The sequence below is a fragment of the Thalassotalea fusca genome, assembly GCF_053485835.1.
Genome location: NZ_JBQRUN010000002.1, coordinates 1 through 57671, shown reverse-complemented (window position 1 = coordinate 57671; position 57671 = coordinate 1). Strand labels below are relative to the sequence as shown.

56 protein-coding genes are annotated in these 57671 nt (G+C 41.4%); 39 read left to right on the top strand and 17 right to left on the bottom strand.

The genetic code is table 11. From position 1 onward, the window contains the following. Positions 1–118 precede the first annotated feature (118 nt). From ACSLUK_RS02655 to ACSLUK_RS02610, 10 genes are all read left to right on the top strand, one after another. On the top strand, positions 119–2785 hold the full coding sequence (locus tag ACSLUK_RS02655; RefSeq protein WP_448546965.1) for a beta-N-acetylhexosaminidase: 2667 nt from the start codon (positions 119–121) through the stop codon (positions 2783–2785). A 150-nt stretch (positions 2786–2935) separates the two neighbouring features. After that, positions 2936–3541, top strand: coding sequence for a DUF938 domain-containing protein (locus ACSLUK_RS02650; RefSeq protein ID WP_448546964.1), 606 nt, complete (start codon positions 2936–2938; stop codon positions 3539–3541). Positions 3542–3688: 147 nt separating this feature from the next. Continuing rightward, entirely contained in the window at positions 3689–5167 is a 1479-nt protein-coding gene (locus ACSLUK_RS02645) for a 2-hydroxymuconic semialdehyde dehydrogenase (RefSeq protein ID WP_448546963.1), read from the top strand. A gap of 17 nt (positions 5168–5184) precedes the next feature. Then, positions 5185–5616 (top strand): RidA family protein, encoded by a 432-nt coding sequence (locus ACSLUK_RS02640; protein WP_448546962.1) that lies wholly within the window; start codon positions 5185–5187, stop codon positions 5614–5616. Positions 5617–5619: 3 nt separating this feature from the next. Beyond that, positions 5620–6177: a 3-hydroxyanthranilate 3,4-dioxygenase gene (locus tag ACSLUK_RS02635; RefSeq protein WP_448546961.1), complete on the top strand. Its 558-nt coding sequence runs from the start codon at positions 5620–5622 to the stop codon at positions 6175–6177. Further along, on the top strand, positions 6174–7202 hold the full coding sequence (locus tag ACSLUK_RS02630; protein WP_448546960.1) for an amidohydrolase family protein: 1029 nt from the start codon (positions 6174–6176) through the stop codon (positions 7200–7202). Before ACSLUK_RS02635 ends, ACSLUK_RS02630 begins: the two co-directional genes overlap by 4 nt. Before the next feature lie 13 nt (positions 7203–7215). After that, entirely contained in the window at positions 7216–8502 is a 1287-nt protein-coding gene (gene kynU, locus ACSLUK_RS02625; protein WP_448546959.1) for a kynureninase, read from the top strand. Next, positions 8502–9878, top strand: a complete 1377-nt coding sequence (locus ACSLUK_RS02620) for an FAD-dependent oxidoreductase (RefSeq protein ID WP_448546958.1) — start codon at positions 8502–8504, stop codon at positions 9876–9878. Before kynU ends, ACSLUK_RS02620 begins: the two co-directional genes overlap by 1 nt. Further along, complete coding sequence (gene kynA, locus ACSLUK_RS02615; RefSeq protein WP_448546957.1) at positions 9875–10723, top strand: tryptophan 2,3-dioxygenase; 849 nt, start codon at positions 9875–9877, stop codon at positions 10721–10723. Before ACSLUK_RS02620 ends, kynA begins: the two co-directional genes overlap by 4 nt. A gap of 101 nt (positions 10724–10824) precedes the next feature. After that, on the top strand, positions 10825–11745 hold the full coding sequence (locus ACSLUK_RS02610) for a LysR family transcriptional regulator (RefSeq protein ID WP_448546956.1): 921 nt from the start codon (positions 10825–10827) through the stop codon (positions 11743–11745). A gap of 126 nt (positions 11746–11871) precedes the next feature. Here ACSLUK_RS02610 and ACSLUK_RS02605 read toward each other — a convergent pair whose 3' ends face one another. Together ACSLUK_RS02605 and ACSLUK_RS02600 are read right to left on the bottom strand one after the other, a co-directional pair. Next, the gene (locus ACSLUK_RS02605; protein ID WP_448546955.1) at positions 11872–12732 is read right to left on the bottom strand and encodes an alpha/beta hydrolase; all 861 of its coding nucleotides are present in this window, start codon (positions 12730–12732) and stop codon (positions 11872–11874) included. A gap of 112 nt (positions 12733–12844) precedes the next feature. Continuing rightward, the gene (locus tag ACSLUK_RS02600) at positions 12845–13306 is read right to left on the bottom strand and encodes a TlpA family protein disulfide reductase (protein WP_448546954.1); all 462 of its coding nucleotides are present in this window, start codon (positions 13304–13306) and stop codon (positions 12845–12847) included. Positions 13307–13477: 171 nt separating this feature from the next. Here ACSLUK_RS02600 and ACSLUK_RS02595 point away from each other — a divergent pair, with 171 nt between their 5' ends. Then, entirely contained in the window at positions 13478–13954 is a 477-nt protein-coding gene (locus ACSLUK_RS02595) for a hypothetical protein (RefSeq protein ID WP_448546953.1), read from the top strand. Here ACSLUK_RS02595 and ACSLUK_RS02590 read toward each other — a convergent pair. Continuing rightward, positions 13935–14321, bottom strand: a complete 387-nt coding sequence (locus ACSLUK_RS02590; protein WP_448546952.1) for a magnesium transporter CorA family protein — start codon at positions 14319–14321, stop codon at positions 13935–13937. The genes ACSLUK_RS02595 and ACSLUK_RS02590 overlap by 20 nt on opposite strands. A 305-nt stretch (positions 14322–14626) precedes the next feature. Between ACSLUK_RS02590 and ACSLUK_RS02585 the strand changes: the two genes are divergently transcribed. The 3 genes from ACSLUK_RS02585 (at position 14627) to envZ (ending at position 19767) form a co-directional block, all read left to right on the top strand. Further along, positions 14627–17536, top strand: coding sequence for a TonB-dependent receptor plug domain-containing protein (locus ACSLUK_RS02585; RefSeq protein WP_448546951.1), 2910 nt, complete (start codon positions 14627–14629; stop codon positions 17534–17536). A 206-nt stretch (positions 17537–17742) separates the two neighbouring features. Next, on the top strand, positions 17743–18468 hold the full coding sequence (gene ompR / locus ACSLUK_RS02580; protein WP_448546950.1) for an osmolarity response regulator transcription factor OmpR: 726 nt from the start codon (positions 17743–17745) through the stop codon (positions 18466–18468). 9 nt (positions 18469–18477) lie between these two features. Continuing rightward, on the top strand, positions 18478–19767 hold the full coding sequence (envZ, locus tag ACSLUK_RS02575; protein ID WP_448546949.1) for a two-component system sensor histidine kinase EnvZ: 1290 nt from the start codon (positions 18478–18480) through the stop codon (positions 19765–19767). 136 nt (positions 19768–19903) lie between these two features. On the opposite strand, the gene pckA is transcribed toward envZ, so the two are convergent. Next, positions 19904–21514, bottom strand: coding sequence for a phosphoenolpyruvate carboxykinase (ATP) (pckA, locus tag ACSLUK_RS02570; RefSeq protein WP_448546948.1), 1611 nt, complete (start codon positions 21512–21514; stop codon positions 19904–19906). A 402-nt stretch (positions 21515–21916) separates the two neighbouring features. Then, the gene (locus ACSLUK_RS02565; RefSeq protein WP_448546947.1) at positions 21917–24475 is read right to left on the bottom strand and encodes a penicillin-binding protein 1A; all 2559 of its coding nucleotides are present in this window, start codon (positions 24473–24475) and stop codon (positions 21917–21919) included. Positions 24476–24603: 128 nt separating this feature from the next. Between ACSLUK_RS02565 and pilM the strand changes: the two genes are divergently transcribed. The 9 genes from pilM to ACSLUK_RS02520 all read left to right on the top strand — a co-directional run bounded on the left by pilM (position 24604) and on the right by ACSLUK_RS02520 (position 33670). Further along, positions 24604–25683: a pilus assembly protein PilM gene (gene pilM, locus ACSLUK_RS02560; protein WP_448546946.1), complete on the top strand. Its 1080-nt coding sequence runs from the start codon at positions 24604–24606 to the stop codon at positions 25681–25683. Then, positions 25671–26249 (top strand): PilN domain-containing protein, encoded by a 579-nt coding sequence (locus tag ACSLUK_RS02555; RefSeq protein ID WP_448546945.1) that lies wholly within the window; start codon positions 25671–25673, stop codon positions 26247–26249. The genes pilM and ACSLUK_RS02555 overlap by 13 nt, the downstream gene beginning before the upstream one ends. After that, on the top strand, positions 26246–26845 hold the full coding sequence (gene pilO, locus ACSLUK_RS02550; RefSeq protein ID WP_448546944.1) for a type IV pilus inner membrane component PilO: 600 nt from the start codon (positions 26246–26248) through the stop codon (positions 26843–26845). The genes ACSLUK_RS02555 and pilO overlap by 4 nt, the downstream gene beginning before the upstream one ends. Beyond that, positions 26842–27378, top strand: coding sequence for a pilus assembly protein PilP (locus ACSLUK_RS02545; protein WP_448546943.1), 537 nt, complete (start codon positions 26842–26844; stop codon positions 27376–27378). The genes pilO and ACSLUK_RS02545 overlap by 4 nt, the downstream gene beginning before the upstream one ends. Beyond that, on the top strand, positions 27378–29429 hold the full coding sequence (locus tag ACSLUK_RS02540) for a type IV pilus secretin PilQ (RefSeq protein ID WP_448546942.1): 2052 nt from the start codon (positions 27378–27380) through the stop codon (positions 29427–29429). The genes ACSLUK_RS02545 and ACSLUK_RS02540 overlap by 1 nt, the downstream gene beginning before the upstream one ends. 145 nt (positions 29430–29574) lie before the next feature. Next, positions 29575–30093 (top strand): shikimate kinase AroK, encoded by a 519-nt coding sequence (gene aroK / locus ACSLUK_RS02535; protein WP_448546941.1) that lies wholly within the window; start codon positions 29575–29577, stop codon positions 30091–30093. Between the two features lie 3 nt (positions 30094–30096). Then, positions 30097–31161: a 3-dehydroquinate synthase gene (gene aroB, locus ACSLUK_RS02530; RefSeq protein ID WP_448546940.1), complete on the top strand. Its 1065-nt coding sequence runs from the start codon at positions 30097–30099 to the stop codon at positions 31159–31161. Between the two features lie 23 nt (positions 31162–31184). Beyond that, positions 31185–32585, top strand: a complete 1401-nt coding sequence (locus tag ACSLUK_RS02525) for an SPOR domain-containing protein (RefSeq protein WP_448546939.1) — start codon at positions 31185–31187, stop codon at positions 32583–32585. A gap of 260 nt (positions 32586–32845) precedes the next feature. Beyond that, complete coding sequence (locus tag ACSLUK_RS02520; protein ID WP_448546938.1) at positions 32846–33670, top strand: Dam family site-specific DNA-(adenine-N6)-methyltransferase; 825 nt, start codon at positions 32846–32848, stop codon at positions 33668–33670. 29 nt (positions 33671–33699) lie between these two features. On the opposite strand, the gene ACSLUK_RS02515 is transcribed toward ACSLUK_RS02520, so the two are convergent. From ACSLUK_RS02515 to ACSLUK_RS02505, 3 genes are all read right to left on the bottom strand, one after another. Further along, entirely contained in the window at positions 33700–33885 is a 186-nt protein-coding gene (locus ACSLUK_RS02515) for a DUF2970 domain-containing protein (RefSeq protein ID WP_448546937.1), read from the bottom strand. 1 nt (position 33886) lies between these two features. Then, positions 33887–34159: a hypothetical protein gene (locus ACSLUK_RS02510; protein WP_448546936.1), complete on the bottom strand. Its 273-nt coding sequence runs from the start codon at positions 34157–34159 to the stop codon at positions 33887–33889. A gap of 206 nt (positions 34160–34365) precedes the next feature. Beyond that, positions 34366–35022 (bottom strand): TorF family putative porin, encoded by a 657-nt coding sequence (locus ACSLUK_RS02505; protein ID WP_448546935.1) that lies wholly within the window; start codon positions 35020–35022, stop codon positions 34366–34368. A gap of 281 nt (positions 35023–35303) precedes the next feature. Here ACSLUK_RS02505 and rpe point away from each other — a divergent pair, with 281 nt between their 5' ends. Both rpe and trpS read left to right on the top strand, forming a co-directional pair. After that, a complete protein-coding gene (gene rpe, locus ACSLUK_RS02500) occupies positions 35304–35978 on the top strand; it encodes a ribulose-phosphate 3-epimerase (protein WP_448546934.1) in 675 nt (224 codons plus the stop codon). A 59-nt stretch (positions 35979–36037) separates the two neighbouring features. Then, positions 36038–37045, top strand: coding sequence for a tryptophan--tRNA ligase (gene trpS / locus ACSLUK_RS02495; RefSeq protein ID WP_448547301.1), 1008 nt, complete (start codon positions 36038–36040; stop codon positions 37043–37045). A gap of 155 nt (positions 37046–37200) precedes the next feature. On the opposite strand, the gene ACSLUK_RS02490 is transcribed toward trpS, so the two are convergent. From ACSLUK_RS02490 to ACSLUK_RS02475, 4 genes are all read right to left on the bottom strand, one after another. Further along, entirely contained in the window at positions 37201–38175 is a 975-nt protein-coding gene (locus tag ACSLUK_RS02490; protein ID WP_448546933.1) for an FHA domain-containing protein, read from the bottom strand. Beyond that, positions 38166–39419 (bottom strand): S1C family serine protease, encoded by a 1254-nt coding sequence (locus tag ACSLUK_RS02485; protein WP_448546932.1) that lies wholly within the window; start codon positions 39417–39419, stop codon positions 38166–38168. Before ACSLUK_RS02485 ends, ACSLUK_RS02490 begins: the two co-directional genes overlap by 10 nt. Positions 39420–39589: 170 nt before the next feature. After that, on the bottom strand, positions 39590–39850 hold the full coding sequence (locus tag ACSLUK_RS02480; RefSeq protein ID WP_448546931.1) for a hypothetical protein: 261 nt from the start codon (positions 39848–39850) through the stop codon (positions 39590–39592). Positions 39851–39950: 100 nt separating this feature from the next. Continuing rightward, positions 39951–40781 carry a LysR family transcriptional regulator gene (locus tag ACSLUK_RS02475; protein ID WP_448546930.1) on the bottom strand — a complete coding sequence of 277 codons (831 nt, stop codon included), beginning with the start codon at positions 40779–40781 and terminating at the stop codon, positions 39951–39953. Between the two features lie 128 nt (positions 40782–40909). On the opposite strand from ACSLUK_RS02475, the gene ACSLUK_RS02470 reads away from it, so the two are divergent. From ACSLUK_RS02470 to ACSLUK_RS02460, 3 genes are all read left to right on the top strand, one after another. Then, the gene (locus ACSLUK_RS02470; protein WP_448546929.1) at positions 40910–41182 is read left to right on the top strand and encodes a hypothetical protein; all 273 of its coding nucleotides are present in this window, start codon (positions 40910–40912) and stop codon (positions 41180–41182) included. Position 41183: 1 nt separating this feature from the next. Beyond that, on the top strand, positions 41184–41525 hold the full coding sequence (maoP, locus tag ACSLUK_RS02465; RefSeq protein ID WP_448546928.1) for a DUF413 domain-containing protein: 342 nt from the start codon (positions 41184–41186) through the stop codon (positions 41523–41525). 113 nt (positions 41526–41638) lie between these two features. Further along, entirely contained in the window at positions 41639–42031 is a 393-nt protein-coding gene (locus ACSLUK_RS02460) for an MmcQ/YjbR family DNA-binding protein (protein WP_448546927.1), read from the top strand. A 20-nt stretch (positions 42032–42051) separates the two neighbouring features. On the opposite strand, the gene ACSLUK_RS02455 is transcribed toward ACSLUK_RS02460, so the two are convergent. Beyond that, on the bottom strand, positions 42052–42768 hold the full coding sequence (locus ACSLUK_RS02455) for a PEP-CTERM sorting domain-containing protein (RefSeq protein WP_448546926.1): 717 nt from the start codon (positions 42766–42768) through the stop codon (positions 42052–42054). Between the two features lie 518 nt (positions 42769–43286). After that, positions 43287–44975 carry a pseudouridine synthase gene (locus ACSLUK_RS02450; protein ID WP_448546925.1) on the bottom strand — a complete coding sequence of 563 codons (1689 nt, stop codon included), beginning with the start codon at positions 44973–44975 and terminating at the stop codon, positions 43287–43289. Between the two features lie 254 nt (positions 44976–45229). Here ACSLUK_RS02450 and ACSLUK_RS02445 point away from each other — a divergent pair, with 254 nt between their 5' ends. From ACSLUK_RS02445 to ACSLUK_RS02430, 4 genes are all read left to right on the top strand, one after another. Beyond that, positions 45230–45496: a hypothetical protein gene (locus tag ACSLUK_RS02445; RefSeq protein ID WP_448546924.1), complete on the top strand. Its 267-nt coding sequence runs from the start codon at positions 45230–45232 to the stop codon at positions 45494–45496. Next, positions 45493–45765, top strand: a complete 273-nt coding sequence (locus tag ACSLUK_RS02440; protein WP_448546923.1) for a hypothetical protein — start codon at positions 45493–45495, stop codon at positions 45763–45765. Before ACSLUK_RS02445 ends, ACSLUK_RS02440 begins: the two co-directional genes overlap by 4 nt. After that, positions 45726–45938, top strand: a complete 213-nt coding sequence (locus ACSLUK_RS02435) for a hypothetical protein (RefSeq protein ID WP_448546922.1) — start codon at positions 45726–45728, stop codon at positions 45936–45938. The genes ACSLUK_RS02440 and ACSLUK_RS02435 overlap by 40 nt, the downstream gene beginning before the upstream one ends. 81 nt (positions 45939–46019) lie before the next feature. Continuing rightward, positions 46020–46235, top strand: coding sequence for a hypothetical protein (locus ACSLUK_RS02430; RefSeq protein WP_448546921.1), 216 nt, complete (start codon positions 46020–46022; stop codon positions 46233–46235). 487 nt (positions 46236–46722) lie between these two features. On the opposite strand, the gene ACSLUK_RS02425 is transcribed toward ACSLUK_RS02430, so the two are convergent. Then, the gene (locus ACSLUK_RS02425; protein ID WP_448546920.1) at positions 46723–47688 is read right to left on the bottom strand and encodes a precorrin-2 dehydrogenase/sirohydrochlorin ferrochelatase family protein; all 966 of its coding nucleotides are present in this window, start codon (positions 47686–47688) and stop codon (positions 46723–46725) included. Next, complete coding sequence (locus tag ACSLUK_RS02420) at positions 47688–48464, bottom strand: substrate-binding periplasmic protein (protein ID WP_448546919.1); 777 nt, start codon at positions 48462–48464, stop codon at positions 47688–47690. The genes ACSLUK_RS02425 and ACSLUK_RS02420 overlap by 1 nt, the downstream gene beginning before the upstream one ends. A 141-nt stretch (positions 48465–48605) precedes the next feature. Between ACSLUK_RS02420 and prmA the strand changes: the two genes are divergently transcribed. From prmA to ACSLUK_RS02385, 7 genes are all read left to right on the top strand, one after another. Further along, the gene (gene prmA, locus ACSLUK_RS02415; protein WP_448546918.1) at positions 48606–49490 is read left to right on the top strand and encodes a 50S ribosomal protein L11 methyltransferase; all 885 of its coding nucleotides are present in this window, start codon (positions 48606–48608) and stop codon (positions 49488–49490) included. Between the two features lie 181 nt (positions 49491–49671). After that, positions 49672–50637: a tRNA dihydrouridine synthase DusB gene (gene dusB, locus ACSLUK_RS02410; protein ID WP_448546917.1), complete on the top strand. Its 966-nt coding sequence runs from the start codon at positions 49672–49674 to the stop codon at positions 50635–50637. Positions 50638–50654: 17 nt separating this feature from the next. Next, entirely contained in the window at positions 50655–50942 is a 288-nt protein-coding gene (gene fis, locus ACSLUK_RS02405; protein ID WP_448546916.1) for a DNA-binding transcriptional regulator Fis, read from the top strand. 229 nt (positions 50943–51171) lie between these two features. Beyond that, positions 51172–52773, top strand: a complete 1602-nt coding sequence (gene purH, locus ACSLUK_RS02400; RefSeq protein WP_448546915.1) for a bifunctional phosphoribosylaminoimidazolecarboxamide formyltransferase/IMP cyclohydrolase — start codon at positions 51172–51174, stop codon at positions 52771–52773. A gap of 161 nt (positions 52774–52934) precedes the next feature. Continuing rightward, positions 52935–53741 (top strand): class I SAM-dependent methyltransferase, encoded by an 807-nt coding sequence (locus tag ACSLUK_RS02395; protein WP_448546914.1) that lies wholly within the window; start codon positions 52935–52937, stop codon positions 53739–53741. Positions 53742–53796: 55 nt separating this feature from the next. Beyond that, positions 53797–55080, top strand: a complete 1284-nt coding sequence (purD, locus tag ACSLUK_RS02390; RefSeq protein ID WP_448546913.1) for a phosphoribosylamine--glycine ligase — start codon at positions 53797–53799, stop codon at positions 55078–55080. A 63-nt stretch (positions 55081–55143) separates the two neighbouring features. After that, positions 55144–56349: a tetratricopeptide repeat protein gene (locus tag ACSLUK_RS02385; protein ID WP_448546912.1), complete on the top strand. Its 1206-nt coding sequence runs from the start codon at positions 55144–55146 to the stop codon at positions 56347–56349. Positions 56350–56365: 16 nt separating this feature from the next. Here ACSLUK_RS02385 and ACSLUK_RS02380 read toward each other — a convergent pair whose 3' ends face one another. After that, positions 56366–57094: a hypothetical protein gene (locus tag ACSLUK_RS02380; RefSeq protein WP_448546911.1), complete on the bottom strand. Its 729-nt coding sequence runs from the start codon at positions 57092–57094 to the stop codon at positions 56366–56368. Positions 57095–57671 lie beyond the last annotated feature (577 nt).

Below are 57671 nucleotides of genomic sequence, written 5' to 3'. Positions count from 1 at the left end.
ATTTCATTGACTTGAACTTTAAAACGCGGCGGTTAATGTTAGCAAAATAGTTAAAATTACAACGTCTTTGTAGCGATGGGAAGTCGCGCTTAATTATCTTGGATAAATGATACGACATATGACAAATCGACGATTAAAAGCAGCTGCGCTGTGGGCGCTAGCCTCCGTGTTGGTAATTACCGCGTGCTCCGAATTCAATGACAAAGTACAAATTCAAAGAAACGTCTCGGTTGCAGCGTTGAGTATGCAGGAGCAACTCGACGAACTGGCTAACGGCTTAATTGTTAAACACCGTTTTATCAGCAACGTCGTCAAAGACTGCCCTGATGATAAAGGAAAGCAGGTTGAACAATGTTACCTAGCAGAAATTAGCCTACGAATGGCTAAGCCTTTTTTGTTACACGGCTGGGCGTTGTATTACTCCCAAGTGTATCCAATGTACGCATATGAAAGTGACTCGCTAACAATGGAGCACCTCAACGGAGATATTCACCTAATCAAGCCTAATGACAACTTTACCGGATTTCAGCCTGAGCAAGTACAAACGGTAAAGCTATGGGTGAAGTCATCACTTATTTCTGAATCGCAATTGTTTCCTAATTACTGGGTTGGCGCAGGATCATTAACGCCTAAGGTCGTTGCCAGTACTAAAACCAAACGAGATCCAGAAACAGGTCTAGAAATTCAGCCTTATGTGGTACCTTTTGACGACTTAGCTTTGCAGACAAAGTCGACCGCAAATGATATTAATCAACCAGCGACAGCTGATTGGTTATATGACCATTACCCAACGAGCTCGTTGGACGCAAACGACGTAAAGTTTCAGCTCATTCCAACACCTAAAAAAATCACTCTAGCCAAAAATCCACAGATTCTCTCGATAGCAGGTGGCATTCAAGTTCAACTAAAAGGATTCGAGCGCCATCAATTTGAAGCCGCGTTTCAAAGGTTAGCTAAATTTGGCGTGGAACAGCGAGCAACTGGAGTTCCGTTGCTAATTGAACAATTCGAATTGAGTTTAAAAGACGGGAGCTATCGACTGTCAGTAACTGAAAAAGGCATCAGCATTCTAGCGAGTGAAGCCAGTGGTGCCTTTTATGGTCTGCAATCGATAGCTGCGTTGATTAACATTGGCTCATTAGCGCTCCCGCATCTTGAGATCATAGATGAACCTCATTATGTCTATCGTGGTCAGCACTTAGATGTCGCACGAAACTTTCACAGTAAAGAGTTGGTGATTGAATTAATCCAACAAATGGCGGCATATAAGCTCAACAAACTCCATTTACATCTTGCTGAAGATGAAGGGTGGCGACTTGAGCTGCCGACTTTTCCAGAGTTGACCGAATTAGGTGCAAAACGGTGCATGAATTTGAGTGACACATCGTGCTTACAGCCGCAATTGGGCAGTGCAGCAAGTCCAAAACGCGATGGTTATTTTTCGGTGGCCGATTACATCGAAATCTTGCAAGTTGCCAAACAACACTATATCCAAGTGATCCCTTCGCTTGATATGCCCGGCCATTCTCGCGCGGCAATCAAAGCAATGGAAGCGCGATATCAGCACTTTATGGCTCAGGAAAATGAAGCAGAAGCGATGCGTTACTTGTTGTCAGATTTAGCCGATACCACGCAGTATCGCTCGATACAACATTACACGGATAATACGATCAATGTTTGTTTGGAATCATCGTATCGCTTTGTCGATAGGGTTTTGGAAGACTTGATCTCATTGCACGAAAAAGCAGGACATCCGCTGACTACCTATCATATTGGCGCAGATGAAACAGCTGGTGCTTGGGTGGATTCGCCAGCTTGTCAGGCGTTAATTGCTGATGAAAATAATGAAGTAAATGACATTAAACACCTAGGCGCACATTTCATTGAGCGTATTTCTCATATGATCGCATCGAAGGGAATTGCGGTTGCAGGATGGAATGATGGCTTAGGCGAAACTCAGTTAGCACGTATGCCGGAAAATGTGTCGTCATATATATGGGGAACTTTGCCTCACGGCGCGCATCAGCTGGTAAGTGAGCAAGCAGGTCGCGGCTGGCAAATAGTGCTCGCCATTCCGGATGTATTCTACTTTGATTTTCCTTATGAAGTAGATCCTAAAGAGCGTGGTTATCATTGGGCGTCTCGCCGCGTTAACAGTCGTACGGTATTTAATTTTATGCCTGACAACTTGCCCGTGCATGCTGAATTTCGGGTAGATACACTAGGGAGGCCATTTGTATCTGACGATAGAGTCACAATTGATGACAACGGCAATACCAAACATCAGCCACTGCCTGAAGGCTATCAAGTGTCAGGTATCCAAGGGCAAGTCTGGAGCGAAACAATACGTAGTGATGAACAAACAGAATATATGCTGTTTCCGCGAATGCTTGCTTTAGCAGAGCGTGCTTGGCATAAAGCTGACTGGTCTGTGCCTTATGATTACGCGGGAAAAATGTACGACAGCGCCACTGGCGTATTCAGCGAAAAAGCTCGGCAACAACGTGATCGAGCATGGGAATTATTCAGTGCAACGATAGGCTTTAAAGAGTTAGCAAAGCTAGAGCAGGCGAACATATTTTATCGTTTGCCGACGGTAGGTGCCAAAATATTCAATGGCAAACTGTATGCTAAGTCGCCAATTATCGGGCTACCTATCGAATATCGAATCGACGGTGGTGCTTGGCAATCTTACCATCAGCCCGTGGCGGTTTCTGGTCAGAGCGAAGTGCGGTCGCGTGCTATTGACGGTCAACGAGCGGGTCGCAGCTTAGATGTTTACTAGCTTGATTATGCGGTATTAGAAATGCTTACGCCAATGAACAAACTTAGTTCCGCAAGCCATAGAATACTAATTAGGTAAGCCAATTGTATTGGCAACTTCGCGTTAGCTATTTATGATTAGGCGTAATTCTAACTATTATTAGTGTGCGCTATGCCTTCATCACTTATAAATTACTCACCTTCCTGTGAACGTAATCAATCGCCCATTTTATCAGTACTACAGCCATACTTAGATGAGCAGGCACGTGTACTAGAGATTGGTAGCTACTCTGGTCAACATGCAATATATTTTTGCAAACACGCTTTAGTAAACGTTTGGCAAACGAGTGACACAGCGCAATACGTTACTGATTTAGCATTAAATCTAAACCTGCATTCTCAGCCCAATCTAATTGAACCACTATTGGTCGACGTTGCCAAACAGAGCACGTGGCCACAGCAGGATTACAATCGTGTTTTCACGGCTAACACCTTACATATCATGTCGTGGTCTTTGGTTAAGCAGTTCTTCAAGTTAGTCGAACAAGTACTAGAACCTTCTGGGATGTTATTCGTATATGGGCCGTTTAATTACGGTGGCGAATTTACTTCCAAAAGCAACGCCGACTTTGAGCAATGGTTAAAGCAGCGAGATCCGGCAAGCGGTATTCGTCACTTTGAGGATATCGTTGCGCAGGCTCAACTACGTTCTTTGCGCTTGGTTGAGGACATCACTATGCCAGCTAACAATAGAATGCTTATTTTTACCAAGAGCTGAATCTTACAAAAACCGCTTTGCTAATCTGATAATACATTCATAAAAGTTATCGATTAATAAAGTTTATAAAATTATCCTTATTGTTTGTGAGGCGTTAAAGTCGTTTGCATACTACACTTGAAAGTGATTTAAGCGAAAGGCATAACGATGGCCAGTTCACTCACAAAAAATCTAACTAAGCTCACGCATTATATTGGTGGGCAATTTGTTGATCTAGAAAACTATTTTGACAATATTAATCCTGTAAATGGACACATTATTGGCCAAATTTCCGAAGCTGATGAATCCTTGATAAATCAAGCTGTAACTACTGCAAAACAAGCCTTGTCGGGGCCTTGGGGACGCATGAGTGTGCAGCAACGTTCGGCATTACTGCACCGTGTGGCTGACCGCATGTTGGAGCGCCAACAAGAGTTTATTGAAGCTGAAATTGCCGATACCGGAAAATCGCTATTTCAAGTAGAAACCATTGATATTCCACGTGGTACGGGTAACTTTCGTCACTTTGCCGACATGGCAAAGTTTCAGCATGGTGAAACGTTTGTGACTGAAACGGCTACAGGTGAAAAAGCGCTAAATTACAGCGTGAATAAGCCGCAGGGTGTTGTCGCTATTATTTCCCCTTGGAATTTACCTTTATTGCTCGCGACATGGAAAGTAGCACCAGCCTTGGCTTGCGGCAATGCGGTAATACTGAAACCATCCGAAGAAACTTCATCAACGGCATTTTTACTGGCTCAGGTGATGGATGAAGTAGGTGTGCCTGCTGGCGTTTTCAATCTAGTACTTGGCCGTGGTCATCAAGTGGGTGATCTATTAACCCGTCACCCAGACATAGATGCGGTAACCTTCACCGGCGCCTCTGCAACTGGGCAAAAAATCATGAAGTCTGTTGCGCCTACAGTGAAGCCATTGTCATTTGAGTTAGGCGGTAAAAACGCGGCGATTGTTTTTGATGATGTCGATTTAGAAAAAGCGGTCAAAGGCGTTGCGCGTTCAACGTTCACCAATTGTGGTCAGGTGTGTCTATGTACCGAGCGGGTATTTGTGCATCGTCGTATTGCTGAACAATTCATTGAAGGCTTAGTTGCCGAAGCGCAAGCAATAAAGATTGGCTACCCTAAAGAGCAAGACGTGTTTATGGGGCCACTGGTCTCAAAAACTCATCAACTAAAAGTTTTAAAATTCTATCAGCTCGCCAAAGACAATGGTGCGCAATTTCACTGCGGTGGTGGTGTCCCAACATTTGCCGACGAACGAGACAACGGGTGTTTTATTGAGCCCACTGTGATCAGCGGTTTGTCAGATGATGACGCTATCAATCAGCAAGAAATATTTGGTCCCATATGCCATGTGTCGATTTTTGATGACGAAGATGAGGTCATCGCACGCGCTAATCATAGTGATTATGGTTTGGCATGCGCGATATGGACCGACAACTTATCGCGAGCGCATCGTGTTGCACCGCAAATAGATGTTGGCTTGGTATGGGTTAATACATGGTTTTTAAGAGATTTAAGTGCGCCATTTGGTGGTGTAAAACTCTCAGGTATTGGGCGAGAAGGCGGTAAGCACTCGTTCGCATTTTATTCAGAACCCGTCAATATTTGTATCAAAATTGACTGAGTTACGAGGGATTATTCATGCAAGTTGAAAGTAATGTAGTTGAAGGAAAAGCCACGCCACGAGGGAAGTTTCCTCATGTTAAGCGAGCAGGTGATTTTATTTTTATTTCGGGAACCAGTTCACGGCTACCAGACAATAGCTTTGCCGGTGTCGCTGTTGATGAAATGGGCACCACTGCGCTGGATATCAAAGTGCAGACCAGAGCGGTTATCATGAACATTCAAGATATCTTACGCTCGGTTGGCGCAGACTTGACTGATTTAGTTGAGATCAGCACATTCTTAGTCAACATGAACGATTTTGGCGGTTACAACGAAGTATATAGCGAGTTCTTTGATTACGATGGGCCTACACGTACTACTGTTGCTGTCCATCAATTGCCTCATCCGCACCTGTTGATTGAGTGCAAGGCAGTGGCGTATAAACCGCTAAACAAAAACGGGGAGTAACTAATGAAAGCAAAACTCGCCGCATTCAATTTTCAGCAGTGGATTGAAGATCATAGACACCTGCTTAAACCGCCAGTAGGCAATGTGCAAATTTGGCAAGATACCGACATGATGGTGACGGTTGTCGGTGGCCCCAATCAGCGCACGGATTTTCATGACGATCCGGTGGAAGAGTTTTTCTACCAACTTAAAGGCGATATGTTGCTTAAAGTTATTGAAGACGGAGAAGTACGTGATGTTTTCATTCGTGAGGGTGACATCTTTTTCTTACCGCCCCACGTGAGGCATTCCCCACAGCGTCCCATGGAAGGCAGCATCGGCTTGGTAATCGAACCTAAACGACCAGAGGGTATGAAAGATGCGTTTGAATGGTATTGTTTTGAATGTAATGCTCTGGTTCATCGCAGCGAAGTGCAATTGAAATCTATCGTAGATGACCTTCCTAAACTATATCAAGCATTTTACCAAGATGAGCAGGCAAAAACTTGCCCTGAATGCGGCGTCGTTCATCCAGGAAAAGAACCGCCTGTGGGCTGGGTCACGCTTGAGGAAAACGCATGAAAATAGTAGATATTCATTCGCATTTTTTTCCAAAAACGTGGCCAGATTTAGCTGAAAAATTTGGTGGTGACGATTGGCCTTGGTTGCGCCATGAGCAGGTTGAAGAAAATGCCTTGATTAAAAACCAATATGCCAAAGCGATGCTAATGAAAGGCCAGCAAGCATTTAGGCCTATTTACGCTGCCTGTTGGGATGCTCAGGTGCGAGTAGAAGAAATGGACAAGCATGGCATTGACCAACAAATTATTTCTGCAACCCCTATTTTATTTGCTTACGAACGCCCAGTGGCGCAAGCAGAATATTGCGCTCAGATATTTAATGATGCGGCAATTGAGATTTGCCAACAAGCGCCCGGCCGTTTGTTTTCAATGGCGCAAGTGCCACTGCAAGATGCCGATGCAGCCTGTCGTGAAGCAAGCCGTGCCAAGGCTTGTGGTCATGTAGGGATTCAAATAGGCAACCATATTGGCTTGCGCAACATGGATGATGAAGGGGTGATTACTTTCTTACAACATTGTGCCACTGAAGACATTGCTGTGTTTGTTCACCCGTGGGATATGATGGCGGCCGAGCGTACCAAAGATTATATGATGGGCTGGACCGTTGGCATGCCAGCAGAAACTCAGTTGTCTATCGTGTCACTTATTCTTGGTGGCGGTTTTGATCGGGTTAGCGACAAACTCAAGATTTGTTTCGCGCACGGTGGCGGCGCTTTTGCATTCTTATTGGGGCGTCTAGATAATGCGTGGCTACATCGTGATATAGCGCGTGGCAAATCACAGCACTTGCCGAGTAGCTATCTCAACCGTTTTTATCTTGATACGGCGGTATTTGATCACGACGCGTTACAACTGCTGGTTAATAAAATGGGCGAAGATCGTCTGATGTTTGGTACCGACTACCCGTTTCCGTTGGGTGAACAACAAATGGGCCAACTGATCAAAACCGCGCCGAGCTTATCAGACAGTACTAAGCAAAAACTACTCGCCAACAACGCGCGACACTTCTTCTCTTTAGACCAATGATTTTGAGCACACTATGAATTTTGAAAATACCCAGGCATTTGCCGAGCAACTCGATCAACAAGACGAATTGGCCAGTTACCGTGAAAAATTTCACCACCCCGTGATTAATGGTAAGCAAGTGCTTTACTTCACTGGCAACTCGCTGGGACTACAACCTAAAGCTGCGCGAGACTACGTAAATGTTGAATTGGACGATTGGGCCAAGTGGGGCGTTGAAGGGCACTTTCACGCAACTAACCCATGGGTTAGCTACCATGAATTGTTAACGCCGGCCAGCGCGCAATTGGTTGGTGCCAATGAGTCTGAAGTTGTATGCATGAACTCGTTAACGACTAATCTTCACCTCTTATTTGTGTCGTTTTATCGTCCTGATACGCAGCGGTTTAAAATTATTGCCGAAGCGAAAATGTTTCCGTCAGATCGTTATTTGCTAGAGACGCAGGTGCGTCATCATGGTTTCGATCCCGACGAAGCGATTGTTGAAGTGGCACCACGTGAAGGCGAACATTTAATTCGCGAAGAAGATATATTGGCCGCCATCAATCATCATGCCGATGAGCTCGCTTTAGTGTTCCTTGGCGGGGTTAACTACTTCACTGGTCAGTTGTTCGATATGAAGAAGCTCACAGATGCTGCACACGCAGTAGGCGCATATGCGGGTTTTGATTTAGCACACGCGGTTGGCAATGTTCCGTTGGCGTTACATGATTGGAATGTCGATTTTGCCGCTTGGTGTACTTACAAATACCTTAACGGTAGTGCAGGCAATGTTGGCGGCATCTTTGTGCATGACAAGCATGGCCAAAATACGGAGATTCCTCGCTTTGGTGGCTGGTGGGGCCACAACAAAGAACGTCGTTTCTTAATGGAAAATACCTTTGAACCTATGACGGGCGCCGAGGGCTGGCAATTAAGCAACGTGCCTATTATGGGCATGGCAGTATTAAAATCATCACTAGACATTTTTCAGGAAGTGGGGATGGAACGATTGCGCCGTAAGAGCGAGCAGCTCACAGCCTACCTTCAATTTATTTTTAATACCGTCATCGACAAATATCCTGATATCAACCTAGAAATTATTACCCCGAAAGAGCCAACTAAACGTGGTTGTCAGCTCTCTGTGAAGCTTATTGGTATCGATAAACGATTCTTTAAGGCATTAACTGACAGTGGCGTGATCGCTGATTTTCGTGAACCTGATGTCGTGCGCTTGGCGCCGGTACCTTTGTATAACAGCTTCAGTGATGTTTATCAGTTTGGCCAAACATTAGATACCCTACTGGCGGCATGGGAGCACTAATGACTACACGTAAAGAGAGTATCGCCATCAATGGTGCAGGACCCGTTGGTTCGCTATTGGCGATAATGTTGGCAGAAAAAGGCTATAAGGTTGATGTATTTGAGTCACGACCTGACTCGCGAAAATCAAATATTTATCAAGGAAAATCAATCAACTTGGCGTTATCTGACCGTGGTTGGTTAGCGTTGGAGGCAGTGGGCGTTGCTGACAAGATTAAAGAGAACGCTATTCCGATGTATCGTCGTGTTATGCATGATGTGCAAGGTAATTTAACAGAGCAGGCTTATGGCAAAGATCATCAGGCTATTTGGTCGGTGTCGCGTTCAGGGATTAACGAGGAGCTAGTGTCGCTGGCTGAACAACAGCCGTCAATTGATATTCATTTTGAGCATAGATTGTCACAATTAGATTTTGAAACGAATAGTGCTGTGTATACCCGTCAAGGAAAGCAGCATAAACAATTTCAAAGTGACATTGTTTTTGGCGCTGATGGTACGTTTTCAAAAGTGCGCCGACTAGCACAAGAGTTACCCAAACAGCGTATTAGCTACAGTTTGGACTACATGCCGCAAAGCTACATTGAACTACATATTCCAGCTGGTGAAAACGGTGAGCATTTGATGGAGAAAAATGCTCTGCATATTTGGCCACGAAAAAACTTCATGCTAATTGCATTGCCAAACCCTGATGGCTCTTTCACCTGCACGCTATTTATGGACTACGAAGGTGATGTGTCATTTACAGCATTAGACAATGAACAGGCGGTAACGCAGTTTTTCTATGAGAACTTTGCCGATGCCATGCCGTTATTGGAAGACCCCATAGCCGCGTTTATGTCACGAGAGCCTGCACCCTTGTGTTTGGTTCATATTTATCCTTGGATTATTAATGAAAGTGTCGCCTTAATAGGTGATGCTGCGCACGCAATGGTGCCATTTTATGGGCAGGGCCTTAATTGTGGCTTTGAAGACTGTCGTGTGCTGAGTGAATTGGTGGAAGTGCATCAGCATCAATGGCAGCAAATCTTGTCGGCCTATCAACAAGAGCGTAAACCCAACGGTGATGCTATCATCGAGTTAGCTCAACGAAATTTTGTTGAAATGAGTGATTTAGCAGGCGATGCGAGTTTCTTACTGCGCAAAAAAATAGAAGCAGAATGCCACAAACGATTTCCCGACTTATGGGTACCACTCTATTCGATGGTGACCTTTTCACCACATACTAGTTACCAAGAAGCCTTACGCGTTGGTGATATTCAAAAACGTATAATGGACGACATCATGGCAAGAGAAGATATTATTGAAACGTGGCAAGACGATGCGATTTATCAAATCATAAAACAACAGGCGACTAAGCTCATTGGAGGTGAACGATGAGTTGTCCGTACCACAAAAATCAACGCGAACTAGAAGAGGGTATACATACAGATTTCAAAGATGACATGTCTTATGCTGACTATTTATGTTTGGAACAGGTGCTGAGTGCGCAAAAACCTTTGTCTAGCCAACATGATGAAATGCTGTTTATTGTCATTCATCAAACCAGCGAGTTATGGCTAAAACTAGCAGGTCATGAGTTATCGGAAGCGATAGTTAACTTACGCGCCGGTGACTTTGGTCATGCGTTTAAAGTTATCTCGCGAGTAAAGCATATTTTTAACCAACTCACACAGTCATGGCATATTCTTTCTACCTTGACTCCTGTTGATTATCTTAAATTTAGAGATGCTTTAGGCCACTCATCAGGCTTTCAATCACATGGCTATCGTAAGCTTGAGTTCTTGCTGGGCAATAAGAACGAGAAGATGTTAGCTGTACATGAAGCGAATCCAACAGCGCATAGTGAATTGAAACAAATCTTAGAACAACCCAGTCTTTACGATGAAGTGATCAAAATTCTCGCGCAACATAAACTCGGCATTGATACTGAAATATTGTCTCGTGATTTTAGCCAACCGTATCAGGAAAATACGTCAGTACTAAAGGCTTGGTTGGCTGTGTATCGTGATGAAGATAAGTATTTTGAGTTATATGAACTAGCAGAAAAACTCATTGATATTGAAGATGCTTTTCAACAGTGGCGATTCAAGCATATGTATACAGTACAACGGATCATTGGCCATAAATCAGGAACTGGTGGCTCTTCTGGTGTAGGCTTTTTGCGTAAGGCGCTAGACATCAGTTTCTTTCCTGAATTATTTGCATTGAGAACACATTTGTAAAATTTTTGACGAAACTTGTTACAAATCAGCCGAATAAGCTGCTTTTAAAAAGTTGTCTAGTTAGTTAACATCGGACTAAGTTCTGGAGACCTGCTAGTTAGATGGATATTTCAAAAAGTCAGCTGAATATCAGTCATTTAAAGATGATTTGTGAATTAGAAAAGCATGAAACGGTGAAGGATGCTGCTCAGGCGCTATTTATTACGCAACCAGCGCTAACTAATCGCATTCGAGAAGCCGAACGCCGTTTAAATACTAAGCTTTTCATACGTCGTGGTCGAAAATTGATCATGTCAAATTCTGGCAAACGTTTGTTACATTCTGCAAAGAAAATCTTGGAAGAATTGGCGCGTGCAGAATATGATATCGCCCGTCTTACTGATGGCGTAGAGCAGGTTATGCGTGTGGGTTTGCCTCATTATGCATCATTTCGTTGGCTGCCTAATGTTGTCGAGCAGTTTCGTCTTGCCTACCCTACGATGGAATTAGAGATCAGTGCAGAAGCTGCGACATCACCACTAAATGCCCTGTACAATGGTGATATTGATGTGGCAATGATCTCGAGTGCTAATAAAACTCTACAGATTGATGACACCAGTTTTCATTCAGATTTTCTCCTAGAAGACGAGCTGTTGGCCTGTATTGCTAATCAACATCGCCATGCAAAGCGTGACTTCTTGTTGCCGATGGATTTCAGCGACGAAACTTATGTGACTAATTCAACTGTTCCTGAAAAAGACCGTGAATATGAGCTGTTTTTTAAGCCAGACAACGTGATACCACGTAAAGTGCTACAGGTAGGGTTTAATGAAGCCATACTTGAGTTGGTTAATGCCAATATGGGCGTGTCGATATTCTCAAAACGACAAATAGAACCTTATTTAACCAGCAGTAATATTCGCACCATTCCACTGGGGCAACAGGGGCTGAATATTTATTGGCATTTGGTCTATATCAATCAGGAATCTTTTATTAAACCTGCGCGATTACTTACTGAGGTGCTTAAAAAGCAAGTCAATTAATGACGAGGTATCAAGCCACTTACTGATGGCTTCACGTGAGTGATCTGCTTTCATGTTTGGTCTGCTTGGTTTCAATTGTCCCACTTGCTTGCTTGGTTAGTAGTAAGTTATGAGACAAATTTGGTGTTAGTCAATTAACTGCATTTGTTTAGCTGCTTGCTTAAACAGCCAACTATTATTATCGGCGAGATCAAGGATAACGTCGAAGTGGTTTCGATCGGTTATTTCATGAAGAACGGCTTCGTGATCATTTTGCCTCAGTTGTTCAAAGAACTGATTGCTTTGTCGTTTAAATTCACCTGTTTCGTTATCGCCGTATGCAACAATGCAATGACAGCCTCTTGGCCACCGTGATACATGATTAAGAGGACTGTTTTGGCTGGTTTCCTGTGGCGTTAGCTGTAGCGGTTCGTTAATGTATGTTAGTTGAATTGGGGTTAAATCATAAACACCACTTACAGCACAAATGCCCTTAATCGGTAGCGTGCTATCGAGTACGCACATGGCAGCCAGATGCGCACCGGCAGAACTGCCAGAGAGATAAATTTCATTCTTGTCATAGCCAAAAGTATCTGCATTATCCCTGAGCCATGCCACAGCAGCACGACATTCAGTCACAATATCAGATAAGCTAGCATTTGGGGCCAGTGTGTAATTGATGACGGCAAAGTGGACACCATGCTGTTGAAAGTTAGTTGCCGCAAAACTTGATTCGTCTTTGGATAACTCTTGCCAGTAGCCACCATGAATATACACATGCAATTTTCGGCATGTGCTCGTAGTAGGCATAAAAAGATCTATCGTTTGTGCTGGTTTATTGCCATATGAAAGGTTTGCTCTAATGCTGTGATTGTTAGTGGCGATCAATTTGGCCTGAGCACTTTGGTCTATATAGCGAGTGATAAATTCATTGATGTCATCGATGCAGCTACTGGGAGAGTATTCAGTGGCGAGTTGTTCTGCGGTGAAACCATGATAAAGCGACATTCGTGGACCCTCTTGGATATCAGCTATCAATATAAGCGCGATAACAAATAAAGGTAAATTATATTTATTTGTCTAATTGATAATTTTGCTGAATGTTAATTGGGTGGAATTATCAAATGCTGGTGCGCAGTAGCTCATCAATCTCTTTCTCATATTGTGCTTGTTTATCTTTATTGAAGCCGACATGTGCTTTGACAATTTTTCCTTGTTTATCAATTAAAAAACTACTTGGCATCCCACGGAGCTTGAATTTACGCGTTAGTTTTCCTTTCGCATCGTAGAAAATAGGAAAACTGGCAGGGTATTCTTTCAAAAATTGTTCGGCAAATTCTGGGTTGGCGTCTAAATTAACGCTGAACACAGTAAAATCTTGCTGTTGGTATTTTGTTTGTAAATTGTTCAGCCAAGGAAATGATTGTTTGCATGGCGTGCACCAAGACGCCCAAAAATCCAAATAGACGACTTTGCCTTTATATTGCGCCAATTGTCGTTCAAACTCAGTTACAGTATCTGCAGTGGCTGACAGAGAAAGTATAGCCATCGTGGTTATCAAAATTTGGCGAATATTTTTCAATTGTTCTTCCTATTTAACAAGGTGTTGATTTATTCAACGACAAATCAATTCAAATGTCTAATTGAAACTCATATTTCTATTACATAATCTAACTTAAAACCAAACTTATAATTGCCTATAATGAACAAATGAAACGGATTTCGATATAACTAATAAATTCGAGGGGGAATCGTGCGGTATTTTATTCAGTTAATGTTAGCTTTTTTGATTAATTTTCAGGTAATAGCGTCTCAAGAAGATGTGGAGATGGATGCTGAACACAAAATGTGGCTACAAGAAAAATTTAGTGATCAACATCAATCACTGATCCCTATTGTTGCTGTCGCAGATATGTACTTTGCTTGTAATCGCGATCGAAACATCGAACCTGCTCGTTATCCTGTTGCGAAACTTGTGATGCAAACAGACAAAGACGAACTGGCGCAAAAGCTCTCTCATTGCTTAGGGAAACAAACTGTGAAATCGGAAGTAGCGGTAAACTACGGGTTACAAGGATGCTTTGAAGAACAGCTAAGTCGCTTTCCAAAGAAGGAAAAACAGCAAAAAATGGCATTGGTGAACAAAGCAATTGCTTCGTTATCACTTGAAGAAAAGCAAAAGAGCTTTAGTAAATGTGTAACGCAGCAAGCTATTCGTTACTTGCGTTAGATTTGTTTTTGACGTGATTGCCGTTGTCATTAAACGAGCTTGGAAGAATTTCAACACCAACCCATTTTCCCAATTTAATGACAATGGGAATCGTAATCGGCGCAAACGGCAGTATGGCAAAAATACCAAGACCTAACCCTTTAAGCACATCCAAAAATTGTTGGTTAGCAACTTTCATTTCTTCTGGCGTCGCTTTTCTTAAGGTGTAGCGTTTATAGATCGCTAGCATTTCTTTCGTTTCTTGCTTTTCTTGAGCAAGCGCATGCTTTACCTTTAACAGCTGGCGTTTTAGTTGGTACAGCTGGCGTCGCTTCGAAATGCTCGCAACACGCCTTGGCGCTTTGAAAAAATGAATCCAATATTTCATTGATCTATTTTCACACATTTTATAGTTTAGTAACAGCAAGTACTTTTTAATTTGCATAACGGCTAGGAATCTTTACAGCCGAACAAGCCAAATACAGTCGAGGGTTTAATGGAACTAATAGCTCGCTCTTTCCCACATTTGTACAAATATTTGTCAAAAAAATTTTACAGCTTTACGCATCTAAAATAAGGCCTGTTTTGTGTGGGATAGTATCTTAGATACTGTCGTGATATGTTCAAATAACCTTCATATATTAACAATATTTATACAAACAACGAAGGCAATCAATTATTTAAGGGTTATCTATGACAATAATAAACATGCAAAAAGGCAAGCTATCTAGAGCCGTTAGCTTGGCTTTGTTTTCTGCGGGCGCGTCGATAGGAACGATGTCACCAGCATTCGCACAAGAAGCGGCAGAAGAAACAGAAACCATTGTAGTGACAGGTTCGAGGATCCAGCGTTCGACGGCGGCTACACCTACACCAACAACAGTATTAGATGCGGCGCAAATTGAGCAATTAGGTTATAACAATGCGGGTGATATTCTGAATAGCCTACCTGCATTTTCAGGCAGTGTTGGTAGACGTAACTCTATAGCGCGGGATTCAGGATTGGAATTGCCAAACTTACGAGGCATGGGAACTAACCGTACGCTAGTATTAGTTAATGGTCGTCGTCACGTAGGCAGTCAAGCAGGTAATTCAGCGGTCGACGTTAGTACTATTCCTGCCCAAATGATAGATCGTGTAGAGGTGATTACTGGCGCGGCATCAGCGGTATATGGTGCAGATGCGGTATCAGGTGTTGTCAATTTTATTATGAAACAGTCATTTGACGGGGTTAAGTTTGACGCGAGATACGGCGAATCAGCTGAAGGTGATGGCGAAGAAACTATCTTTAGTATGTTGGCTGGTACTGAGTTTAATCAAGGAAAAGGTAATTTATTGTTTTCATTTGATTATACTGACCGTAAACAGGTAAGAAATGAAGACCGTGACTACGCGTCAAGAGGACTTTATTGGCAGCCGAATCCGCTAAATAGTGGATTAAATGATGGACAATATGGAAGTTACTTAATTGAAAATCGTAGAGTGCTCCCTTTAAATACGGCGGGTATTGTCTCACCAACGGGGTTTGGCTTTTTATTTTTTGATCCTGTTGTGGGACCTGTATTGGGTTATCAACCTATTGGAGAGCTACCTGCGCAAACATTCGATGCTGACGGCAACTTGATACCATTTGAAAGAGGAGCCGATTGCATTCGTATTAACTGTTCGGGTGGTTCTGGATTTGGAACGGACGCATATGATGTTATTAGTGTACCGACTGAACGCATGATTGCGAGTATTGTTGCGAACTATGAGTTGTCAGATGATCATCGTATTTTCGCTGACATAAAATATTCAAACACAACGGGAGAAAATACATCACAACCTTCTTTTAGTGATGGTGTATTTGGTCCAGTTATACAGGTAGGGATCGAAAACCCTTACTTACCTGAAGAAATTCGCAACGCAATGGATGGCGCTGGGCTTCAACAAGTCGTTGTACATAAAGCACATGACGATCTTGGCAAAATGCCTACGGAAAACGAATTTGATGTTTATCAACTAGTTTTTGGTGCAAGTGGCTATTTGACTGAAGATATTTCGTATGATTTTTATGTACAGCATGGTCAGAGCAAGGGGAAAAATGCACAGTTAGATCGCTTTGTTGATCGGTTTGTACAATCACAGGATGCGGTGCTTGATAGCAACGGCAATATTGTTTGTCGTGATAGCAGCGGAGGATGTGTGCCGTTAAATCCATTTGGCGTTGACGCCGCCTCTCCTGAAGCTGTTAACTATTTGATGCGACCAACAGTAACAGATACTAAATTAGAACAAACCGTTGTTAACTTTTCAATTAACGGCGATATAACTGAACTACCAGCAGGGACATTGCAATTTGCTGCAGGTTTGGAGTATCGCGAAGAAAAAAGTGAATCAATTCCTGAAGACATCTTGCTAGTTGGGGGCGAAACAAATAATACATGGGACGGCCCACGAGTGATCGTGAAAGGTAGTTACGATGTAGCGGAAATCTTTGGTGAGCTTAGGGTACCGTTGCTTGCCAACAAAACACTTGTTGAAGAGTTAACGCTAGAAACCGCCGTCCGTTTTTCTGACTATAGTACCGTAGGTGAGCAAACAGCTTACAAATTTGGCTTGGACTGGGTTGTTAATGAAAGCATACGGTTCAGAAGCTCTTATGGTTTAGCGGTTAGAGCGCCAAATGCGGGCGAATTATTTACACCAGAAAATCTAGAGTTTCAGCGCGTAAATGACCCTTGTGATCCTAGTCAAATTAATTTGGGTATTAATCCAAGTTTGAGGAAATCAAATTGTGAAGCGCTTGGCATGCCAGAAAACTTCGGTTCTCTTGCTAATGGTGCAACAATGAAGATTTTGGTGCGCGGCAATGAAGACTTAGATCCCGAAGAGTCAACCTCAACTACAGTAGGTTTTGTTTACACACCTAAATGGGCAGACAACTTATCTATCGGTGTAGATTATTGGGAGATGAGAATTGAAGAGGCTATTACTGCGCCGAGTGGATCGAACATAATAGCGAACTGTGTAGACTTTGATATGGAGGGTAATCCGTTCTGTCCACTAACTACACGAACAGAGGATTTCCAAATTGGTACGATATCTAGTCAAATTATCAATGTTTCGGAGTTAGAGGCATCAGGTTACGATGTAGAAGCTAATTACCAGTTAGATATGGGTGAATCTGGCAGTATCTTGCTCAACCTAGTTGGTAGCCATTACAAAAAGCGTGATCAAGTAATCGATAGAAACAATCCTAATGATATTGTTAAACAAGTTGGCATAGCTAATGCTCCACGTAATCGATTCAATGCTAACGTGACTTATCGATTAGAAGATTGGACAGCGCATTTGTCACTTAATTATTTGGGAAGCTCTAGAATTTCCTACGGCAATCCAGACGACAGCGATCCTATCTATGATAGAGCAAATCATATTGATTCAGTGATTTATGCGAATATTCGTACGGCTTATCGCTTTGATGAATCGTTAGAGATCTATCTCGGCGTTAATAACTTAATGAATAAAGAGCCTCAGGCAATACCTGAAACCTATGGCGGTTCAAGTGTATATGACGCCGTTGGCCGCTCTTATTATTTAGGTGTTAACTATGAATTTTAGTAAATTGTAATATCGCCCAAAACTTAAAGCGTCGCTTAAATGCGACGTTTTTAATTTTGTACTAGCCAAAATTCCATTGAGTGATGGATAATTTAATAAATTGTAACAAATGCAAGTAATCAGACACAGACTTGCTTTGTTAAATCGATTGAAAATGACTTATAGTAGCTATAATTCAATAACAATAGTTCAGCATGGGTGCCTCTATGGGACAAGAAACACCAAAAGTATTAGTTGTCGATGACGACATGAGATTACGCGCATTATTGGAAAGATACCTTGTAGAGCAAGGATTTGTTGTTCGTAGTGCGGCTAACTCAGAGCAAATGGATCGCTTACTGGAGCGTGAAAATTTTCATCTACTCGTTTTAGACTTAATGTTACCAGGTGAAGATGGCTTATCGATTTGCCGACGATTGCGCCAAAACGCTAACGATATTCCGATTGTAATGTTAACGGCAAAAGGCGACGAAGTAGATCGCATTATTGGCTTAGAGCTTGGCGCAGATGATTATATGCCTAAGCCTTTCAACCCTCGGGAGTTGTTGGCGCGTATTAAAGCCGTGCTTAGACGTAAAGTTCAAGAAGCGCCAGGTGCGCCGTCATTGGAAGAGAATATTATCGAATTCGGTGAATATCAGCTAAATCTTGCAACGCGTGAAATGAAAAAAGGCGATGAAAGCATGCCGCTAACCAGTGGTGAGTTTGCCGTATTGAAAGCGTTGATTACACATCCTCGAGAACCGCTATCTAGGGATAAGCTGATGAATCTAGCTCGGGGCCGTGACTACTCAGCATTAGAACGTAGTATCGATGTACAAGTGTCGCGCTTAAGACGCATGTTGGAAGAAGATCCTGCTAAGCCTCGTTATATTCAAACGGTTTGGGGACTCGGCTATGTTTTTGTTCCCGAAGGAAAAGCGGTCGCCTAAAACATTATCATGAAAATATTGCCACGTAGTGCGTTCGGGCAAACCATTCTATTGATTGGTGTATTGTTACTAATTAATCAGGTCGTGTCGTTAGTATCAATCGCCAATTATATTCTCCAGCCTAATTATCAACAAATTAATCAGTTGCTTGCCAAACAAGTGCGGGTTGTATTTATTGATGCCGGAGAACCTGTGGTAAGTCGAGCGATGGGGGAGGCGTTTCAGCGTGAAACCGGTATAGGTGTCTACTTAGAAGAAAAGGCAATTCCGCTTGGCCTAGGTGAAGCAAAATACTTTGAATATCGCTCGCTCGAAATGTCTGAGTTACTTGGTGGTCCTGCGGAAGTAAGGATTTCTCAAGGTGACGAGTATCTGTTTTGGATTAGGCCACCACAAGCCCCGAACCTGTGGGTAAAGATTCCACTAGTTGGCCTTGAAGAGGCAAGCCTGTCACCGCTAATTGTTGTGTTGATGATCTTGGGGGGCCTCAGTGTTATTGGTGGCTGGTTGTTCGTACGTCAATTAAATAGACCGCTGAAAGCTTTACAGCATGCCGCACACCAAGTGGGGCGTGGGGACTTTCCTGAGCCGTTAAAAGAGTCTGGCACAACTGAAATTGTTGCCGTAACCCGGGCGTTTAATCAAATGTCTCGTGGTATAAAGCAATTAGAAGACGATCGTAATTTACTTATGGCCGGTATTTCTCACGATTTAAGAACACCTTTGACGCGTATTCGCCTCTCCACTGAAATGATGTCTAAAGACGACGAATTCTTAAAGGAAGGGATTGAGGGTGACATCGATGATATGAATTCGATTATTGATCAGTTCATTGATTATATTCGCCATGACACCAGTGATAAGACTGAAGACGTTGATCTAAATGAATTAATCAATGATGTTGCCAATGCAGAAAGTGTTCAAGGGAGAAACATTCAGTTTTCGGCTGCGGATATTCCAACAGTAACTGTTCGGTACATTGCCATAAAGCGGGTGGTGGCCAATTTGGTGCAAAACGCGATTCGCTATTCTGAGGCAGATATTAGTATTCAAACGGGGATCACTGAAAACGGTAATTACGTTTACTTTGATGTTAACGATAATGGCCCAGGGATTCCTGACGAAGATATGGATAGGTTATTTCAACCTTTTACTCAAGGAGATAAGGCTCGTGGTACCGAAGGAAGTGGTTTGGGATTAGCTATTATTAGGCGTATCGTGGATACCCATGGCGGTCAGGTGATTCTTTCCAATAGGGAAGAAGGTGGTTTACGCGCGCGCGTATTGCTGCCATTGTAATAGTATTAAGTTTTCCATTAACGGCCTCAATCACATGGTTTTGTCGTTTGGTTTGTCAGCTTAATTAATACCAATCCGTAGGACATAAAAAAAGCCGCTTAAGCGGCTTTGTTGGTATTAAGAGGCATTTAACTGATTAAAGTAATGGGCCTGCTTTAACCAGTGATTTACCGTTTTCAGTATCGGTAAACTTCTCAAAGTTGTTAACAAAGCGCTTAGCTAAGTCAACAGCCTTATCTTGCCATTGTGTTTGGTCTTCATAAGTGTGTCTAGGATCTAAGATATCTCCTTCAACACCTTCAACTTTAGTTGGAATAGCTAAGTTGAATAATGGTAATACTTCTGTATCAGCATCATCAATTGAGCCATCTAAAATTGCATCGATAATTGCACGTGTTGCTTTGATTGATACACGTTTTCCAGTGCCGTTCCAACCTGTATTAACCAAGTAAGCTTCAGCGCCAGCAGCTTGCATGCGCTTGCGTAGTACTTCTGCATATTGTGTTGGGTGTAGCGATAAGAATGCCGCACCAAAACAGCTAGAGAAAGTTGGTGTTGGTTCAGTAATACCACGCTCTGTACCCGCTAACTTAGCGGTGAAGCCTGATAAGAAATAGTATTCAGTTTGCTCTGGCGTTAACTTAGCAACCGGAGGTAGTACACCGAAAGCATCAGCTGTTAAGAAAATAACTTTCTTCGCATGGCCTGCACGAGAAACTGGCTTAACGATGTTATCGATATGGTGGATCGGGTAAGAAACACGCGTATTCTCTGTTTTAGAACCGTCGTCGTAATCAATCTTACCATTTTCATCAACCGTAACGTTTTCTAATAATGCATCACGACGAATAGCGTTGTAGATATCAGGTTCATTTTCTTTGCTAAGATTGATAGTTTTCGCGTAACAACCACCTTCAAAGTTGAATACACCGTTATCATCCCAACCATGTTCGTCGTCACCAATCAGTTCGCGCTTTGGATCTGTAGAAAGGGTAGTTTTACCTGTGCCAGAAAGACCGAAGAACACCGCAACATCGCCATCTTTACCAACGTTTGCGCTACAGTGCATTGATGCGATACCTTTCAGTGGTAACAAGTAGTTCATCATTGAGAACATACCCTTTTTCATTTCACCACCGTACCAAGTACCACCGATTAACTGCATTTTTTCAGTTAGGTTGAATGCTACGAAGTTTTCAGAGTTTAAACCTTGTTCTTTCCAGTTAGGGTTTGTGGTTTTTGCACCATTCATAACTACAAAGTCTGGTTCGTAGCTTGCTAACTCTTCATCGCTTGGACGAATGAACATGTTTTTTACAAAGTGCGCTTGCCATGCAACTTCAGTGATGAAACGTACTTTTAAACGCGTGTCTTCGTTGGCGCCACAAAATGTATCAACAACAAATAATCTTTTACCCGATAATTGCGTAGTCACTAATGCCTTCAACTCATTCCATGTTTCAGTAGACATTGGCTTATTGTCATTTTTACCTTGATCAGACCACCACACCGTATCACGTGTAGTGTCATCACGAACGATATATTTATCTTTTGGTGAACGGCCAGTGAATATCCCTGTATCAACTGCTACTGCACCTGATTCTGTTACGACACCTTTATCAAAACCATCGAGGTCTGCTCTAGTCTCTTCAGCAAAGAGCAATTCATAAGAAGGGTTGTATACCACTTCAGATATATCGTGAATGCCGTATTTGGTTAAATCGATTTGGGTATGCAGAACAGTCATAGCAAGTTAGCTCCTAAGGTATGACAATTATGTAAATATTACGGGTGTTATTGAGGGCGCAATTTTAGGCGATTATGAATCAAAACGAAAGTAAAATTTCTTTCGTTTTGAAAGTTTTCATAATAACTTTCATTTTATCCTTGTTTTAGCGTGATAAAATCTTTGTGAGCCGCACCTACAAACGTCCGTCTTAAGAGCATAGACATGAAAAAGTTACTAAGCCAATGGCAAGAGAAATCCAATTATCTTTTGAATCGAAATATGACCAGATGGTTAAGTTTTTAAGTGAGGTTTGAGTGTAAATGGCTATTCAGCGATATCAATACAACAAGTTAATGAATATAACTCATCGGGTGTAAATAATGTGACGCACTTCCAAGTACATGCGTCACATTTTTGAGACTAAAAAATGTCTACATCTTCTTGTGATTGATTACCATCCAATATTACGCTGCTATTGTCTTTGGTGTCGTAGGTCGTAGGTGCAGTTCCTAATTTAAAAAATTCGAATAGGCTCGATTTATCCGTTTTAGTCGTTAGCTTGCCACTGTGCTTATCTATTCGTACTGAAAGTAAGTCGGCAGGTTGGCGGAACGGTTCAGGAGGGATGTCCTGCAATGCTATTTTCATAAAATCTACCCAAGCCGGTTGTGCCGAACGGGCGCCATATTCATTGCCGACTATTTGATCTTTAGGAAGGTTGCTATTTCTAGCCGATCTACCGAGGTTTCGGCTAGGGTCATCAAAGCCGATCCACGATGTTGCAACAAGGCGACGGCTATATCCTGTAAACCAAGCATCTTTCGCTTCGTTTGTGGTTCCTGTTTTACCCGCGATGTCTCTTCTCTTGAGCTTTCTTGCACGCCATCCTGTACCTTGCCACCCCGGCGCTATTGACCAATCAGCACCCCAAATCGCTTCATTCAACGCTTCGGTGATTAAAAAGGCGTTTTGTGCAGTAATCACTCTCGGTGCTTTGCGAAGCGGTAAAATATCCTTGTTTTGCACTAATTCATTATTTACTGACTGCCCAGAAGTATCTGCAGTTAATGACCGGTCTTGCAACCACTGGTCACAATCTTCACATGCTAATGTTGGGTTGGTTTGATAAACAATGTTTCCAAATGAGTCTTCAATGCGATCTATAACGTATGGCTCGACAAGAAAACCGCCGTTAGCGAATGTGGCCATACCGGTTGCTATTTCCAACGGAGTCAACGCAGCAGAACCTAAGGCTAACGATTCATTCTTCGGTAAATCATCTGGCGCAAAACCAAATGATGTTAAATGTGCAATGATATTGTCGACACCGACTTCTCTAAATAATCTGACCGCCACTACGTTCTTCGATTGCGCCAGTGCGATACGTACGCGAATCAAACCGTCATACCTTTCTGGTGAATTTTTAGGGCGCCAAGAGACACCTGTCGCTTCATCCCAATGGTTAATTGGAGCATCGTTAACAAGAGACGCTAAAGTAAATCCATTATCGAGTGCAGCAGAGTATACAAATGGCTTGATGTTCGAGCCTACTTGACGTTTAGCTTGAGTGACACGATTAAACTGACTTTGTTCGAAACTATATCCACCCACAACTGCTTTTACAGAACCATCGTCAGGTGATAATGCAACCATTGCCCCACTAGCCTGTGGTAGCTGATCGAGTTGATATGAATCATTAAGGTTTGATACATAAATAACATCGCCATATTGAAGTATGTCGGCTGCAGATTTTGGTGCAGGGCCCTGTTTATCGTCAGTAATAAACCTTCTCGCCCATGCCATACCCTGCCAATCTATCGTGGCTTGCTCACCGGAAGCTAAGGTTACGATAGCCGACTGTTGTTCGACTTGCGTGACTACTGCAAGTTGCAAATGGTGATAGGTGTTAAATTGTGCCAAGGCCGTTTGAATTTCTTCATCGGTTAAAGGCGTAATCGCTTCGATAGGACCATCTTTAGGTGAAGGTTTAACTTGCTGGTTTTGTGTGCGCAATGATGCTAGTGGTCCTCTATACCCATGACGTTGGTCGTAGGCATGTAAGTTCTTCACCACCGCTTTTTCAGCTGCTAATTGTGTGTGTGATGCGACCGTAGTAAATACCTTGAATCCGCCTGTATACGCTTGCTCTTCGCCATACATTTCCACCATCTTTTGATGCGCCATTTCAGCGACATATGGTGCATTTAATTCGATCTCAGCACCGTGTTTTTTGGCGGTTATTGGTGCATTTCTAGCTTCGTGATACTGCTCCTGTGTAATATAACCGCTGACCAACATACGTTGTAGCACTACAGCACGTCGTGCTTTTGCACGCGTAGGAGAGGTGATGGGATTAATTGTAGAGGGCGCTTTAGGCAGGCCTGCAAGTACTGCAATTTGCGCTAACGTAAGATCTTGAATGTCTTTACCATAATACACCTGTGCGGCTGCCCCAAAGCCATATGACCGATGGCCCAAAGGAATTTTATTCAGGTAAAGGGACAATATTTCGTCTTTAGATAATAAATACTCAATGTGGAATGCTGTAAATATTTCTCGTATCTTTCGAATATATGTGACTTCAGGCGAAAGAAAGAAGTTACGGGCAACTTGCATGGTAATCGTACTGGCACCACCTTTGTTTTGCCCCATTAGCTTCCCCAATATCGCACGTCCCATGCCTACTGGGTCTACACCAAAATGTAAATAGAAGCGATCATCTTCGGTTGCTAGAATGGCATCGATGAGTTGTTGAGGAAATTGGTCGAGTGCCAAAGGTACACGCTTTTTTTCACCAAATTGATTCATCAACTTGCCATCTGAGCTATAAATTTGCATTGGTGTTTGCCATTTCACGTCTTTTAATGACGAGACGCTGGGCAAATCACTACGTAATGCCAAATAAAGTGCAAAAATAGCAATAAGTCCTGTTAGCGTAAATCCTATCGAAAATTTAACGAAATGTTTGAATGACAACACAAAAAAGCTCAACAAAAATTAGAAAAAATGCCTATAAATACTAGTATATCGTGTAAAAGCATGTAATAAATGTATTTATCACGAAAATATGCCTAATATTATAATAAAAAAAGAACTAGTGGGATATTATGCTAAGCAGCTTATTGAAAAATAAAACCTCTTTAATGGTAGGAATCGACATAGGTTCTCATTCGGCTAAAGCGGTGCTAATTAGTCAAGGAAGTGATGGCTATGTATTAGATGCCATAGCAAGTGAACCAATGCCTAGAGGCGCGATTATCGATCGTGAGATTCAAGACATAGAAGCCGTCGGCAATGTGATTGCTAAAATTCGAAAGAAAATTAGCAATTCAATTACATTGGCTGCTGCAGCTGTCTCGGGACAAACTGTGATCACGAAAGTTATCTATATGGATGTCAATCTGACTGACCAAGAACTCGCTAGTCAAATTGAGATAGAAGCGGATAGCTTGATTCCTTATCCGTTAGATGAAGTAAGCCTAGACTTTGAAAAGTTAGATGTGAATGAATCTGACCCCAGCAAAGTAAATGTCTTACTTAGCGCTGCTCGAACTGAATCAGTTGAAGCTCGAGTGTCTGCAATAGAAGCTGGTGGCTTCAAAACAAAGGTTATTGATGTTGAGTCGTACGCGGTCAATCGTTCTTATGATTTATGCCTTTCTCTATTACCAGACGATGCGGTAGAAAAGGCCGTTGCCATTGTAGATATTGGTGCCACCATGACATTATTTTCGGTTACCGATAATGGCCAACATGTTTATAGCAGAGACCAACTATTTGGTGGTGAACAATATACACGGTCCATTGTCTCTTACTACAACAAAAGCTTTGAAGAAGCCGAAGCGGATAAAGTCAGTAATAATTTACCGCCTAACTATACTTTTGAAGTGCTCGCTCCATTCCATACCATCTTAATTCAGCAGATTAGGCGGGCAATTCAAATGTTTTTAACATCCAGTGGCAGAGACAAGATTGACTATTTAGTATTGTCGGGAGGAACTGCAGTGGTAGAAGGTCTAGAAGAGTTGTTAACAGAAGAGTTAGGTGTACATACTGTAATTGCAAATCCATTTAACGATATGAGTATTTCATCAAATGTTGATAGCGATATATTAGCTGCTACAGCACCACAATATATGGTTGCGACAGGATTGGCCTTAAGGAGCTTTTCGCCATGGCACATATAAACCTACTTCCTTGGCGTGAAGAAGCCGAAAAAGCAAAACAAAGAGCATTTTTCACGTCGTTAACTGCATTTGCTTTAGGGGCACTGGCGATAGTAGTTTTGATTAGTCAGTTCTATCAATTACGAATCGACGGCCAGGTCTCTAGAAACCAATTCTTAAAAAATGAAATCAAAATCCTTGATTCACGAATTGCTCAAATTCAAGCACTAAAAGAGAAAAAGCGTGAATTAGAAAAGCGAATGAGTGTAATTGAGCAACTGCAACGTAGCCGAAATGTGGGAACACAGGTACTTAATGAAATGGCGAACATTGTGCCAAATGGTGTCTATCTAACAAAAATGGATAAACAAGGTAATGTTCTTCAATTACTGGGCAAAAGCGAATCAAACAACCATTTAGCTAACATGATTCGTCAGATTGAACGCTCCGATTTGTTTGAAAATGCGGTTTTAGAATCTATTACCTCTAACGACGCTAAAAGCAAATTACTAAGTGATTTCAAAATGCAAGTGCAAATTAAAGGCCTAATAGACAATGTCGACAGCACTGCTGGAGGTGGCGCGTGAAAGATTTAGATTTATCTCAGTTTGAGAATCTTGAATTAGATAATATAGGGCATTGGCCACCACTAGCAAAAGCGGTATTTACGGCATTTATTTCAGCGATTGTATTGTTTTTAGGCTATTTTTTAATTATTAGCGATAAAATTAAACAACTCGATGTAGTCATTGCTGAAGAAGCAACGCTAAAGCAAGAATACCAGTCAAAGTATCATGTGGCAGCTAATCTGGAAGCGTTTCAGCAGCAAATGATTGAAGCAGAAGAGTTATTTGCAAACCAACTTAAGAGCTTACCGGAAAGTCATGAAACGCCAGGCTTGCTCGATGATATTACTTTTGTTGGAACTACAAGCGGCTTAAATTTTGTTAAACTAAACTGGCAACCTGAAATTACGCGAGAGATATATATTGAACTACCAATTGATATTCAGGTACTAGGGAGCTATCACGAATTTGGTGGTTTTGTTAGCAAAATTGCAGCATTGCCGCGTATTGTTACGCTACATGATTTTACAATTGATTTGAATAAAAATGAAAATGGTGAGCTTAATTTGAACTTGCAAGCAAAAACCTATCGATACCGTGAGGCAGAGCAAAAATGAAGAAATATGGCGTAATACTTAGTGTATGCCTGTTGACTGGTTGTTTTGACAATACAGAAGATCTTCAGAATTACATCGCACAAGTGCAAGCTAGCGCCTCTAGTCAAGTGGAACCCATGCCAGAAGTTCCCGTGTTTGATCATTTCGAGTACGCTGCACAATCAAAACGTAGCCCATTTGACGCACCCAAACCTGAGGCGATACAAGAAAAAATTCAGCAAATGTCGGGGTGTTTAAGCCCAGATCCTAGAAGGCGAAAGCAGCCACTAGAGAAGTTCTCGTTAAGTGATTTAACTATGCGAGGCACATTAGGTGAGCTAGATATTACGTGGGCACTTGTAGAAGCTTCCGATCAAACATTACACCGTGTTGCTGAGGGTAGCTATTTGGGGCTTTACAATGGTCGAATTACTGAAGTCGAAGCCGACAAAGTTAAAGTGGTTGAATTAATTCCAGACGGCGCAGGCTGTTGGGTAGAGCGCGAAACTATAGTCGCTATAGTTGATGCTGAAGCAGAGGGGCAAAGGAAATAATGTTGCTATCAAAAAATATGAATAATCAATATGTGACGCGAATCATGCGTAAATTACTAGCATGTGTATTGTTAATTTCGTTACCAACTTTCGCTTTTGCTGGTCAACTTAAACAGCTGAGCTATAACACGTTGCAAAATGAAGAAATCGCGTTGGTGTTCTCAATGTCTGAGAGCATTGAAAACCAACCTTCGATTAAAACTAATCTGAATCCAGCGAGAATAGATATCGCATTTGATGCTGATAGCTATGATCCGAATATTGCAATGACAAAGGTTGACCATGCAGGTGTCAATTTTGTGGAAGTGCAGAAAACTGGGGGCAAAGTGGTTGCTTCAATTCATTTAGATGAGCTGGCGATTTTTGATGTTGCCTCAAAAGATAATGAATTTACGCTAACGCTAAACAAAGGATTAGCAAATTCAAAAGTTTCCAAGTTGATGCCAGCAAGTGGTGGGTTTATAAATAATATAGCCAATGTTGATTTTAAAAAGGGCGCCAACAATGAAGCTCAGATTTTAGTTCACCTTGATGACTCAATGGTTGCTGTCGATGTAAGTGACAAGTTGGGCAAAATTTATATCGAATTTCACAATACGCAAATTGTTGAAGATTTGCTTTATACGTTAGATGTTACTGACTTCGGTACATTAGTGAAGAGTATTGAAACGTTCAGAGAAGGCAAAAATGCGCGTTTAGTCGTTGATATCAATGGCAGTTTTACCTTTAACCATCAGCAGCTTGGCACGGTATTTTCTTTAACAGTTGAAGAAAAAGAGATTGTTCCTGGTTACTTAGGGGACGAAGATGATTTTACTGGTCGTGCTATTTCTTTGAATTTCCAAGATATTTCAGTGAGAACGGTTTTGCAGATCATTGCAGACTATAACGGTTTCAACTTAGTCACCAGTGACACAGTATCTGGGAACATTACATTAAGATTAGACGGTGTACCTTGGGACCAGGCACTCGATATTATTCTAAAAGTTCGAGGCCTAGATAAGCGCATGGAAGGTAATATCTTGATGGTAGCGCCAAGTGATGAACTGGCCGCTCGTGAGGCTAGAGAATTGCAGGCTAAACAGCAAGTAGAAGAACTCGCGCCACTGTATTCTGAGTTTGTGCAAGTGAATTACGCCAAAGCAGCGGAATTTGCATCATTAATCAAGAGTGAAGAAAACAGCATCTTATCACCTCGAGGAAGTGTAAGTGTCGATGAGCGAACAAATACGCTACTTATTAGAGATACCGCTAAAAGTATCGAAGACATTAAAAGAATGGTTGGTGTTTTAGATATTCCTGTTCGTCAGGTAGTGATTGAGTCTCGTATGGTAACGGTGAAGGATAACATTAATGAAGAATTAGGTATTCGCTGGGGGGTAACGGATACTGATGGTGAGTATGCAACTTCAGGAAGTCTAGGCGGTGCTAATTCAGCAAATGGTGGGGTAACGCCAAGCATCGACAACAGAATGAATGTGAACCTACCTGTGCAAACGCCTGCTGGTAGTATCGCGTTTCAGGTTGCACGGTTGGCTGATGGCACAATTTTAGACTTGGAATTGTCTGCCATGGAAAAAGAAAATAAGGGGGAAATCATTGCAAGCCCTCGTATTACTACTGCAAACCAAAAAGAAGCTTATATCGAGCAAGGGGTCGAAATTCCTTATCAAGAAGCTGCTTCAAGTGGGGCAACGGCAACTCAGTTTAAGAAAGCTGTGTTGAGCTTAACGGTTACACCGCACATTACACCTGACAATCGCATCATTTTAGACTTGGTAGTCACACAAGATACAGTATCAGAAGTAACGAATGGTCAAGCGCCTGCAATTGATACGCAACGGATTGGTACGCAGGTACTTGTAAATAATGGTGAAACCATTGTACTTGGTGGCATTTATCAACAGTCAATTGTTAATACGGTTTCTAAAGTGCCTGTGTTGGGGGATATCCCATATTTTGGTTGGATGTTTAGAAATACCAATAACTTTAATGAGAAAAAAGAACTACTTATCTTTGTAACTCCGAGGGTTGTAACTGAGCGTTTTTAGTAAAATTACAACTAAATGCTGTTTTAGTTAACAGTTGCTTGCAATCTATAGTGAACAATTGCGATAATTACGCCCTTAAATTTTTCGAGGGGGGCTCCCTCTTACCGATAAACGTAATTATTTAAACGAGAATTAAGTTAATCTCATGGCAGAAAAACGTAACATATTCCTAGTAGGTCCTATGGGTGCTGGTAAAAGCACAATAGGTAGAGAATTAGCTGACAAATTACATTTAGAGTTTTTTGATTCAGATCAGGAAATCGAACGACGAACAGGTGCCGATATCGCATGGGTATTTGATTTGGAAGGTGAAGAAGGTTTTCGCAAAAGAGAAGAAAACGTCATCGAAGATCTGACAGAAAAACAAGGTATTGTTTTAGCTACAGGTGGTGGTTCGGTTATCAGTAGTAAAGTGAGAAACCGTTTATCTGCACGTGGTATTGTTGTTTATTTGGAAACTACCATTGACAAGCAAGTGGCTCGTACTCAACGAGATCGTCGCCGACCATTACTACAAACATCTGAAGATCCGCGCACAGTGTTAGAAAATCTCGCTGTTGAACGCAATCCTCTTTATGAAGAAGTCGCTGATGTTGTCATTCAGACAGATGATCAAAGCGCTAAGATTGTTGCCAACAAAATCGTGGATAAGTTAGATTTCTAATCAATGGCCAAATTACACGTTGAGCTTGGTGAGCGCAGCTACCCAATTTATATAGACAGCAAGTTATTCTCACAGAGTGACTTGCTGTCTGAGCATATAAAAGGCAAGCGGGTAAGTATTGTAACTAACAATGTTGTTGCACCGTTATATTTGGCATCAGTTAAATCACTACTAACAGGCTATCAGGTAGATGAAATTATTCTTCCTGATGGGGAAGCGCAAAAGAATTTAGATAACTTCAACGTGATTATGTCTCATTTACTCCAGAATGGGCATGGAAGAGATACCACACTCATTGCTTTGGGCGGTGGGGTTATTGGCGATATTACAGGTTTCGCCGCTGCCTGCTATCAACGCGGGATTGATTTTGTTCAAATTCCTACCACACTTTTATCACAAGTTGACTCATCTGTGGGTGGGAAAACTGCGGTCAATCATCCATTGGGCAAAAACATGATAGGGGCTTTTTATCAACCTAAAGCTGTCTTAATGGATATCGATACGTTGCAATCGCTACCTAAGCGTGAATTTTCTGCTGGTATGGCTGAAGTTATCAAGTATGGCATTCTGGGTGATAAAGATTTCTTTGAGTGGTTAGAGCAGAACATTAATGAAATCAAAGCAGGTGAGCAAGCGACGATTATTAAAATGCTTGAAACTTGTTGTCAGTGCAAAGCTGACATTGTAGCTGCTGATGAGAGAGAAGCTGGTCTTCGAGCGTTACTCAATCTTGGCCATACTTTTGGGCATGCGATAGAAGCCGAACAAGGCTATGGAAATTGGCTACATGGCGAAGCGGTTGCTACTGGTATGGTTCTTGCTGCGAAGTTAGCAGTAACATTGAATTTGTTATCAGCGTCAGAACTTCGTCGAATAGAGCAATTGATTGCATCATTTGATTTGCCGCTTGAAGCACCTAAAAGTATGGGTTTTGAGCAATTTATAAAGCATATGCGCCGAGATAAGAAAAATATTGGCGGTAAACTTAGGTTAATAATTCCAACGTCTATTGGGCGATGTGAATTACGAGACGATATCTCTGAAGACATGCTGAAACAAATTCTGTAATTAGTATTTACAGAAGGTGGCTCATGTCGGCACTGGCATCAACAATTAACGAAAACGTCAATGACAGCATAGCGCAGATTAGCACGAATGCGCGCGTAGATTATATTCTACGTTTCTCAAAGCAAGCCGTTATCGTGCTTGACGATACCATTGAGAATTATTCCGCAGTTGGCAGTCAATTTTTAGGTAATATACCTAATCATCACAATGCCGCATACTTATCTGTGTCACCCAAACTCAACGATATTCAAATTCGCGCACGAATTGTTGAACAACTTTATTTTGATCAAGCCTTTGATCCTGAAAAATCGATTGCTGTCACGTTAATCAATCTCGTCAAGTCTGCTCCACAAACACTGAGTATTGTTATTGAGCATGCGCAATTATTATCGCTGCAAATTGTTCACGAACTATGCCAGCTAGCAGAAATTGCCAAAAAATCTAGCTTAGAAATTAACGTACTCATGTTAGGTGATAACCAACTTGGGCAACTCTTATATGAAAATCAGTCGCTGTTTCAAAAGAAAGTGTCAATTGTTGATGCCCAATCTGGCCAACTTCTCGCCGTTAATGCCAAACAGTTCAAACCGAAAGTTGCCTTTTTAAGTTGGACGGCCAATAAAGTGTTAATAATTGGTTTTAGCATGCTGATACTCGTTGCCATGGCGACACTAGTCTATTTGGCTAACAGAGATGTGACAGAGTTTAGTGGTTTAGAAGTGCCTGAATCACCACATAGTACTAGTGGAGAATATTTGGTTAAATTGGGAGAGCTGTCTCCATCCACTGAAAATTCACCAATCGAAAGTAGCTCAAAAGTAGCGAAACAAGCGGATATCCTCAATGCGCTCTTAGGCGAATCATCACCTACTGAAGTTATTAAAGAGGTGGCTGTTGTTGATGATATTTTTGTTGCGTTAACTGCTGCGGATGAGCAAGATGCTGTATTAAATGTTGGTAGCAAACAGCATGAGCTATTAGGGTCTTCCAATGAAGTCGCTTTGCATACTGAGAGCGTGCCTCGCAAAGGTAACGATAGTGCTACCATTCATTCGAAAAAAGTTACAGAAAGCGAACCACTAGACTCTCCAAGTGCTAGCATGACAGATTCGGTCGGTGATTTGGCCAATCAAATCTCACAATATCCCCAAGGGGCTGTCGTGCAACTTGGCGGGTTTAGACAGCGTAGTGTGATGGCGTCGTTTATTGCTGCACATCAGGCAGATATACAGTTGTTCCATTATCAACGAATACAGTCAGGGCAACCGTATTGGGTTGTCACGTCCAAAGTGTACAAAACGCGTACAGAGGCCGCAGCTAGTATTGAACAGTTACCTCAAATACTAAAAAAGCGCTCACCTTGGGTTAAGTCTGTAATAGATGTAAATAAAGAGCGTGTAGTAAACAATTCCAGCAGTGAATGAAGGAAGTTGCCCACTGACGTTAACTTATTAATGAAATTATATTGGAGAACGGCTACAATTCGCCCCTAAAAATTAATAAGTTTAATCTCACTGGTTACTGTGTTGACAAATCACAGCAACATTTACTCAATCTAACGCATATGGCTACTAGAGAATGTATCGTTAATGGAATCAACCATTACGCGATTTTGGAGTAAATAATCACTGCGATTAAGGATCTAGCTTTTCAGGCGGCTTTGTCTGTAGGAATTTAGGGTAGCATGGTTAAAAAGCATCGGGCGTTTTTGAAATGGGCCGGCGGAAAATATGGTCTTAGCGATGTGATCAATAAAATGTTGCCTAATGGTGAACGACTCATCGAACCATTTGTTGGCGCAGGTTCTATTTTTCTAAATAGTGACTACGATCAATACCTATTAAATGATATCAATCAAGATCTTATTAATTTATATCAAATTATTCAAATTAAGCCTCAGCAATTTATTGATGATGCGAAGCGGCTTTTCAGCCCTGAAAATAATGATGCCGAAGCATATTACCACCTAAGAGCTGAGTTTAATGCAACCGTAGACAAGTACTATCGCTCATTGTTATTCCTCTATATGAATCGCCATGGTTACAACGGTTTGTGTCGTTATAATAAATCCGGTGGTTATAATGTACCGTTTGGTAAATATAAAAAACCCTATTTTCCTGAAGAAGAACTGTGGTACTTCGCTGAAAAGTCTGAAAAGGCAATATTTATTTGCGAAGGATATCGAAAAACCTTTGAACGAGCGAATGCTGGTGATGTCATATACTGCGATCCTCCTTATGTGCCTTTAAGCAAAACGGCTAGTTTTACCAGTTATGCTGGTAATGGTTTTGGCTTGGATGAACAGGCTGATTTGGCGAATGCAGCCGAAGAAGCTAGGAGTGACAAAAAAGCGGTGGTTCTAATTAGTAACCACGACACCATTTGGACGCGTAAAATCTATCAAGGCGCGGATAAATTAAAAACAATAAAAGTCGCGAGGACTATTAGTCAGAAAGGTAGTAAGCGAAATAAGGTTGGTGAACTGCTTGCGTTATACAAGGGTAAATAACCCGGTACATCAAAGAACGTAACTAGCCACTAATGGCTTTGTAAGACAAATTGTACTACTAATACCAACAAGCCAATAAAAACGACAACGCCTGCGAGACCTGCAACCACAAAATGTACGAATTTACCTTGTTCGAAATCGCGAGCACGGTTTTTATCACTTTGAACGCCCAAAAACGCTGCAGCAACACTTTTTATCGTTTGCCACCAGCTCATGCTACCTATGAATCCTCATTTGTTGAATCACTTCGTATACTTCGATAAATGTCATATAAATTGAACGCTTACGATTACTACTAGACCAGTTTGAGATTTTTTCTCCAGCAAACTTTTGCAATTGTGCATCTGTTTCTTGGTACATAGCAATCACACTATCGTGATACTTGTCATATGTTTTGTGGTTATATGAAGAGGGGTAGAAACTCATGGTCACCGCTAGCAATGTAATAGCGGCAAAGAAAATAGAAAATAGTCGAATGGAAAACTTCATGTTTGTACTTAACAATATCTACCTTGAAATTAAGGCCTAATATAATAACAGAAAGTTCTCGTAGTTCAAAAATAAATCAATCATTGAGCTACATAAAAATAACCCAACTGCAAAACGAGGCGCATTTGGGTTATTTCACTTGGTATTAAAACTCGTATTCAACCATTAATGGCGGTACAAACATCATTTTCGCAGGTGTCGAAATTCTAAATATCGATACTATATGAAAGGAATAACTTAACATCATCACCGTCAATGTCTGTCCTTGAGGCGCCTATTGAAAAGCTGTTCTTGCTTACTGAAATTGAATAGTCTGCAAAGGATTCGCCTGCATAAAATTCATCCGTGCCTGTGCCAATATGAAGTGACAAGGTAAATTCTTGTGCAATGTTAACGTTAGCATCAAGTGATAGGTAACTATCATCACCAAAGTCATTGCCTTGTGCATCAACTAAAGTGGCGTAGCCAAGCGTAAACGCGCCATAAGTAACGCTGGTATATAGCTCGCTGAAATCGACATCTTCAATAGCATCTGGGTATGCATATTGAATGAATCCAACATCAAATTCGAAGTCATTAAAGCTCCCAGTGTAGCCGCCATAAACATCAAGTTCGTAGGTCATACCTTGCGCCCAATCAGCGTTGGATACCCAAGTACCTACGTAAAAGCCCGAGTTATGCGCATAGTCAATACCCCCTGATATAGCGGCCTTACCATTAGTTTGTTCAAGTCCGCGCCATAGGTAATTGCTGGTGACACCAACGTTTGCGGTTAATGAATTTTCAGCAAATGTAGTTGTAGAAAATAGCGTAGATGCTAAGAATGATAGTGAAAGGGCGCAATATTGTTTTGTTCTAGTCATTTATTTCTCACTTATTTGTTGTTATTACATAACGGTATTGCAATGACGATGCCGCCCCTGTTTAAAATTAAATTATCAGTTGTAACAATGGTTTAGGTGTTTTGAGAGGTTGAGGATTAAATCACAGTGCAAAAATTTGTGCTATTGTGGTGCATGTTGTTTCATGATTGTGCGCACAACCTACATAATACTAAGAGCGAAAAGTTCGAGAATTAGAGTTCGTAGTCGATTAATTTGGTGATTTAGTATAAAGTAGCGCTGAATTTTTTTAGGGTGGATTTATGTCGTCATATTTAATTGCTCCGTCAATCTTATCTGCAGATTTTGCACGATTGGGGGAAGATGTAGAAAGAGTTTTGGCTGATGGTGCTGATGTCGTGCATTTTGATGTCATGGATAATCACTATGTCCCCAACCTCACGTTTGGGCCAATGGTATGTAAGTCATTGAGAGACTATGGAATTGAAGCGCCTATTGATGTGCATTTGATGGTCAAGCCCGTAGATAGTTTGATTCCCCAATTTGCAAAAGCAGGGGCATCAATTATTACATTCCACCCTGAAGCCACAGAGCACTTAGACCGCAGTCTACAGTTGATAAAAGATAACGGCTGCCAAGCGGGCTTAGTTTTCAATCCCGCGACGCCATTACATTATCTTGATCATGTGATGGATAAACTTGATGTTATTTTATTAATGTCGGTTAATCCGGGATTTGGCGGACAGTCTTTTATTCCATCGACGTTAGACAAGCTTAAGCTTGTGCGTCAGCGCATTGACGAAAGTGGTCTAGATATCCGCTTAGAGGTTGATGGTGGCGTTAAAGCAAGTAACATCGGAGCCATTGCGGAAGCCGGCGCTGATATGTTTGTGGCAGGATCGGCAATTTTCTCTCAGCCCGATTACAAAGTGGCTATTGACGAAATGCGAGCAGAGCTTGCGAAAGTAACAAAATAGCCTAAAGAAGAATTACGCGTTTTAGTGTAGAAATTAGCATAGTAAGAATTTAAAGGAACATCATGACTAAACCTGTTGTTTTAAGTGGTTGCCAACCGTCTGGCGAATTAACTATCGGAAATTATCTAGGGGCGATAAAAAATTGGGTTAGCATGCAACAGAGCCATAATTGCTATTATATGTTGGTAGATCAACACGCAATTACCGTTCGCCCAGATGCCGAAGCGTTGCGACAAGCTACCCTTGATGGTTTAGCACTTTATTTAGCTTGTGGTGTTGATCCAAAAGAAAGCACGATTTTTATTCAATCTCACGTACCTGAGCATGCCCAATTGAGCTGGGTATTAAATTGCTACACGCAGATGGGCGAGCTTAACCGCATGACGCAGTATAAGGATAAGTCGCAAAAATCCGAAGCGAACATGAATTCTGGCTTATTTACCTACCCAGTGCTTATGGCAGCAGACATTTTATTGTATCGAGCAGATGCGGTGCCTGTAGGCGATGATCAAAAACAACATCTTGAGTTAGCGCGTGATATTGCAACGCGATTTAACAACATCTATGGTGATGTGTTTGTGATTCCAGAGCCACATATTCCTGAATTTGGTGCGCGGGTCATGAGTTTGCAAGAACCAACCAAAAAAATGTCTAAATCAGACACCAATCCGGGCAATTTTATTGGCTTGTTGGAAGATCCTAAAAAAATTACCAAGAAAATCAAACGTGCCGTGACAGACTCAGATGAACAGGCACGTATTTATTATGACGTACAGGAAAAGCCTGGTGTATCGAACTTGTTATCGTTATTGTCATGTACAACGGGGCAATCAGTTGAACAACTTGTGCCGCAATATGAAGATAAAATGTATGGTCACCTTAAAGGCGATGTGGCTGAAGCGGTTGTCGCTACAATAACACCGATTCAAGAGCGTTTTAATGAATATCGCAATGACCAATCGTTTCTTAACGAAGTCATGCGAAATGGCGCGGAAAAAGCATCTGAGCGTGCTGCTAAAGTGCTTGATGCGGTCTACAATGCCGTTGGTTTTATCGCAAAGCCTTAATTGATTTATATCTCATAAATAAGTAAAAAGCCTCAACGAGCTATTCGTTGAGGCTTTTTTATTTTCTGTGTTATCACAAATAAATGGAAGCGTTGCTATCATTCTTTGTACTTTCCTGTACCTGCAAAAGGGCAGCAGGTACAGGGTGGACGTAGTTAGTCCTTCTTCTCTTTTGCCTCTTTTGCTTCTTTGTCAGCTTGTTCGAATAACTTACCAGAGCGCTCAACAAATGTATCGACACTGCTTGCTGGTGTGAATAAGAAACTCGGCGTCATCAGAGTGTTGTCGAATTTCGGCTTGGTCGAAAACTCTGGCTGCTTACTCATTTGTATTAGGAATGAACCACCAAAAAGCAACGAGGTTAGCGTGCCAGCAACCACAACACGCTTTTTCTTACTCATATGAAAACCAACATAACAATTGAGCCAGAACATACAAAAGGCAATGGCAATTGGTATTATCGTTATGAGCCCTGCAATAGGTACGTGGCTGGAGGTATTAAATTTTACAATTGATTCAACAAAGTCACTGAGCAATGTCAAATTAAAGAAAACAAAACAGATCCCAAGTTGGGTGAACGCGCGCGCATCATGCTTAGTTAAGTGAGAAATCAACGCAACTAGCGCTGGCCATATCGCGAGCATTATGGTGGTGCCAACTGTAGGTACGAGTAATTGTGTGAAGTTAACATCGCGTGGGTTACCTAAATAAATCAGCCAGCCGGTGATGAGGGCAAACAAACAAATATTGGCGGCTAAGGCAACCGGATGCTTAGCTAGATTGATAAGGTCTTCAAATGGACTAAGCGTGATACTCTCAGCAACAGGGTGGTGTGGAAATACCACACGTATTTGGCTTTTCCCGAGAGTAATAACGTCACCCGAAGTTAGGCGGTGGCCGTCTGCTACTTTTTTGCCTTCGCCCAAAAAACTGCCATTAACACTATTATTGTCTTTAACTAACCAGTGCTCACCATCAAATTCTATCGAAAGGTGGTTAGGGCACACATGAGGGTCGGAAAGGATAATGTCACTTTGATAGCCTCTACCGATGTTAATTGTTGCTTGTGAAAATCGCTGGCGACCAATCAGTTTATGTCCGCGATTAATTTCTTCGATGATTAATTCCATGATACTGATTCCACAAACTTCTTAGTAAACTTCTGAGCACTTTCTTGCGAAACGCCGGAAATCGTAAAGTGACTAATAAGCGCCTGTCGGTTTCTATCAACAGACATTCCTAAATACAAAACATCGTACAACGAAGGAAAATCTTTGTAAGCTCGTGTACAAAAGACGCTCTTGTTGGTAATGGCATGATTTGTCGGTGTGACGGTATCATGTTGACATTGAAATTCAGTGACATCGTCTTTACCTGCTTTATTACCGGCATTTACCCGAGCGATTTGTGACTGATAAAGGCGATAGAATTTAGTATCACTTAGCGCTTTAGCGTCCATGAAGCGAAAGTCCATCTCTAACGAACCAGTAAAGAAGTTATTCGAAATATAAGTATTTTCTTCAATTGAACAGTTGGCCGCTGCAATCATGATCAATGCATCAGATTTATCAGCATTCGATTCTCCCCAACAACGAATGAAAGGTACATCGATAGTGGGGATCAAGCTTTGTCCAAGTTTTTTCATTTGCCATTCATTGTCAAGCAACGTGTCAACCAGATTCATTTGGTTGGCATTGAGTTGCGACATCATTTGATAAGGAATACTTTTTGGCGGATTAATTTCATAAGCATTAAACAATGCTTTTAGTTTTCCATGTGGAACCAAAAAGCCGATCTGATTGCCTGATGTGGCGACATTGATCCCAACAACTTCAGCGAATTTATTCACGACAGGACCACCACTCATGCCTGAGTTTACGGAGCCGGTAAAGTGAATGCGATCATTGAACGACTCTTTTTTCAGGCCATTATAGGTACCAGGCACAACAATCATGCCGAGATCATGTGGGTTACCCAGTGAATAGAGCTCTTCACCTTTCGTAGGGGTGTCTTGCGCAATTTTAAAGTAAGGCATGTCTTGTTCAACCTCACGCTTGACTAACGCGAGATCGTTGATAACGTCGACACTTTCCAATGACAATGTTGCTTTTTGGCCCGTATGGTCAAGGTATTCGATACGATACTTTTCTGGATGACGCGCATAACCCGAAATAACATGATAATTTGTTGCTATTACTCCGTTTGACGTTATCTGGAATCCAGAGCCGATTGAGGATTTTTCACCACTCGCTTTATCAATCAGCCTGATTTGGTATAGCGACGGTGCAAGTTGTTTGAAAATGACTTCAGCTTGTTCTTCAGCGAATACATTTGTACAAAGTAACAAAAACGTTAAGGCTAAAAACCTTTTCATTATTACAATTATCCTTTTATTTATATTGACTCTATTGTGCCACTGTCGTCACATTTGTCATCTATTATCCTGAATTACAGCACAAAAACTGTGTAACAAGTTATACCAATTGGTATAACTTGTTAGATTATGAGAACTAAGCGATTTGCTAGGAGCCCATTCGAACGAGGTTAATGCCAGATTTTCTTGAGATAAGCTACCACTGTGAGCCAGTACGACGTTGCCGGTGAATTAGGCTTAGTTTCAGATTCCTGCCATAACATATGAGGCTGATGCGCTAAGCTTGCCAATCGTTGCTGTTTTTGAGCTGCTTGATTTGCTCTGGTAGCAAATTGTTGCCGTTGTTCTTCGGTTAAATTGCACAGAATACTGGTCACTGTTTCTCGGCCCTTAAGAATACAATTCCTTTGGATACGTGGAGAACTGCACATATTCACACCCTATAACTCGGTTGTTGTGTATATTGACTAAGACCCTGTTTCTTTCAATTAAATTTCTATACATCCTCTATTTATATTTGAAACGAAAAGGCTACTGTAAATTTGAGAATAGGGTCTTAAATTGATTCAGCATTTCTTCATCGTGGTGATTCTTGCGGTATGCCATATAAATAGGACGCTTAATTTGTAGAGGTGTTTCAACGACATAAAGCGCTTTATCGGCAATAAGATCAGTGACAAATTTTGATGGTAGGTAAGCAAAGCCTCCTTTTGCTTGTATAACTTCCAATGCGATCATCGCGTTGGAAGTTCTTAAGCAAGGTGAAACCTTATGGTGCAATGCATGTTCTTTTTGAAAGGTAATCCCCCAATCAATCATAATGTAATCGTCAACGTCAGCATTAAACTCGGGTTGGTTACCGACTAAGGCAAGATCAAAATGGCCAATGAGTTCGTTGACAAATTCGTCGTCTTTAATGGGATCTGTTAGCAAACCGATATCTAAGCTGCGATCGTCTAGCTTGCGTTGAATGGCTTCGCGAACTGAAATTTCTGTGCCTAAGGTGAGGTTATCGAAGAGAGAAATCACGTCTTTTATCCGAGAGCTAAAAAACGCATCCCACACGTTCGGTGTTGCCGCTATATTAAATGACGCCTTTTGTTGGTTGGCGATAGACAATGAAACCTTTGACTGCTCCATTTGGCTCACCATCAAGTGGGCATGGGCTAATAATGCTTCGCCAGCTGGAGTTAATCGTAAATTGTTTTTTTCACGGATGATCAATTGTGTCGAGTAAAACTCTTCGAGTTGCTTAATACGAGCGCTCACCGCCGCTTGCGTAATATATAAGGTTTCAGCAGCACGACCAAAGTGGCGATTTTCTGCTACGGCAATAAAGGTTTTAAAAACGCGAATGTCCATAAATAGAGCCTACTAACAACGAGAACCTTAATGTAAAGAAATCTTATCGTTGCGACAAATATTATTTGTTTTTCAAAGCTAATTTATTTGCATACATTCTCTACGAGGCAAATTTTTAAGGAATTCCGATGAAGCGATTCGTTCAATTGATAGGTCTATGTCTTTGCTTGAGTGTACAAGCAAATGAAGTAGACGCAGAACTTGACGTTTCAGTACCAGACGTAGAAACCGTCTTAAATATATATAGCTTTTGTGTAGAACAGTTCTCTCAAGATGAAGATTCTGATACAGAGTCGTTTTTACTCAATTGTGTTAATGCTGACCTTAAAGCGTCGGCATACAAAACATTTAATTCTTACAATGAACTAAAGTCATTTGTTGATATAGAGCATGAGGTGTGAAATGGATACAAAAATTCGTAAAGGTAAGTCATTATTTTATGGTGATAAGGTATTTACACGCGGTCTTTCACGAAGCAGTTATTTTAATAAACGTGAATCAGATGAGTTAATGCTATACGGACATACCATGTCGGCGCTTTATGAAGGTACGCTTATGCCTGACAACCCAGAAGAAGTACAGTTTGTTACAGACATGCATAGCGAAGAAGTAAGTGCGCTTTACCCTGTAAGGTTGTGGAAAAAATACTTAGCCGCGGTAGAAAAAAGCAAGATTCACCATGGGTTTGCTAACTGCAATGGTCGAAGCAATGACTTCGTGTCAGATAATATGGGATTTGCATAACTTTCCATTCTATTTGACCAACATTCCTACTAGAAAATGTAATAGGCCTAGCAATGCTAGGCTTATTTTTTTATTGTTATCTCATAAATTAAATCCAAAAGAGTTGAAACATCATGGACAGAGACACAGCAGAGAATTATTTACTATCAAAACCATATGTAGTCAAAGACTACCCGTTCGGTGTAGATGTCATGGTATTTAAAGTAAAAAATAAGATGTTCGCAACGTTAGCGCTTGGCACAGGTAATGAAAAAGATACTCAAGGGAAAATGGCGGGTCATTATTGCATGAACCTAAAATGTGACCCCGATGAAGCCGTGATGCTTCGAGATATCTTCTCTTCAGTAATTCCTGGATATCATATGAACAAAGCCCAGTGGAATACCGTGATTTTAGATGGCTCAATCCCGCAAGGCGAGATTGAACGCATGATCGACAATTCGTTTTCACTGGTCGTGAGTAAAATGACCAAGAAAGATCAGCAATCGATCTTGGTGCATTTGTAAATTGTCAGCTGCTTTAAAAATCAATTTCGCTTCACACTACGTGCGGCAAAACCAAATAGTCCAATAGCCAAAATGAACAATGTTGATGGTTCAGGCGTTTGAATAATACAGCCATTTGGATCGGTACTAGGGTCACAGTTGGTAATACTGATATTAAAAACATCTTGTGGAAAATCAAACATAGTATTTTTTCTATCTGGACTCAGAAATATGACTTTTGTAAGGTCAGATCCCGATACATTGGTGAGGTCAATGAACAAGTCGTCCGGATCAAACCCACTAATCACAAAACCATCCGTACAGCAATCAATCCAAGACAAGCTAATGTTTTGCGGACCTCCGGCATTTAGGGTTCCTGATTCTCCTGGGTCATCTACAAAAGCAAGCAATGCAGGTATCGACCAAGCAATTGTTGTCGAAAATGTACCGCCTCCACTACCATTAGGTTTTTCCAATATAACACCGAAACTCAATTCGTTGGTGTTGGTATTGATGTGGGAAAATATCTGTAAGGCGTCGGCCGTGAGAGGAATAGGATCTAACGTGCCTGGGTATACGGGATTTGCAGAAGATGCCCACGGTGAGCCATAGTTATAAAATTGTGAACCCGTTTCGGCGCTTTCAAATGTACCCAATAAGAATTCAGTACCATTAAAGTCTATCTCTATAACGCCAGCAAAGACATTGCTAGAAAGAACAAACAGTGCAGCTATAAAATTAGTAATCAATGATTTCATTGTCACTACCTCGATATTTATTGCAACGTGTGATTATTTTTTAAGCAAGATGAAGGCCGTTAAGAAATTGCTTTTCCAAACAGTATGATGAAAGAACAGTTAAATTGTGATGATTCAATAGTGTAAAAATATCCGACACTTACTAGAGCGTGTTGATCTTTGAGGTACAAATTTTGTTCAACTTGAGCGTGCTTTGATCGCGGCGCTCGGTTTGTAGCATAGTTGTTCTACGTAAAAATCGAGCACAGCTACCGCGTCCTGCTATCGCTAAGTACCTACATCCATGTAGGCAACAATTAGCAAAGCGCGCTCAATTGAACCCTTCGGGCAGCGCCCGTTTGGCATTTATACTGTGTTATCGCCTTACTTTAGGACGACTGCATGGATGCAGGAGGTAGAGCGACGCAGGAAGCCAAAACCGAGAATAACTACACGACGAAGGCTCTGCCTAGTCTAAATGCCAAACTGTCAGCTGCAAAAATGAACAGCAAAGGTCAACACGCTCTAATACGTTTTGGCTAAAAATCCGCATCAACCACAAACTCAATCGGTTGCTTGCTTACCGGATGCTTAAGTGCAAGACGTTGGGCGTGTAGATGAAGCCGACTACCAGAACTGCCATATAAATCATCGCCTACAATGGCTGTGTTTAGTCCATTGGGATGGGCACAATGGACACGTAATTGATGCGTTCTACCTGTTACTGGAAATAACTGAAGTCGACTCTTGCCATTTTCTCGGGCGATGAGCTTCCATTCAGTTCTAGCGGGTTTACCATGTTCTAAGCACACGAGTTGTCGTGGACGATCGTTAAGATCGCCACGTAGCGGCAAAGTAATTGTCCCACTAGCTTCAATTATATTTCCGTCAACTACTGCGACATAATGTTTTGTTATTTCTTTATCGATGAATTGCTTTTGTAACCCCTTATGGGCTCTTTCATTTAACGAGAGTATAAGCAGTCCCGAAGTTGCCATGTCTAACCTGTGCACTATCATCGGGCCTGTCGCATGTGGAAAACGTTGTCGAACACGTGTCGCTACTGAGTCGGTAATGTTTTTTCCGGGAACAGATAACAACCCTGCGGGCTTGTTAACGACAACGATATCTTCATCTTGATACACTATTGCTAGATCTGAATTTTCCGCTGGATTGTTCAGCATTGGATTTTCATCGATAACCATGCCCGACAGCATATGCTCTAGAATTGGCTGACACTTTCCCTGACAAGCCGGATAATATAGCCCGTGCTTTCTAATTTCCGATTGTGGTGAGCTACCCCACCAGAACTCAGCCATCGAAATAGGGGTCAATCGATGTTCAAATGCGTATTGTAATAGCTTAGGGGCGGCACAATCTCCAGTACCAGCAGGCGGTGTTGTAATTGTAGTGTTCTTAAATAACGCTAATAAATCTGCACTTTCACCTTTTATATTCAAAAGTTGGTATTGCTTAAAGAGTAATTTTTGCAGTCCGGAAGATAGTTTTCGACGTGCTTTTTTCAATTGCTCTATATCTTTGATCAGCGTTTGGTACTGTATTTCAGTTTCCAACACGTGTTGGTGCCAGTGTGCTTTTAATTGTGCCAATGCTTTTTTGTCTTGAACACTTTCTCTCGATAACTGAATACTCTGCTGCCTTATGGTAGCTGCACTCAGCGATTGAGCAACTTGAGCATTCGCAAGTATTTCTCGTTGTTGCTTTCTCAGCTTCTTATTATTTCGCATTACTTGTTGTTTTTCGCTGATCGCCAAGTGCGCTTGTGCTCTGAGGTCTTCAAGCAGCTTTGAGAGTTCACTTAATGTAGGAGATAACTCTAATTGTGTAATTTCCTCGGTGATTGCATTGATTTTTTTTTGTTTTTGGAAATACTCATGCTCGGGTGAGAATCCTTCGAATATTGCTGGAACAATTTTTAAGGGAAGATGATTCCACTGGGACAGGCTACTGGTAGCGCCAGAGATTGCCGTCAGATAACCTAACTGACCATTAGCCGTTTTTACCACCAATACTCCGAACATTCTGCCTTGTTCAGATGATACTCCATTTACGTGTGCACAAAGTTCGTATTGTAGCTCTTTTACAGCCTGTTGAACTATTTCGCTAGGTTGATAGCAAAATGGATAAGTAAACTTGCTTGGCAGTTCGATATTGCTAACCGACTTAGCAAAAGGAGTAAAACAAGGGGGGAGGAGTGATGTGTGCATTAGGCCTGAAACTTTACTTAACTACACAAGCAGCAAGTACAACAATTACTATTGGCGCTATTCTACGATTTTTTTGCCCATAAAACATCCTAAGAGTGAAGTAAGCGTTTAGTATAATTATTTGTATAACCGTCTCAATATGAAAGCGTCGTTGAACTACCCTGCTAGTGACTTCATGCTGCATATTTGCTAAAACTAAGCTCCCCCTGTAAGTACATCAATAATAAATATAAAAGCCAAGAAGAAAGTAATTTATGCACGAAATGTTTATTGAGAACGTGACATCCGAAGATGTTCCTTTTGGCGTTCCAACATTGCGTTATGAAAAACCAACGTTGGGTCAAAACTATTGGATATGTGACAATTTTTTCCCTGAAAAGATCGCTATTGATATTGCAAATCGTTGTTTTAATAAAAAGAAATGGAAGCTTGGGAAGCACTATCCATACGAACTGTGGCTAGGTATGCGTTCAAAGAATGCATTAAAACAGAAGGGTTGGATCAAGTTGAATAATGGGTGAAACAACAAATTAATAAAGAGCACCTATGGGTAGCGGAGTCAAAATCAGCGGTAGTTGATACAAAAACCGCAATTTTGGTTGGTGGTGATGAAGGTGCAGCACGTCCACATGTCGACAACCGACAATTATGTCGCTATGACGCGGTGTTGTATTTAAGCGAGAATCCACAGCCACATTCAGGGACATCATTCTATCGGCTCAAGTATGCAATGGTGCTGCGGGTGGTAATATGGTTAATGCACCGTATCACAATTTGGTTGACGCGTTAAAAACAAATAGCTTGCCACCAAGTGCTTGGTACGAAGATCATGCCATCGAGAATCAGTTCAATCGCTTGATTTTATTCAAGGGTAATATCGCTCACAGTGCATCTGGCTGTTTTGGCAAAGAAAAACGTGATAAGCGTTTGGCGGTCACATTTTTCTGGATGACAGACGATTAGACTCATTCATTTCATCTTCTCCATATTTCTTGCATATTTTCTCGATAAGATGTCGATAACTTTGAATTCTGCAATAAACATATGGATCATTTGAAATATTTATTGGTAGCACTTGTTATTGGGTTGTTACCAAGTAACGCTTGGTCACAACAAGCAACAACCGCTACAGATTTAACATGGTGGAATGAGTTTGTTCGGAGCGTCACAGAAAGTGAAGGGCAGGCATTACTCTTGGTTTTTGCTGTACTTGTATGTTTGTTTGTGGGTTGTATTTTGAAGAATCCTGAAATTCACTAACGCATATAACCTTTCCCAAAGTGTCGCTAAAGACTTTCGCCGCCTTGTCCAGTTTCATTGTTGTGGGCAGGGCGGTTTTTTAACATCGTTCATTGATAAATACGTTGTAGAAAACCCTTTAATGCCTATACCTGTAGCTCGTATCAGTTACTAGTTAGCTTAGCTCAAATGATCTAAATGAAAATTATTATCATTTGTATTGACGTCGCTATTTTAGCTTGCTAGTATAGCCACAACTTGATGGCAAGCCCAATTAGCTACATGCCTCTTAATAGCCAGGAAGCTCGTAGCGCCCTCTTTTGCTATCAGGTTTTCGTTGGGAATTCTGCGGTTTCCGAATTCTTAATGTTTTATCTTTACTTTTCCGGGAGTAAGGACGTGAATTGCTCGACTCACGTTTCTTTAAGCATCAATAGTTTCTATTGATGCTTTTTTTTATCTAAAAGTTGCTATGTTTGAGCTGAGTTCCTTATTTTAAGGAATATCTCTATTGGCCATTAACAAGTTCTTTAGTTCGCACAAGGCTAGCTGTTAAAGCTGAGTTATGTGGAATTGACTGGTGACCTGCCAGCAAATAAATCACATGCTGTCCAGATTCAGCGAGTTCCAGTGCATGCTGAATATTAATCATGATGTCTGAACTGATTTCTTGTGGGAATTTATCAGCATCACGCCTAATGTATTCAATAAAATCAGTATTTACTGCATTGTCGTAGAACACTGCCTCCGCCAATTGCATTTCGCGATGTGCTTCGAGCGTTAGCTTGTCTGGGTTGCCATCGAGCGTATGAATAAAGACGATTTCACCAATACTTGCATGTTTTGGCTCACTTAAGCTAGCGATGAGTTCTTGCTCTGCGATGATTTGCTCGCCACTCAAGACGCTTTGCCCGATGCGACCTCGTAATACGGTTTCCCAAAACTTTCGGCGATTAGCTACGCCTTTAATGCGTGCTTTTACATGATCTCTGAATTTATAGGAAAACTCAGCTAATTTTCCATAGCCATTTGGCAGTGTTTTCTCAATTTGTTCCCTGAGCATTCGCAGTAATACAGGTGCGTAACCAGAACTTGATAGTGCGATTAGCATAGGAGAGCGATCGATTATTGCCGGGGTAATGTAGGTACAGAGTTCGGGCTTATCAACAACATTAACTAAAATATTATGGTGTTGTGCTTCTTGAGCGATTGCTTGATTTACGTCGCTATTGTCCGTGGCCGCGATAACTAAGTTATATGTCTGAATGATGCCAGCTTTATAATTATGCGCTAGTTTAGTTAACTGGTGCTTATTTATTAATTGCTCTACTTGATTAGCGCAGTCTAGCGCCATAATGGTGATATTGGTTGTTGTTTTTAAAAGTAATTCTATTTTACGCGCTGCAACGTCGCCACCACCAATGACCAATGCGTTGATGTGCGTATTAGTGAGAAATATGGGGAAATAATTCATTAATTAATTTCTTCGTACGGTAATTGCCACTTATCTAAAATGGCGTGGTAATGCTGTGAGCTCTTCAGTTTATTGAGTGATGCAGTGAGTTTCTCGACGATTGTTCTCGATGTCGTTGAACTAGCTGCGATATAGAGTGATGAAGAGATATCTTCAATTTCGTAAACTAACTTAACTTTTTGAGGGTCAAGCCCAGTATGGCTTATTTCGTGCTGCCACAGTACGCTGTTTGTAAATGCAATATCAGTACGTCCACTAAATAGCATTTGCCAAAGTATAGGGTACTTACTGCTTACATAGAGATTTTTTTTCGGTACAAAACCTTTTTCAAGTAAATAAGTTTCGGCAAGGTCATGGCGAATTGAGCCAACGGCATATTTTTTGGCGTCTTCTATCGAACTGATCGAAATATCCTGACGTGTCTTCAGCGCAGCGAAGTATGAGCGTATGGTGTATATTTGGCCAACCCACTGAAAGTGGGGTTCTCTATCAGGGCTACGCAATATAGAAAAAATAACGACATTTGGCTCTTTTAACGCCATTTCATAGCTTCGTGCCCAAGGGTAAACCTTTATGGTAGCGTCTAATTTAGCGTCGTTAATTAACCAATTGATTATATCGACTGCAGCGCCAATCGGCGGTTTTGTATCTTGTTCTATTTGTAAAGGGGGGAGATCTTCAGTGACAAACGTGATTTTTTCAGCCTGAACGGCAAAGCCAAATAATGTGAGTAGCATGCCTGATAACTTAACTAAATAACCTGCCACGTCTATCATCCCATTTGCCCCGCCGATAAAGCTATAGTTATAGATTAATCGACAAAACTCAAGTGAATATTCACCGAATGTAATCTCTGATAGTAGACAAAGCCTGTTGAATGTTAGAATAGCGCAAAATATTTGACAGAGAATAATTTCATGCCTTGGATTCAGCTTCGCTTACAAGCAAACGAAGAAACCGCTGAGAAATATAGTGATTGGTTGATGGCTTGTGGCGCACAAGCGGTCACATTTATAGATGCTAAAGATACGCCTATATACGAGCCTTTGCCTGGCGATGAGGTTGTGTATTGGTCAAATACCGTCGTAATGGGGTTGTTTGATGCCAGCCATGATATGGACAAAGCGATTACCTATTTGCAAAGTATTCATCCAGACAAAAAAGAAATGGCCTATAAGCTGGAACAACTAGAAGATAAAGACTGGGAACGTGAGTGGATGGATAATTTTCATCCGATGAAGTTTGGCCAACGATTATGGATTTGTCCAAGTTGGCGAGACGTGCCAGAGCCAGATGCCGTTAATGTCATGCTTGATCCTGGTTTAGCCTTTGGTACGGGGACACACCCTACAACTGCGTTGTGCTTAGAGTGGTTAGACAGCCTAGATCTTGCAGGGAAAACAGTGGTGGATTTTGGTTGTGGCTCGGGCATTCTTTCTTTGGCTGCGTTAAAGCTAGGAGCAAAAGAAGTGATCGGCATCGATATTGATCCACAGGCGTTACAGGCGAGTGAAGAAAATGCAAAACGAAATAATGTCGCAGACAGGCTTTCATTATACCTACCTGCAAATCAACCTCAGGTTAAAGCTGACATAGTGGTTGCTAATATACTTGCAGGACCATTACGCGAACTAGCACCTACGATAATTGAATTTTTAGGAAAAGACGCAAAGTTGGCGCTCTCAGGTGTGCTCGAAAATCAAGCGAGTGAACTTCAAACCATTTATGGACAGTGGTGCGATATGTCTCCAATCGCCGTTAAGGATGAATGGGTACGGCTAAATGGTGTAAAAAAATCCTAAGATCTAGCGCGTAGATTTGGCAAAGAAACTGTACAAAATCTGCGCGCAACAATGGTTTGTAGAAAGTCAATATAAAAATGTTGAAAAAAACCGACATTTGTTCAATTTATATTCTTTTCAATTCGAAAAAAAACACGTAAACTTAGCGCCCTTTTGAGCAGTAGGTCAAAAAAGCAGCAGCGTGAAAATCGGTCCTTATACCTTAGCGAGCAAGACTATGCTTGCGCCAATGGCAGGAATAACTGACCAACCATTCAGAGAGTTATGCTATCGAATGGGGGCGGGCTTGGCTGTATCAGAAATGCTATCGGCAAATCCGAAAGTATGGGATACCGCTAAATCCAAATTACGCATGGTGCATAGTGACAATGCAGGAATTCGCTCAGTGCAGATCGCTGGCTCTGATCCCGATGAACTTGCATATGCTGCGGCAATGAATGCAGACAATGGTGCCCAGATTATAGATATCAATATGGGATGCCCTGCAAAAAAGGTTAATAAAAAACTTGCTGGTTCTGCGTTGTTAAAAGAGCCGAAGTTAGTTGAGCAAATTGTAAAGAGCGTAGTTGAAGCTGTTACCGTTCCGGTGACCTTGAAGATTCGCACTGGTTGGTGTGAAAATTCTAGAAATGGCATTGAAATTGCCAAAATCGCGGAGCACAACGGTATTCAGTCTTTAGCAGTACACGGTAGAACGCGTGCTGACTTTTATAAAGGCGACGCAGAGTACGATACGATTCGAGCAATTAAAAAGGCAATTTCAATACCGGTTGTTGCAAATGGTGACATAACGAGTGTTGAAAAAGCTGAGCAAGTATTAGCTTATACTGGTGCAGATGCCATCATGATAGGCCGTGGCGCTCAAGGGCGGCCATGGATATTTCGAGAAATTAATCATTTCTTGGAGCATGGTGAACACCTTGTACCGCCAACTAAGGAAGAAATTCGCACTATTTTATTAGGGCATGTAAGGGAATTACACGATTTTTACGGTGACTTCATGGGCGTTCGTATCGCTCGTAAGCACGTATCTTGGTATTTGCAAGCGCATGATCAAGAAAAAACGTTTCGTTCTATTTTTAATGCTATCGAAGTCGCCGACGAGCAACTTGAAGCGTTAGCTAGATATTTTGATAAATTTAACTAAGAAAGAGTCTGAACTTTATGTTTGAACAAAATATTTCATCACCATTCGTTACTGGTAACTTACAAGCGCAAACTGAGGCATCACCTTTACGTACTCAAGCTAAAATCGCAATAAGCAATTACTTGTCTCAATTAAACGGAAACGATGTTGATGATATGTACGAATTAGTACTTTCTGAAATTGAAGCGCCAATGTTAGAAGAAGTAATGAAGTATACGCGCGGTAACCAAACGCGTGCAGCTAACTTATTAGGCATTAACCGTGGAACTTTACGTAAGAAGTTAAAAAAATACGGTATGAACTAATCTCTTGCAGGATAACCTGCATATAAAAAGCACCCTAGGGTGCTTTTTTACTTATTACGGTTTAATTTGTTGTCATTAGTGTCATGTTTTAAAGAACGGATTAACCAAAAGATTCAGCGGTACTTAGTGAAGAGTACTAACATTAGGAATTGCATGAAGATGCTTAACTGCCACGGATATATGTCACAGGCCAGACACAACATTAATTTTTATAGGTAATCAAATAGCAATGGATACCCCACGCCCAATCAAACGCGCACTTTTAAGTGTTTCTGATAAAACAGGTATTGTCGAATTTGCACGTAGTTTAGCGAGTAAAGGAGTTGAGTTATTATCAACTGGTGGAACAGCTAAACTACTTGCTGAAAACGGCATTCAAGTAACAGAGGTTTCTGATTATACCGGCCACCCTGAAATCATGGACGGTCGCGTGAAAACGCTTCATCCAAAAGTGCATGGCGGCATTCTGGCGCGTCGCGGAACTGACGAAGCTGTTATGGCTGAAAATAATATCAATGCGATTGATATGGTTGTGGTAAACCTTTATCCGTTCGCCAATACCGTAGCCAACGATGATTGTACGTTAGAAGATGCGGTTGAAAACATTGATATTGGCGGCCCAACAATGGTGCGTGCTGCAGCGAAAAACCACAAAGATGTTACCATCATTGTAAATGCACATGATTACGATCGTGTTTTAGCTGAAATGGAAGCTAATGAGAATTCTCTAACGTTCAACACGCGTTTTGATTTAGCGATTGCTGCATATGAACACACAGCGGCTTACGACGGTATGATAGCTAACTACTTCGGCAAAATGCTTTCTGCACATGGTGCTGAGACAAACGAAGTAAATTTTGATAGCAAGAACAAATTCCCGCGCACATTCAACAGTCAGTTTATTAAAAAGCAAGACTTACGCTACGGTGAAAACTCACATCAAGACGCTGCTTTTTATGTAGAAGCAACTCCTGAAGAGGCGTCTGTTTCAACTGCTAACCAAATTCAAGGTAAAGCCCTTTCTTACAACAACATTGCTGATACTGATGCGGCGCTAGAGTGTGTGAAAGAATTTGATGAGCCGGCATGTGTAATCGTTAAACATGCAAACCCATGTGGTGTGGCGATTGGTGATAATATTTTAGCCGCATATGAAAGTGCATTCACTACCGACCCTACATCAGCTTTTGGCGGTATCATTGCCTTTAACCGTGAGCTAGATGCAGATACTGCCGAAGCGATTGTTTCTCGTCAATTCGTTGAAGTGATAATCGCGCCAACAGTTTCTGAAGCAGCAGCGCAAATCGTAGCGGCCAAGCCAAATGTACGTTTGTTAGTATGTGGTCAATGGGATACTCAAACGACAGGCTTTGATTACAAGCGTGTAAATGGTGGCTTATTGGTACAAGACCGCGATCAAGGTCATGTTACTGAAGACGATTTAAAAGTTGTAACTAAGCGTCAACCAACAGAAGAAGAGCTACGCGATTTGAAATTCTGCTGGAAGGTAGCGAAATATGTTAAGTCAAACGCGATTGTTTACGTGAAAAATAGTATGACGATTGGCGTTGGCGCGGGTCAAATGAGCCGTGTATACTCTGCCAAAGTTGCAGGAATAAAAGCTGCGGATGAGAACTTGGAAGTTAAAGGTTCAGTAATGGCATCTGATGCGTTCTTTCCATTCCGTGATGGTATAGACGCTGCGGCAGAAGCTGGTATCACTGCGGTTATTCAGCCAGGTGGTTCTATGCGTGACGAAGAAGTCATAGCAGCAGCAGACGAGCACGGTATGGCAATGGTGTTCACAGGCATGCGCCACTTCCGTCATTAATAGAAAACGCCCGATTTATATCGGGCGTTTACTTTTTGACACATTTGCTTGAGACAAAGGAAAGGAATTTTCAGTTAATCGGGTCACAAGTTAACTGATTCGCAATATTAATTCTGATATAAATGGTTGCGACTAAATTTACTCGTTAACGGAAAATAACAATGAATAAAATAAAAACTTTACTTAGTACAGCAGTATTAACAGCGTCATTAATGTCTCTACAAGCTTACGCTACTCCAGGTGGCGCTCTAGTAAAAGCTATCGAAGGCGAGCATAGAAGTGAATCAAACAAGGCGCGTGATGTTTATCGCAATCCAAAAGAGACACTTGAATTTTTTGGCTTTAGACCTGATATGACGGTGGTTGAAATTACGCCAGGCGGTGGTTGGTATACTGAAATTCTTGCGCCAGCTTTAAAAGGCAAAGGTAAGCTATACGGTGCACATTACCCAGATACTGGTGAAGATAATTACTACAGTAAGTCTCGTCAAAGGCTAGAAAAGAAGCTTAAGAGTGATGACATTTTCAGTGAAGTAGAGTTAACAGATTTTGTTCCACCTAAGCCAAGCACACTTGCTCCAGAAGGAACCGCTGATTTAGTACTAACATTCCGCAACCTTCATAATTGGAAGGAAGATGGCATGGCTCAAGTATTCAAAGATGCTTACAAAGCGCTGAAAAAAGGTGGTGTTTTAGGGGTAGTTGAGCACCGCATGCCAGAAAGTCTTTCTTGGGAAGAAAATATGCGCAGCGGCTATGTGCCTCAATCATTGGCCGTAAAATATGCTGAGCAAGCAGGATTTACACTAGCGGCAACAAGCGAAGTTAACGCTAACCCAAAAGATACTGCACAGCATCCACAAGGGGTATGGACACTACCGCCAGTGCTTGCATTGAAAGATAAAGATCAAGAAAAATATTTAGCGATCGGTGAAAGTGATCGCATGACATTAAAATTTGTGAAATAAAAATAGGTGGGTAGCACTTGATGCTACCCACTTTTAATTAGTTAGGATTTACATAATGAAAGTATTAGTCATTGGTAGTGGTGGGCGTGAACATGCATTAGCGTGGAAAGCGGCTCAATCTAAGCATGTAGAAAAAGTTTTTGTAGCGCCAGGAAATGCCGGTACTGCAATCGAAGCGAAGCTAGAAAATATCGATATTTCGGTAGGAGATTTAACAGCGCTTGTTAACTTTGCAAAAACCAATGATATTGGCTTAACAATTGTTGGCCCAGAACAACCATTAGTTGATGGTGTTGTTGATGCTTTTGAAAAAGAAGGACTTAAGATTTTCGGACCATCTGCAAAGGCAGCGCAATTAGAAGGTTCAAAAGCTTTCACAAAAGACTTTTTAGCACGTCACCAAATTCCTACTGCGGCCTATCAAAACTTTACTGAGATTAAACCTGCAATTGCCTATGTGCGTGAACAAGGTGCGCCAATTGTGGTTAAGGCCGATGGTTTAGCAGCGGGTAAAGGCGTTATCGTTGCGATGACACTAGAAGAAGCAGAAGCGGCAATCAAAGATATGCTAGCTGGCAATGCGTTTGGTGACGCAGGTCATCGCGTGGTCATTGAAGAATTTTTAGAAGGTGAAGAAGCTAGCTTCATCGTAATGGTAGATGGCAAAAATATTCTACCATTTGCAACTAGCCAAGATCATAAACGTGCCTATGATGGCGATAAAGGCCCTAATACAGGTGGCATGGGAGCGTACTCTCCTGCACCAGTAGTTACGCCAGAAATTCATAACCGTATTATGAAGGAAGTTATCGTTCCAACGGTTGAAGGGATGGCAAAGGAAGATGCTCCATATAAAGGTTTCTTATATGCTGGATTAATGATTGCAGCAGACGGTACACCAAAAGTAATCGAATATAATTGCCGTTTTGGTGACCCAGAAACACAACCGATCATGATGCGTCTAGAATCTGACATAGTGGCATTGTGTTTAGCTGCGTGCGAAGGGAAGTTAGATACAACGGAAATCAATTTCGATCCGCGTGCAGCAGTAGGTGTTGTATTAGCTGCTGGTGGTTACCCGGGGAGTTATGAAAAGGGTGCAGTTATATCCGGTCTTAGCACTAACCAAGATGAAAGTCGTAAGGTGTTTCATGCAGGGACTGCTATGTCAGGTAATGACGTAGTTTCTGCAGGAGGTCGGGTGCTATGCGCTACAGCACTGGGTGAGAATGTTACCAACGCACAGAAATCGGCTTACGAATTGTTACATCAAATTAGTTGGCAAGGTGTTGAATTTAGAACGGATATTGCTTATCGTGCCATTGCACGTGAAGCATAACTAATTAAACAAGGGAGCTAAACGCTCCCTTTTTTATTTCAGCAACGTATACAAGGAGGTTTCATGAAATCCGTGTCTTCATCAGTAATACATAAAGTACGACTTACTGGATTGTTCTTACCAATCTTGTTTACGTTACTTGGTTGTCAGACCGTAGCAAATAATACCGCTGTAAAACCAGATGTTTCTTATGAGCCAAAAGCGCCCGTTCTTTCAATTCTTGCACCACCGGCGAATGAAATGGCAAGTGTGGTGAAGGAAGACGATATTTTTGCTTTATCTGAAGAACAAAAAGAGGATTTTTTCTCATATTATCGTAACAAGTTAGCGTTGAATGAGCGTGAACATCATATCGTATCTTCTTATGTTACTAAGCATTTGGATGATTTCGACTATTTCGGAGACACATTTGTTGCTTCAGAAGCGCTTAAGGGTAATAAAGGCAATTGTATGAGCCTTGCAGTTATCACGTCGGCTTACGCAAAACTGCTAGATATGAAAATGGATTATAGGCTTGTACTGTCGCAACCTGTGTACGAAAAGAGCAATGGTCTAGTTATAACATCGAAGCATGTACAGACAAGAATCTTTGAACCGCAAAGAAAACAAAGTGAAATGAAGAACTTTGGTATTGGCGCACATGTTGTTGTGGATTATTTTCCTAGATACCTACAGGTAAGAGGAGCATACATCAAACATAACGCATTCGTATCACTATTTTACCAAAATATGGCGGGGCAATACTTGAGTAAGGGGGACGCTTATCTAGCATATGCGAACGCTTATCAAGCATATCAGCTCGATCCAAACAGTAGTTCTGCACTTAACTTATTGGCTTTGGCTTCAAAGCATAAAGGGGAGTTAGCTCAGGCTGAAAATATATATCGGTATATTCTAGAAGAAAATGCCGACGATCTATTGTCACTCAACAACTATGTTATTTTGCTGCGTGCGCAAGGGAGAGGCGAAGAAGCAATGATATACCAAGAACAACTAGACAGCTTGTATGATCCTAACCCTTATAACTGGATTGATTTAGCGGAAAAGCAACTTGAGCAAGATCTCCTGCAAGATGCTCTTAGTAGCTATAACAAAGCGATTAGATTAGCGCCTTACTTACAGGAACCATATATTAAAGCTTATAGAATCTTGTTGGCTCAAGGGCGCCCTATGAAAGCAGAACAATATTTACAATCTAGCCTAAAATGGGTCTTTGAGCCTGAACAGCGGTCACAAATAAAATACAAGCTTTACGGTCAGAATCTATAATTGATTGTATTTAGCGCTATTCTTTGTTTTCTTCTTGATTAACTTTTGCCTTTGCAAGTGTAGCGCTTTCTATAACTATTTCTTTATTGGCACCTGATGCGATGGCTGAGTTAATTATTTTTTCATGCTCGCTTTCAGGACTATTTATAATAGCAGTGTGAACCACTTCATCACCAGTACCTGGAAACAATGCAATCGTGTATTCTACGATATTAGATATTTGATCTGGGATTGCTTGTATTGCACCAAGTAATACATCAACAAAGCTGTCAGGAAACTCTTTCATTGTGTGTTTAACAACACTATCTGATACAAAAGGATCGGATTGTATTGCTACTCGTACGATATTTTGTATATTTGCGGGATCATCCATTGCTGCAGCTTTTACAATCTCTTGTGCGTACGCTGGCTCTGCCTGGATGGCTAGCCGAACAATTTCAGATGCTGGTGCCACATCGGCGTCTAACATGAGTTCAATTACATGGCAGGCTAGTACGGGTTCGGCGTGGAGTGCTCCAGCCATAATCGCTTGATATTGGCTAGGGTAACGTTCAAGTGCAATAGAAACAACTTGATCTACCTTTTCTGGGTATCTGCGTAAAATAGAAGAAACACTCTTTTCAAGTGGGATCTGATGCTTTACTTGTTGAGATATCATTGAAGCGATGACATCTTCCTGACTTCTTTTTGCACTATCCATTGCAGACGCATTCAAAGAAATTCCCAAAAGTAGAGAAATGAACATTAAACATTTCATTATTCTTGCTCTCTTTTTGGTAATTGATACGCATGTAGAGTACGTATCATTTATTATTCTTATTATTTGACTGACTACTATAGGAGATCTACAAATTGTTTTCTCCTGTTGATTTATACATATTTTGTACAATCCTCTACTTGGTTAGTGTGCTAAATATGCAATAAGTTCACTTTCTGCGCAAACGAACAAAAAGTTGAAATTAGTTGTTGACGGTTGCGCAAAAATCTCTAAAATGCGCTCCACTTCTCGGGGACAACCCAAGAGGCGGTTTTGAAAAGTTAGTTAACGCTACGGCCAAGATTAACAAGCCAACCACTTAAAAATTTAATTTAAAATTTTTTAAGAAAAAAGGTTGACATCAAAACTGAGATGCGTAGAATGCGCATCCGCTCTCAACGACTAAGCCAAGCGCTAACGCTGAGAGAAAACGCTAAACACGAATGCGATGTCTAGCGAGATTCGATAAGAATCGCTCTTTAACAATTAGTTATCATGCAATTTGTGTGGGCACTCACATTAATGTTAATTGAAATAAGCAGCTTGTCTGCACATTAACTTAATG

Excerpts from the sequence above, each read along its gene's own strand:
- ACSLUK_RS02655 (WP_448546965.1), top strand. The coding sequence starts at position 119 with ATGACAAATCGACGATTAAAAGCAGCTGCGCTGTGGGCGCTAGCCTCC.
- ACSLUK_RS02650 (WP_448546964.1), top strand. The coding sequence starts at position 2,936 with ATGCCTTCATCACTTATAAATTACTCACCTTCCTGTGAACGTAATCAA.
- ACSLUK_RS02645 (WP_448546963.1), top strand. The coding sequence starts at position 3,689 with ATGGCCAGTTCACTCACAAAAAATCTAACTAAGCTCACGCATTATATT.
- ACSLUK_RS02640 (WP_448546962.1), top strand. The coding sequence starts at position 5,185 with ATGCAAGTTGAAAGTAATGTAGTTGAAGGAAAAGCCACGCCACGAGGG.
- ACSLUK_RS02635 (WP_448546961.1), top strand. The coding sequence starts at position 5,620 with ATGAAAGCAAAACTCGCCGCATTCAATTTTCAGCAGTGGATTGAAGAT.
- ACSLUK_RS02630 (WP_448546960.1), top strand. The coding sequence starts at position 6,174 with ATGAAAATAGTAGATATTCATTCGCATTTTTTTCCAAAAACGTGGCCA.
- kynU (WP_448546959.1), top strand. The coding sequence starts at position 7,216 with ATGAATTTTGAAAATACCCAGGCATTTGCCGAGCAACTCGATCAACAA.
- ACSLUK_RS02620 (WP_448546958.1), top strand. The coding sequence starts at position 8,502 with ATGACTACACGTAAAGAGAGTATCGCCATCAATGGTGCAGGACCCGTT.
- kynA (WP_448546957.1), top strand. The coding sequence starts at position 9,875 with ATGAGTTGTCCGTACCACAAAAATCAACGCGAACTAGAAGAGGGTATA.
- ACSLUK_RS02610 (WP_448546956.1), top strand. The coding sequence starts at position 10,825 with ATGGATATTTCAAAAAGTCAGCTGAATATCAGTCATTTAAAGATGATT.
- ACSLUK_RS02605 (WP_448546955.1), bottom strand. The coding sequence starts at position 12,732 with ATGTCGCTTTATCATGGTTTCACCGCAGAACAACTCGCCACTGAATAC.
- ACSLUK_RS02590 (WP_448546952.1), bottom strand. The coding sequence starts at position 14,321 with ATGAAATATTGGATTCATTTTTTCAAAGCGCCAAGGCGTGTTGCGAGC.
- ACSLUK_RS02585 (WP_448546951.1), top strand. The coding sequence starts at position 14,627 with ATGACAATAATAAACATGCAAAAAGGCAAGCTATCTAGAGCCGTTAGC.
- ompR (WP_448546950.1), top strand. The coding sequence starts at position 17,743 with ATGGGACAAGAAACACCAAAAGTATTAGTTGTCGATGACGACATGAGA.
- envZ (WP_448546949.1), top strand. The coding sequence starts at position 18,478 with ATGAAAATATTGCCACGTAGTGCGTTCGGGCAAACCATTCTATTGATT.
- pckA (WP_448546948.1), bottom strand. The coding sequence starts at position 21,514 with ATGACTGTTCTGCATACCCAAATCGATTTAACCAAATACGGCATTCAC.
- pilM (WP_448546946.1), top strand. The coding sequence starts at position 24,604 with ATGCTAAGCAGCTTATTGAAAAATAAAACCTCTTTAATGGTAGGAATC.
- ACSLUK_RS02555 (WP_448546945.1), top strand. The coding sequence starts at position 25,671 with ATGGCACATATAAACCTACTTCCTTGGCGTGAAGAAGCCGAAAAAGCA.
- ACSLUK_RS02545 (WP_448546943.1), top strand. The coding sequence starts at position 26,842 with ATGAAGAAATATGGCGTAATACTTAGTGTATGCCTGTTGACTGGTTGT.
- ACSLUK_RS02540 (WP_448546942.1), top strand. The coding sequence starts at position 27,378 with ATGTTGCTATCAAAAAATATGAATAATCAATATGTGACGCGAATCATG.
- aroK (WP_448546941.1), top strand. The coding sequence starts at position 29,575 with ATGGCAGAAAAACGTAACATATTCCTAGTAGGTCCTATGGGTGCTGGT.
- aroB (WP_448546940.1), top strand. The coding sequence starts at position 30,097 with ATGGCCAAATTACACGTTGAGCTTGGTGAGCGCAGCTACCCAATTTAT.
- ACSLUK_RS02525 (WP_448546939.1), top strand. The coding sequence starts at position 31,185 with ATGTCGGCACTGGCATCAACAATTAACGAAAACGTCAATGACAGCATA.
- ACSLUK_RS02520 (WP_448546938.1), top strand. The coding sequence starts at position 32,846 with ATGGTTAAAAAGCATCGGGCGTTTTTGAAATGGGCCGGCGGAAAATAT.
- ACSLUK_RS02515 (WP_448546937.1), bottom strand. The coding sequence starts at position 33,885 with ATGAGCTGGTGGCAAACGATAAAAAGTGTTGCTGCAGCGTTTTTGGGC.
- ACSLUK_RS02510 (WP_448546936.1), bottom strand. The coding sequence starts at position 34,159 with ATGAAGTTTTCCATTCGACTATTTTCTATTTTCTTTGCCGCTATTACA.
- ACSLUK_RS02505 (WP_448546935.1), bottom strand. The coding sequence starts at position 35,022 with ATGACTAGAACAAAACAATATTGCGCCCTTTCACTATCATTCTTAGCA.
- rpe (WP_448546934.1), top strand. The coding sequence starts at position 35,304 with ATGTCGTCATATTTAATTGCTCCGTCAATCTTATCTGCAGATTTTGCA.
- ACSLUK_RS02490 (WP_448546933.1), bottom strand. The coding sequence starts at position 38,175 with ATGGAATTAATCATCGAAGAAATTAATCGCGGACATAAACTGATTGGT.
- ACSLUK_RS02485 (WP_448546932.1), bottom strand. The coding sequence starts at position 39,419 with ATGAAAAGGTTTTTAGCCTTAACGTTTTTGTTACTTTGTACAAATGTA.
- ACSLUK_RS02480 (WP_448546931.1), bottom strand. The coding sequence starts at position 39,850 with ATGTGCAGTTCTCCACGTATCCAAAGGAATTGTATTCTTAAGGGCCGA.
- ACSLUK_RS02475 (WP_448546930.1), bottom strand. The coding sequence starts at position 40,781 with ATGGACATTCGCGTTTTTAAAACCTTTATTGCCGTAGCAGAAAATCGC.
- ACSLUK_RS02470 (WP_448546929.1), top strand. The coding sequence starts at position 40,910 with ATGAAGCGATTCGTTCAATTGATAGGTCTATGTCTTTGCTTGAGTGTA.
- maoP (WP_448546928.1), top strand. The coding sequence starts at position 41,184 with ATGGATACAAAAATTCGTAAAGGTAAGTCATTATTTTATGGTGATAAG.
- ACSLUK_RS02460 (WP_448546927.1), top strand. The coding sequence starts at position 41,639 with ATGGACAGAGACACAGCAGAGAATTATTTACTATCAAAACCATATGTA.
- ACSLUK_RS02455 (WP_448546926.1), bottom strand. The coding sequence starts at position 42,768 with ATGAAATCATTGATTACTAATTTTATAGCTGCACTGTTTGTTCTTTCT.
- ACSLUK_RS02450 (WP_448546925.1), bottom strand. The coding sequence starts at position 44,975 with ATGCACACATCACTCCTCCCCCCTTGTTTTACTCCTTTTGCTAAGTCG.
- ACSLUK_RS02445 (WP_448546924.1), top strand. The coding sequence starts at position 45,230 with ATGCACGAAATGTTTATTGAGAACGTGACATCCGAAGATGTTCCTTTT.
- ACSLUK_RS02435 (WP_448546922.1), top strand. The coding sequence starts at position 45,726 with ATGGTTAATGCACCGTATCACAATTTGGTTGACGCGTTAAAAACAAAT.
- ACSLUK_RS02430 (WP_448546921.1), top strand. The coding sequence starts at position 46,020 with ATGGATCATTTGAAATATTTATTGGTAGCACTTGTTATTGGGTTGTTA.
- ACSLUK_RS02425 (WP_448546920.1), bottom strand. The coding sequence starts at position 47,688 with ATGAATTATTTCCCCATATTTCTCACTAATACGCACATCAACGCATTG.
- ACSLUK_RS02420 (WP_448546919.1), bottom strand. The coding sequence starts at position 48,464 with ATGATAGACGTGGCAGGTTATTTAGTTAAGTTATCAGGCATGCTACTC.
- prmA (WP_448546918.1), top strand. The coding sequence starts at position 48,606 with ATGCCTTGGATTCAGCTTCGCTTACAAGCAAACGAAGAAACCGCTGAG.
- fis (WP_448546916.1), top strand. The coding sequence starts at position 50,655 with ATGTTTGAACAAAATATTTCATCACCATTCGTTACTGGTAACTTACAA.
- purH (WP_448546915.1), top strand. The coding sequence starts at position 51,172 with ATGGATACCCCACGCCCAATCAAACGCGCACTTTTAAGTGTTTCTGAT.
- ACSLUK_RS02395 (WP_448546914.1), top strand. The coding sequence starts at position 52,935 with ATGAATAAAATAAAAACTTTACTTAGTACAGCAGTATTAACAGCGTCA.
- purD (WP_448546913.1), top strand. The coding sequence starts at position 53,797 with ATGAAAGTATTAGTCATTGGTAGTGGTGGGCGTGAACATGCATTAGCG.
- ACSLUK_RS02385 (WP_448546912.1), top strand. The coding sequence starts at position 55,144 with ATGAAATCCGTGTCTTCATCAGTAATACATAAAGTACGACTTACTGGA.
- ACSLUK_RS02380 (WP_448546911.1), bottom strand. The coding sequence starts at position 57,094 with ATGTTCATTTCTCTACTTTTGGGAATTTCTTTGAATGCGTCTGCAATG.